At 71.2% G+C, this 57,671-nt stretch carries 40 protein-coding genes (2 of these 40 cut by a window edge); 25 read left to right on the forward strand and 15 right to left on the reverse strand.

Annotated elements, in window-relative coordinates; genetic code table 11:
• Positions 1–2,049 carry the 3' portion of a LuxR C-terminal-related transcriptional regulator gene (locus AW274_RS00500; protein ID WP_062428277.1) on the forward strand. 339 nt of this gene lie to the left of the window's left edge, so only the last 2,049 of its 2,388 coding nucleotides appear in the window; its start codon lies beyond the left edge, outside the window; it ends in the stop codon at positions 2,047–2,049.
• Here the strand turns inward: AW274_RS00500 and AW274_RS00505 are convergent.
• Positions 2,031–2,828: an ABC transporter ATP-binding protein gene (locus tag AW274_RS00505; RefSeq protein WP_062428278.1), complete on the reverse strand. Its 798-nt coding sequence runs from the start codon at positions 2,826–2,828 to the stop codon at positions 2,031–2,033. The genes AW274_RS00500 and AW274_RS00505 overlap by 19 nt on opposite strands.
• 22 nt (positions 2,829–2,850) lie before the next feature.
• Positions 2,851–4,860 carry a beta-galactosidase gene (locus AW274_RS00510; RefSeq protein ID WP_062428279.1) on the reverse strand — a complete coding sequence of 670 codons (2,010 nt, stop codon included), beginning with the start codon at positions 4,858–4,860 and terminating at the stop codon, positions 2,851–2,853.
• 154 nt (positions 4,861–5,014) lie between these two features.
• On the opposite strand from AW274_RS00510, the gene AW274_RS00515 reads away from it, so the two are divergent.
• Entirely contained in the window at positions 5,015–6,211 is a 1,197-nt protein-coding gene (locus AW274_RS00515) for an ROK family protein (RefSeq protein WP_062428280.1), read from the forward strand.
• A 90-nt stretch (positions 6,212–6,301) separates the two neighbouring features.
• Positions 6,302–6,523 carry a hypothetical protein gene (locus AW274_RS00520; protein ID WP_062339778.1) on the forward strand — a complete coding sequence of 74 codons (222 nt, stop codon included), beginning with the start codon at positions 6,302–6,304 and terminating at the stop codon, positions 6,521–6,523.
• Between the two features lie 116 nt (positions 6,524–6,639).
• Here the strand turns inward: AW274_RS00520 and recQ are convergent, their stop codons facing one another.
• A complete protein-coding gene (gene recQ, locus AW274_RS00525; protein ID WP_269750524.1) occupies positions 6,640–8,574 on the reverse strand; it encodes a DNA helicase RecQ in 1,935 nt (644 codons plus the stop codon).
• Between the two features lie 420 nt (positions 8,575–8,994).
• Between recQ and AW274_RS00530 the strand changes: the two genes are divergently transcribed.
• Together AW274_RS00530 and AW274_RS00535 are read left to right on the forward strand one after the other, a co-directional pair.
• The gene (locus AW274_RS00530; RefSeq protein WP_157519689.1) at positions 8,995–9,474 is read left to right on the forward strand and encodes an RNA polymerase sigma factor; all 480 of its coding nucleotides are present in this window, start codon (positions 8,995–8,997) and stop codon (positions 9,472–9,474) included.
• Positions 9,471–10,607 carry a hypothetical protein gene (locus tag AW274_RS00535; RefSeq protein ID WP_062428282.1) on the forward strand — a complete coding sequence of 379 codons (1,137 nt, stop codon included), beginning with the start codon at positions 9,471–9,473 and terminating at the stop codon, positions 10,605–10,607. The genes AW274_RS00530 and AW274_RS00535 overlap by 4 nt, the downstream gene beginning before the upstream one ends.
• A 171-nt stretch (positions 10,608–10,778) precedes the next feature.
• Here AW274_RS00535 and AW274_RS00540 read toward each other — a convergent pair whose 3' ends face one another.
• Positions 10,779–11,489 (reverse strand): MerR family transcriptional regulator, encoded by a 711-nt coding sequence (locus tag AW274_RS00540; protein ID WP_063813044.1) that lies wholly within the window; start codon positions 11,487–11,489, stop codon positions 10,779–10,781.
• Between the two features lie 49 nt (positions 11,490–11,538).
• Here AW274_RS00540 and AW274_RS00545 point away from each other — a divergent pair, with 49 nt between their 5' ends.
• From AW274_RS00545 to AW274_RS00575, 7 genes are all read left to right on the forward strand, one after another.
• Complete coding sequence (locus AW274_RS00545) at positions 11,539–12,486, forward strand: zinc-dependent alcohol dehydrogenase (RefSeq protein WP_062428284.1); 948 nt, start codon at positions 11,539–11,541, stop codon at positions 12,484–12,486.
• A 298-nt stretch (positions 12,487–12,784) separates the two neighbouring features.
• A complete protein-coding gene (locus AW274_RS00550) occupies positions 12,785–14,227 on the forward strand; it encodes a sugar ABC transporter ATP-binding protein (protein ID WP_232319918.1) in 1,443 nt (480 codons plus the stop codon).
• The gene (locus tag AW274_RS00555; protein ID WP_062428285.1) at positions 14,224–15,177 is read left to right on the forward strand and encodes an ABC transporter permease; all 954 of its coding nucleotides are present in this window, start codon (positions 14,224–14,226) and stop codon (positions 15,175–15,177) included. The genes AW274_RS00550 and AW274_RS00555 overlap by 4 nt, the downstream gene beginning before the upstream one ends.
• On the forward strand, positions 15,174–16,097 hold the full coding sequence (locus AW274_RS00560; protein WP_062428286.1) for an ABC transporter permease: 924 nt from the start codon (positions 15,174–15,176) through the stop codon (positions 16,095–16,097). Before AW274_RS00555 ends, AW274_RS00560 begins: the two co-directional genes overlap by 4 nt.
• A gap of 11 nt (positions 16,098–16,108) precedes the next feature.
• On the forward strand, positions 16,109–17,323 hold the full coding sequence (locus AW274_RS00565) for a substrate-binding domain-containing protein (RefSeq protein WP_062428287.1): 1,215 nt from the start codon (positions 16,109–16,111) through the stop codon (positions 17,321–17,323).
• On the forward strand, positions 17,324–18,157 hold the full coding sequence (locus AW274_RS00570; protein ID WP_062428288.1) for a sugar phosphate isomerase/epimerase family protein: 834 nt from the start codon (positions 17,324–17,326) through the stop codon (positions 18,155–18,157).
• 28 nt (positions 18,158–18,185) lie between these two features.
• On the forward strand, positions 18,186–21,689 hold the full coding sequence (locus tag AW274_RS00575; protein WP_062428289.1) for a ThuA domain-containing protein: 3,504 nt from the start codon (positions 18,186–18,188) through the stop codon (positions 21,687–21,689).
• Between the two features lie 48 nt (positions 21,690–21,737).
• Here the strand turns inward: AW274_RS00575 and rhaS are convergent, their stop codons facing one another.
• Genes rhaS through AW274_RS00595 form a run of 4 tightly spaced genes read right to left on the reverse strand, consistent with a single transcriptional unit; the run spans position 21,738 to position 26,227 of the window.
• Positions 21,738–22,805 (reverse strand): rhamnose ABC transporter substrate-binding protein, encoded by a 1,068-nt coding sequence (rhaS, locus tag AW274_RS00580; RefSeq protein ID WP_062428290.1) that lies wholly within the window; start codon positions 22,803–22,805, stop codon positions 21,738–21,740.
• The gene (locus AW274_RS00585) at positions 22,802–23,743 is read right to left on the reverse strand and encodes an ABC transporter permease (RefSeq protein WP_062428291.1); all 942 of its coding nucleotides are present in this window, start codon (positions 23,741–23,743) and stop codon (positions 22,802–22,804) included. The genes rhaS and AW274_RS00585 overlap by 4 nt, the downstream gene beginning before the upstream one ends.
• Complete coding sequence (locus tag AW274_RS00590; protein ID WP_062428292.1) at positions 23,733–24,761, reverse strand: ABC transporter permease; 1,029 nt, start codon at positions 24,759–24,761, stop codon at positions 23,733–23,735. The genes AW274_RS00585 and AW274_RS00590 overlap by 11 nt, the downstream gene beginning before the upstream one ends.
• On the reverse strand, positions 24,758–26,227 hold the full coding sequence (locus AW274_RS00595) for a sugar ABC transporter ATP-binding protein (RefSeq protein WP_062428293.1): 1,470 nt from the start codon (positions 26,225–26,227) through the stop codon (positions 24,758–24,760). Before AW274_RS00595 ends, AW274_RS00590 begins: the two co-directional genes overlap by 4 nt.
• A gap of 148 nt (positions 26,228–26,375) precedes the next feature.
• Between AW274_RS00595 and AW274_RS00600 the strand changes: the two genes are divergently transcribed.
• The gene (locus tag AW274_RS00600; protein WP_062428294.1) at positions 26,376–27,392 is read left to right on the forward strand and encodes a LacI family DNA-binding transcriptional regulator; all 1,017 of its coding nucleotides are present in this window, start codon (positions 26,376–26,378) and stop codon (positions 27,390–27,392) included.
• Here the strand turns inward: AW274_RS00600 and AW274_RS00605 are convergent.
• Positions 27,362–27,676 carry a gamma-glutamylcyclotransferase family protein gene (locus AW274_RS00605; protein WP_062428295.1) on the reverse strand — a complete coding sequence of 105 codons (315 nt, stop codon included), beginning with the start codon at positions 27,674–27,676 and terminating at the stop codon, positions 27,362–27,364. The genes AW274_RS00600 and AW274_RS00605 overlap by 31 nt on opposite strands.
• Positions 27,673–28,578 (reverse strand): zinc-binding dehydrogenase, encoded by a 906-nt coding sequence (locus AW274_RS00610; protein WP_232319919.1) that lies wholly within the window; start codon positions 28,576–28,578, stop codon positions 27,673–27,675. Before AW274_RS00610 ends, AW274_RS00605 begins: the two co-directional genes overlap by 4 nt.
• Before the next feature lie 54 nt (positions 28,579–28,632).
• On the opposite strand from AW274_RS00610, the gene AW274_RS00615 reads away from it, so the two are divergent.
• Positions 28,633–29,022, forward strand: a complete 390-nt coding sequence (locus AW274_RS00615; RefSeq protein WP_062428297.1) for a MerR family transcriptional regulator — start codon at positions 28,633–28,635, stop codon at positions 29,020–29,022.
• On the opposite strand, the gene AW274_RS00620 is transcribed toward AW274_RS00615, so the two are convergent.
• The 4 genes from AW274_RS00620 to AW274_RS00635 all read right to left on the reverse strand — a co-directional run bounded on the left by AW274_RS00620 (position 29,010) and on the right by AW274_RS00635 (position 30,494).
• On the reverse strand, positions 29,010–29,252 hold the full coding sequence (locus tag AW274_RS00620) for a type B 50S ribosomal protein L31 (RefSeq protein ID WP_062428298.1): 243 nt from the start codon (positions 29,250–29,252) through the stop codon (positions 29,010–29,012). The two genes, AW274_RS00615 and AW274_RS00620, sit on opposite strands and share 13 nt — an antisense overlap.
• Positions 29,253–29,255: 3 nt before the next feature.
• Entirely contained in the window at positions 29,256–29,420 is a 165-nt protein-coding gene (gene rpmG, locus AW274_RS00625; protein ID WP_062428299.1) for a 50S ribosomal protein L33, read from the reverse strand.
• A gap of 17 nt (positions 29,421–29,437) precedes the next feature.
• Complete coding sequence (locus AW274_RS00630; RefSeq protein ID WP_157519692.1) at positions 29,438–30,013, reverse strand: hypothetical protein; 576 nt, start codon at positions 30,011–30,013, stop codon at positions 29,438–29,440.
• 70 nt (positions 30,014–30,083) lie between these two features.
• The gene (locus AW274_RS00635; protein ID WP_062428301.1) at positions 30,084–30,494 is read right to left on the reverse strand and encodes a RidA family protein; all 411 of its coding nucleotides are present in this window, start codon (positions 30,492–30,494) and stop codon (positions 30,084–30,086) included.
• 169 nt (positions 30,495–30,663) lie between these two features.
• Between AW274_RS00635 and AW274_RS00640 the strand changes: the two genes are divergently transcribed.
• The 11 genes from AW274_RS00640 (at position 30,664) to dpgD (ending at position 44,850) form a co-directional block, all read left to right on the forward strand.
• Positions 30,664–33,387, forward strand: coding sequence for a discoidin domain-containing protein (locus tag AW274_RS00640; protein WP_083973753.1), 2,724 nt, complete (start codon positions 30,664–30,666; stop codon positions 33,385–33,387).
• A 207-nt stretch (positions 33,388–33,594) separates the two neighbouring features.
• Positions 33,595–34,377: an IclR family transcriptional regulator gene (locus tag AW274_RS00645; protein ID WP_063813045.1), complete on the forward strand. Its 783-nt coding sequence runs from the start codon at positions 33,595–33,597 to the stop codon at positions 34,375–34,377.
• Positions 34,374–35,762: an aldehyde dehydrogenase family protein gene (locus AW274_RS00650; protein WP_062428304.1), complete on the forward strand. Its 1,389-nt coding sequence runs from the start codon at positions 34,374–34,376 to the stop codon at positions 35,760–35,762. The genes AW274_RS00645 and AW274_RS00650 overlap by 4 nt, the downstream gene beginning before the upstream one ends.
• Positions 35,759–37,228, forward strand: coding sequence for a sugar ABC transporter ATP-binding protein (locus tag AW274_RS00655; RefSeq protein ID WP_062428305.1), 1,470 nt, complete (start codon positions 35,759–35,761; stop codon positions 37,226–37,228). The genes AW274_RS00650 and AW274_RS00655 overlap by 4 nt, the downstream gene beginning before the upstream one ends.
• Positions 37,225–38,172: an ABC transporter permease gene (locus tag AW274_RS00660; RefSeq protein WP_198168958.1), complete on the forward strand. Its 948-nt coding sequence runs from the start codon at positions 37,225–37,227 to the stop codon at positions 38,170–38,172. Before AW274_RS00655 ends, AW274_RS00660 begins: the two co-directional genes overlap by 4 nt.
• A gap of 18 nt (positions 38,173–38,190) precedes the next feature.
• Positions 38,191–39,174: a substrate-binding domain-containing protein gene (locus AW274_RS00665; RefSeq protein WP_198168959.1), complete on the forward strand. Its 984-nt coding sequence runs from the start codon at positions 38,191–38,193 to the stop codon at positions 39,172–39,174.
• Positions 39,175–39,241: 67 nt separating this feature from the next.
• Entirely contained in the window at positions 39,242–41,059 is a 1,818-nt protein-coding gene (locus AW274_RS00670; protein ID WP_198168960.1) for a discoidin domain-containing protein, read from the forward strand.
• A 182-nt stretch (positions 41,060–41,241) separates the two neighbouring features.
• The gene (gene dpgA / locus AW274_RS00675) at positions 41,242–42,294 is read left to right on the forward strand and encodes a 3,5-dihydroxyphenylacetyl-CoA synthase DpgA (protein WP_062430057.1); all 1,053 of its coding nucleotides are present in this window, start codon (positions 41,242–41,244) and stop codon (positions 42,292–42,294) included.
• Positions 42,288–42,920: an enoyl-CoA-hydratase DpgB gene (dpgB, locus tag AW274_RS00680; protein WP_062428306.1), complete on the forward strand. Its 633-nt coding sequence runs from the start codon at positions 42,288–42,290 to the stop codon at positions 42,918–42,920. Before dpgA ends, dpgB begins: the two co-directional genes overlap by 7 nt.
• A complete protein-coding gene (dpgC, locus tag AW274_RS00685; RefSeq protein ID WP_232319921.1) occupies positions 42,917–44,062 on the forward strand; it encodes a (3,5-dihydroxyphenyl)acetyl-CoA 1,2-dioxygenase DpgC in 1,146 nt (381 codons plus the stop codon). Before dpgB ends, dpgC begins: the two co-directional genes overlap by 4 nt.
• On the forward strand, positions 44,059–44,850 hold the full coding sequence (dpgD, locus tag AW274_RS00690; RefSeq protein WP_062428307.1) for an enoyl-CoA-hydratase DpgD: 792 nt from the start codon (positions 44,059–44,061) through the stop codon (positions 44,848–44,850). The genes dpgC and dpgD overlap by 4 nt, the downstream gene beginning before the upstream one ends.
• Before the next feature lie 73 nt (positions 44,851–44,923).
• Here the strand turns inward: dpgD and AW274_RS42515 are convergent, their stop codons facing one another.
• Positions 44,924–57,671, reverse strand: the end of a protein-coding gene (locus AW274_RS42515) for a non-ribosomal peptide synthase/polyketide synthase (protein WP_269750539.1). 12,794 nt of this gene lie beyond the right edge of the window; the window shows 12,748 of its 25,542 coding nt (coding positions 12,795–25,542); the start codon falls outside the window, past its right edge — the gene reads right to left on this strand; its stop codon occupies positions 44,924–44,926.

Here is a 57,671-nt window from a genome sequence, read left to right on the forward strand (position 1 = left end):
CTCCCCTCGGTGCGGGCGCTGGCGTTCGCGCTGCGCCGCCTGCGCACCGGGAGCGTGCTGGTCGTCGTGGTCACCCGCGACGAGCCGCCGGGCGAGCTGCGCCGGCCGCTCCAGGACGCGACCCGGATCTCGCTGACCGGCCTGAGCGTGGCCGAGCTGGGGGAACTCGCGGCGCTGGTGTGCCCCGCCCCTCTCGGGTCCGCGGCGCTGGCCCGGTTGCGGGCGCACACGGGCGGTTCCCCGCTGCACGCCGAGACGCTGCTCCGGCAGACGCCGCCCGAGGTGCTGGCCGACCCCATGGGGCGGCTGCCCGCGCCCCGGGGGTACGCGATGGACGTACAGGATCGGCTGGCACGGCTCGACGAGAAGACCCGCGCGCTGGTGCGGGCGGCGAGCGTGCTCGGCGAGGAGGGCCCGCTCTGGCAGGCCGAGCGGCTCGCGGGCACCCCCGACGCGATCCTGCTGCTCGACGAGGCGGTCAGCGCCGGGCTGCTGGTGCACCGGCTCGGCGGGGAGCTGCTGGTGGGCTTCCCCGACCCGCTGACCAGGGCGGCGGTCTACGAGGGGCTGCGGCCGTGCGAGCGGGCCCGGCTGCACCTGGACGCCGCCGCGATCTGCCCCGACCCGGTCGACCGGCTGCGCCACCGGATCAGCGCGGTCTCCCGGGCCGACGACGCGTTCGCGCGGGAGGTGGCCGCCTTCGCACGGGAGCAGGGGGCGGCCGGGAACTGGGACGCGGCCGCCGACCACCTGGAGCGCGCGGCCCGGCTGACGGCCCCGGCCCGCGACCGGGGGGTGCTGCGGGCCGAGGCGGTGCACGCGCTGGTGCTCGACGGCCAGGTGGCGCGGGCCGCCGAGGCGGCGCGGGAGCCCAACGCCCATCCCGGCGCGCGGGCGTTCGCGGCGGGCGTCGTCGAGGAGGCGTCCGGCGACGGCGCGCGGGCCCGGCTGCTGCTCGAACTCGCCTGGCGTGACCGGGAACCCGCCTTCGCGGGCGCGGCGGCGACGGCGCTGGCCCGCCTCTGCCTGGCCGACGGCCTGCTCGCCGAGGGAGGCCGGTGGGCGTCCCGGGCGGCGGGACCGGGGGCGGGTTTCGTCCGGCTGGTGGCCCAGTTCGCCGCCGGGCACCCGGAGGAGGCGCTGGACCTGCGGCTGCCCGATCCGGCGGTGGCCTCCCCCGAGGAGCTCGACCTGCTGACCGGCCGCGCGGCGGTGCGGCTCTGGACGGGCGACGCGGCCGGGGCCCTGGCCGACCTGCGGGGCGTGCCCGGGGAGGTGGCCGGGGCGCTGCGGTGTCTCGCCGAGGTGCGCACGGGGGCCTGGGACGACGCCCTCTCCCGTCCGTCGGGCACCTGGACGGCGCCCTTCACGGTCGCGGCGCAGGCGACGGTCCACGCGGCCCGGGGTGATCTGCGCACCGCGCGGGCGCTGCTGTCGGGATGGGGCCCGATGAGCGGCCTGGCGCGGACGTTCCTCGCGGCGGCGGCGGCCTTCGCCGACCAGGTCGAGGGCGGCGTGGAGTGTCCCGGCGCGGCGCCCTGCCCGATTCCGCCGGGACTGCTGCCGGTGGAGGGCGTCTGGATCGGCGGGCCCCGGGCCGGGGCCGGGCTGGCGGCCGCGCGCGGGGAGGGCGCGGCGGCGACGGCGCTGTTCGAGGAGGCGGTGCGGGCGGCCGATCCGTTCGAGCGGGCGCGGGCCGAGTTCGCCTACGGCTCGTTCCTGCGCAGGTCGGGGCGGCGCACGGAGGCGGCGCGGCGGTTGCGGGCCGCCTGCGACGGGTTCCGGGCCCTCGGCGCTACGCCGTTCCTGGAACGGTCCAATCGGCAGCTGGCCGCGTGCGGGCGGTCGAACGACGCGCTGACGGCCCAGGAGAGCACGGTCGCCGGGCTGGTGGTGGCGGGGCTGACCAACAAGGAGATCGCCCGGCGGCTGACGCTCAGCGTGAAGACGGTCGAGTATCACCTGTCGAACGTGTTCGCGAAGCTGGGGGTGTCCTCCCGGACCGCTCTGGTGGCGCTGCTGGTGCGGGGTCAGCCCCGGCGGGCGTAGAAGCGGCCGTCGTGGCGGTCGATGCGCAGGGGGCGGCCGAAGCACGCCGACAGGTGCTCGCCCGTCAGGACCTCCTCGACCGGGCCGCCGGCCAGCACCCGGGCGTCGCGCATCAGCAGCGCGTGGGTGGTGGTCGCCGGGACCTCCTCCAGGTGGTGGGTGACCAGCACGGTCGCCAGGCCGGGGCGGGCGGCGAGCTCCTCCAGCGCCTCGATCAGGTCTTCGCGGGCCGGCAGGTCGAGACCGGCGAACGGCTCGTCGAGCAGCAGGATCTCCGGGTCGGCCATGAGGGCGCGGGCCACCCGGACGCGGGCCCGCTCGCCCTGGGAGCAGACGACGAAGAGGCGGTCGGCCAGGTCCTTGCAGCCCAGGTCGGTCAGCAGGGTCTCGGCCTTGGCGTGCTCGGCCGGGCCGTACTGGTCCCAGAGGGGGGCGCTGGTGCCGGTGTGGCCGGTCAGCACGACCGTCTTGGCGGTCGCGCCCTCCTCCTCCAGCAGCGACTCGTCGACGAGCCGCTGGCTGGCCGCCACCAGGCCGATGTGGCGGCGCAGCTCCCGCAGGTCGACCTTGCCGAGCTGCTTGCCGAGCACGCGGGCGGTGCCGGAGGTGGGGTGGCGCACCGTCGCGGCGACCGACAACATCGTGGTCTTGCCGGCGCCGTTGGGGCCGAGCACCACCCAGTGCTCGCCCTTCCGGACGGTGAGGTCCACGTCGGAGACCAGCGCGCGGCCGACGGCGCGGACGCTCACCCCGTGGAGTTCAAGCGCGGAATCGTTCATCCGCACAGCATGTCAGGGTGTTTCAGGACACCCGGAACCGACCTCCCACGCGATCGAGGTCGGCGGGGTGGTCGGCGATGTGGATGCGGTCGCCGTGCTTCACCCCGGCCGGGACGGCCGAGTCGAGGTAGGTGTTGATCCCCTTGACCAGGAAGTCGTCGAGCTCGCCGTCGACGATCCGCAGCAGCGCCGCGCCGCCCCTGGCGGTGATCAGCTCGATCGGCCGGCCGTCGAGCTCCAGGCAGACGGCGCCCTCGTGGTCGCTCTGGGTCAGCACGGTCAGGTAGGCGACGTCGCGGTCGGGGTGGACGCGCAGGTAGGCGTCGGCGTGGCCGTGGGTGATCCTGACGCGGGAGGTCACGTCGGCCGGCTCCGAGGGGAGGGCGTCGGCGAGGACCGTACAGGGACGCAGGTCCTCGTCGAGGGTCGGCGCCGGGCCGTCGACGGCGACCGAGCCGCCGGCGGCGAGGTGCGCGGCCAGCAGCGCCTGCACGTGGCGGTGCATGAACGGCCCGCCCGGCACGGTCACGCTGCCGTGGGCGGCGAGGTCGGCGACGGTGGCGCTCTGCAGCTCGACCAGCGCGTAGTCGACGCCTTCGGCCCGGCAGCGCTCGTGGTAGGCACGCAGCGACCGGCCCAGCTGCGGCGCGTCGGAGCCCTCGGGCGAGAAGGCGGCGATCCCGGCGTAGGGCAGGTAGAGGCCGTAGGCGCCGGCGCGTTCGGGGCGCGACTCCAGGAACTCCGCGCCGTGCAGGGTGAGGAAGTCGGACATCGACTTGAGCGTGTGGGCCTTGGGGGTGGCCGCGCCGTTCTCGTCGATGGGGGCGCAGTCGGGGTAGGGCGACTCGTGCAGGCTGTCGAGGTCGTGGGTCCAGCCCGAGGTGTTGACGCCGGTGTAGACGTTGAACCCGGTCGCGCCGGCCGCCAGGGCGAGCAGCGTCTGGTGGTAGGAGGTGGTGCCGTCGGCGTAGGCGGGGTCGTAGAGCTTGGAGAAGCCCCAGTTCTCCTCCAGGTTCGGGCCGGGGGCGCGCTTGGCGGCGGTCACGTAGCGGGCGTGGGAGTCGCGGTTGGCCGACACGACGCCCATCCAGTTGGTGAAGCCGTAGTTGATGCCGTCCCAGATCTCGGGGCGGACGCGGGCCAGCCAGTCGTCGAACGAGTGGTGGTGCTCGGCGGGCGGGTTGAGGTTGACCACGACCGGGACGCGCGCGGCGACGGCGGCGCTCCAGCGGTGGTAGACCTCGGCCATGTACTCGGCGTGGAAGCGTCCCCAGTCGGCGTAGGACTGCAGCTCCTCCGATCGCGCAGGCCCGGTCCACTCCCTCGGGGGCTCGACGTCCGACCAGTCGTCGATCGCGGTGCCGTGGAGGCGGTCGTACTCCTCGACGGTGCCGTACCAGTCCTTCAGCCGGTCGCGGTAGAAGGCCAGCGCCGAGGCGCTGTAGTCGTAGGCGCTCAGCGGGAGCGCGCCGCTGGTGTAGATGCCCTCGTTGGCGATCTGCATCAGGATGATCGGCCCGTTCGGCCAGGTCGCCGGTTCGATGACCTCCTTGCCGGTGGCGTTGAGCCACTGGGTGACCATGCCGTCGAACAGCGGCGCGAGCGGCGCGGGCAGCGGGTCGCCGAGCCAGTTCGAGGCCGCGCCGGCCGAGTCGAGGACCGCCTCGATCGCCGGGTTGTGCTTCGGGCACACCCAGTCGGGCAGGCCGCCGTAGTTGGTCTCGGCGTGGATGAACGGCCCGGGTTTGGCCACCACCTGGAGCCCGAGGTCGTGGCAGAGCGCCAGGAATCCCACCACGTCACGGTTGCCCTGGCTGTCGCCGGAGAAGTCGGGCGGCCCGTCGGGGGTCGGCTGGTGGTGCCGCCACGGGAGATAGCAGGTGATCACGCGGATGCCCAGCTCGTCCCGGATCGCGATGAGCCGGTCGCGCCACACGGAGGGGTCGTCCCGGTAGTAGGGATAGTCGGCCGTTACGAGCACCTGCGGCTCGCCGTCGATGACGGTAACCCCGTCGCGGACCTCGATGGCCACGCTCACTCCTTCACTGATGCACCCAATTGCTCTAATACATAGTCTATATCTTGAAAAAAGTCACCCACGGATCATTGGTAACGCTCCGACCACGTCGGATGACTTATTTTTGGCTGTGATCTAACATGGGCCCAGACCTGGGGGAAGGAAGATCATGGTGAGGCCCGAGCGACGTACCGTCCGCGATCTCCGAAGGGGGAACCGGGCGGTCCTGTTGCGCGCCCTCTACTTCGCGGGCCCGACGAGCCGCCACGAGCTGACCGCCCTGACCGGGCTCAGCGCGGCGACCGTCAGCAACGTGACCGGCGACCTGCTCGCCGACAACGTCATCGCCGAGGCCGGGCTGGTCGACAGCGACGGCGGACGCCCCCGCGTGCTGCTGCGCGTCAACCCGACCTACGGCTTCGCGATCGGCGTCGACGTGGGCGAGACCCACGTCCGGGTCGAGCTGTTCGACCTCGACATGAACGAACTGGCCAAGAGCGAGTTCGCGCTGCGCCCCGGCGGCCACGAGGTCGACGTCGTGGTGCGCCACATCCTGTCGGGCATCGACGCCGTCGTGGCCGACAGCGGCGTGCCGCCGTCGAAGGTCCTGGGCGTGGGCGTCGGCGTGCCCGGCATCGTCGAACGCGGCCCCGAGGCCATGATCCACGCGCAGACGTTCGGGTGGGACTCGGTGCCCCTCGGCGCCCTGCTGCGGGCCGGCACCCCCTTCCCGCTCCACGTCGACAACGGCGCCAAGACGATGGGCCAGGCCGAGATGTGGTTCGGCGCCGGACGCGGCTCCCGCCACGCGGTGATCGCGCTGATCGGGTCGGGCGTGGGCGCCAGCATCATCGCCGACGGCGTGACCTACCGGGGCGCCAACAGCTCGGCCGGCGAGTGGGGGCACACGAAGATCGCCATCGGCGGGCGCGACTGCCGGTGCGGCGGGCGCGGGTGCCTGGAGGCCTACATCGGCGCCGAGGCGGTCCTGGAACGTGCCGGAATCGACGTCGACACCTCGACCGAACAGGCGGCCTTCGCCGAACTGGTGACCTCGGGCTCCCCCGTGGTCGACGAGACGGTCGAGTTCCTCGGGGCGGGCCTGGCGAACCTGATCAACCTGTTCAACCCCGAGCGGATCGTCGTCGGCGGCTGGGCCGGCCTGCTGCTCGGCCAGCACCAGCTGACCACGATCAAGCAGAAGGCCGCCGAGAACTGCCTCACGCAGCCCTACTCGACCGCCTCGATCGTGCTCGGCCGCCTCGGCCCCGACGCCGTCGCCCTGGGCGCGGCCACCCTGGTGGTCGACGAATTCCTGCTCAGCACCACCTCGTCGTCGGCCTCGCGGGAACCCGCCGTAAGCTAGTCCGGCGTGCTGACCTTACGGATTTCCGTCGCGTCAGGGAGCGCATACCGCAGAATGGCGTCAAACCCCCCACTGGCCGAGGAGATCACTTTGGGCACTTCACGCGACATCCTGGACCTCGCCCTCAGCGCCCGCGAACTGGCCGACACCCAGCCCGCCGGCACGTTGGAACACGCGGCCGCCACCTCCGTGGCGATCACCTGCGCGACCACGCGAGACGAGGACCAGGCCCGATCGGTGCTGGAGGGGGTGTCGCCCGAGGAAGTCAGGGCCGCGGCCCTGGAGCTCTTCGAACGGCTCGCCCAGCAGTAGAGAGGCACGGCTCCGGCCTGTGGGGGCGCCGGAGCGATGGGATCCGTCGGGTGTTCACCGTCTTGGGAACCCGACGCTGCCCGGCCGCGCGCCGGGCAGCATGATCCGCCACCGTCTCACTCACCGGCGTCGGCGGGCTCGCCCGCGACGACCTCCAAGACCGACTCGCCGTATTTGGCCAGCTTGTTCTCGCCGATGCCGCTGATCGTGGCGAGGTCGGCGAGGGTCGCGGGCAGCCGGGTGGCGATCTCCTTCAGCGTCGCGTCGTGGAAGACGACGTAGGCCGGCACACCCTGTTCCTTCGCGGTGGCGCCGCGCCAGGCGCGGAGGCGTTCGAACAGCGGCTTGGCCTCGGAGGAGAGGTCGGCCGCCTGCGGCGCGGACTTGGCCACCGAGACCCGCGACGCCTTGCGCTCGGGGTCTTTGCGCATGCTGATCGGGCGCTGCCCGCGCAGCACGTCGGCGCTGGCGTCGGTGAGGATCAGGGTCGGGTAGTCGCCGCCCTCGACGTCGAGGATGCCCAGCGCCAGCAGCTGGCGGATGACCGCGCGCCACTCGGGCTCGCGCAGGTCGGCGCCGACGCCGTAGACGCTCAGCGTGTTGTGGCCGTATTGGCGGATCTTGTCGTTGTCGCGGCCGAGCAGGATGTCGGTGATGTGGGCGGCGCCGAACTTCTGGCGGCGCTCGCGGTGCAGCCGAAGGATCGTCGACAGCACCTTCTGCGCGGCGACCGTGCCGTCCCACGACTCGGGCGGGGTCAGGCAGGTGTCGCAGTTGCCGCACGGCCCCGACTTCTGGCCGAAGTAGTCGAGCAGGCCGACGCGGCGGCAGCCGACCGACTCGCACAACGCCAGCATCGCGTCGAGGTGGCGCGACAACCGCCGCCGGTGGGCGTCGTCGCCCTCGGAGGTGTCGATCATGCGGCGCTGCTGCACGACGTCCTGCAGCCCGTAGGCCATCCAGGCCGTCGACGGCAGGCCGTCGCGCCCGGCGCGGCCGGTCTCCTGGTAGTAGCCCTCGATCGACTTCGGCAGGTCGAGGTGGGCCACGAACCGGACGTCGGGCTTGTCGATGCCCATCCCGAACGCGATCGTCGCCACCATCACCAGCCCCTCCTCGCGGAGGAAGCGCGACTGGTGGGCGGCGCGGGTGCGGGCGTCGAGACCGGCGTGGTAGGGCAGCGCCGGGACCCCGTTCTGGGCGAGGAAGGCGGCGATCTGCTCGACCGAGTTGCGCGACAGGCAGTAGACGATGCCGGCGTCGCCCTTGTGCTCGTTGCGCAGCAGGTCGAGCAGCTGCTTCTTCGGCTCGTTCTTGGGCACGACCCGGTATTGGATGTTGGGCCGGTCGAAGCTGGCGACGAAGTGGCGGGCGTCGTCGAGCTTGAGCCGGGTGGCGATCTCGGCGTGGGTGGCCGGGGTCGCGGTGGCGGTGAGGGCCACCCTCGGCACGTCGGGCCAGCGCTCGTGGAGGGCCGACAGGGCCAGGTAGTCGGGCCGGAAGTCGTGGCCCCACTGGGAGACGCAGTGGGCCTCGTCGATGGCGAACAACGAGATCTTCGCGCGGTCGAGCAGGTTCATCGTCTGCTCCGAGCGCAGCCGCTCGGGCGCGAGGTAGAGCAGGTCGAGCTCCCCGGCGACGAACAGCGCCTCGATGGCCTGCCGCTCCCCCAGGTCCTGCGTCGAGTTGAGGAACCCGGCCCGCACGCCGAGCGCGGTCAGCGCGTCGACCTGGTCCTGCATGAGCGCGATCAGCGGCGAGACGACCACGCCGACGCCGGGCCGCACGAGGGCGGGGATCTGGTAACAGAGTGACTTCCCGCCCCCGGTCGGCATCAGGACCAGCGCGTCACCACCCGCGACGACGTGGTCGATGATCTCCTGCTGGCCCTCGCGGAAGGTGTCGTAGCCGAAGACGCGGCTCAGCACGTCGCGGGGGTCGGTGAACCGGGTCTCATCGGCCCAGGGGGCCATCTCGAGCCGCGGTTCGTCGTCGTCCCAGTCGGGGGCCTCGGCATCGGGCCAGGGGACGAGCTCGTCGGGGGAAGCCACCCGCACACCCTAACGAGCCCGGGCGACATTCCCGCCACTCCCCGAGGAGCCGTTCGCGCCCGAAACGACAGATCATGTCGCCGATCACCGATGAGGGTGATTGTCGCCCACTGTCGCAATAAGACAACCAAAATCCTAAGAGTCGCATATTTCACGAGTAGACGCATGATTACTTGAAAAAAACGGCCATAACGTTCCCGGAAACCCCCCACAGCGACCACTAGAGGGACGAGCACGATCTGGGCCGTGAGCGCTCGACCGACCTCGCTCCGATCGAATGACCGCCTCTATCGGCCATGACCTGCTAGGACGCACCCGAACGCCACCTCGGATCACCGCCCAAGATGATCTTTTCCCTCGAATCAGAATGACGTTCACAGACCTATGGAAAATGAATTCGCAGACCAGCTGGAGCATGTGATGAACATGCATTTCCGCGCCGTCGGGAGGTACCTCGCCGCGAAGGGATACGACTCGGCGATCGTCGAAGACGCACGCCAGCACGCCTTCGTCCAGGCGTGGGGGAAAATGAAGGCCGGGGACTGGCACACCATCGAGAATCCGGAAGCCTGGCTGAAGAAGGTGGCGTTGCGACAGGCCCCCCGGTCGCTCTCCCCTACCCGGCGTCGCGAGATTCCCCTCGCCCTGCACGAGAACGCGCTCGTGATGGACGATCCCAGCGAGGAGGTGATCGCCGCTCTCATCACCGAGGAGGCGATTCGATCCCTCGACCCGATCAGCAGGATCGTGGCCACCATGGACAGGGACGGATTCACGTCTCACGAGATGGCGGAGCGTCTCAGCATCTCCGAGCAGAGGGTGCGCGACCTGCGCAAGAGGTATCTCAGGCAGCTCAGGCGCTTCTTTCTCAAGCAGTCGGCCGGCGAGGTGGGCGGGTGAATGAGCAGGAGAACGACGACGGCTTCGAGGATCGCGACACCGGCGATCTGGAAGCCCAGTTGGCCGAGCAGCCCGGATACGCGTCGGTCTATCTCGGAATCATGGAAGCGGAGGACCAGGGTCTCATCGGCCCTCCGCTGTCCGATCGCCCGGCGGTCGCCGCCGACCTGCGCGCCCGATGGCTGCTCCACCTGATCGAACTGCGGAGGTTGAGAACCCCCGTCCCCGACAGGGTGGCGGAATCGGTCATGGGGTTCACTCAGCGGCTCTTACGCGCCCTCAAGCCCGACCTGTTCCATCTCCGCGCCTCCTCCGAAACCTTCGACGTCGGAAGTCACCTGGCCAACTCCCTGGCCAGCAACCTGTCAGTCAACTTCGTCTCGGATCTCGACCTCGCCTACGAGCTGGGATGCCGGGAACCCGAAACGATGGACTCGGTGCGGGCCAGGCACTTGGTCGCCGCGCTCAGCAGGGCCAGATACGTCACGCTCGACCGGGCCGGCGCGACCCGGCGGAGAGGTCTGACATGGCCCATGGAGAAGCCGCCTCCTGCACACCGTGTCCTGGAAGCGGTGCGCATGGTGGAGGCCGGTGGCGGTCCGTGGTTCTCGGGATCTCCGGACGCCCAGGAACTGGCGGCGACCTGGAGCAGGGCCGCAAGTCACCTCTCCGGCTTCGACGGTGCCGCCAGGCACGAAACCGAGGATGACCCAGACCGCGTCAGGGCGTTCGACCTCGGACAGCACATGACGCGCGCGCTCACGCTCGCCCACGAGGTGGCGATCGCACTGGAGATCGTCGAAGACTGCCACCGTGAGAACGCGGACATCGGCCTCCCGGTGTGGCTGCGCAAGCGGCACATGGACGCTCGCGATCTCGACCTCTCCCAGAGCGCCGTCGAGGAGCCCGAACCCCTCGACGGCCTCATCTGGTCCCCGGGTACCCGACTGCCTCCGGGCGTCGCCGACAACCTCGAAACGGACTCGATCCACGTCGTGGAGGAGACCTGGGTTCGCCACTACCACTCGGACACGAATCCGGACTGCTCGGCGTCGCAGTGGAGCATGCTCGGAGCGCCGAGAGTCGAGAACATGGTGCTTCTCTTCGCTCTCGCTCCCAGATCCGTCGGCTGACCGGCGCTCGACCTCTCGGTCGGCTCCGGCGACGGGATTCCGCCCCGAGCCGGCCTCGACGACAGCCCGTGACAGGGCGTGCGGACGGGCCCGTCATCCGGCGGGCTCTTCCACCTGCCGGCTCGCCTCGAACCTCATCGCCGATCGGACGCGCCGGCCCCGCGTCGACGTTCAGCCCCGGGCGGCCCTGACCGCGTCGGCGAAGGCCACGACGCCGCGCAGTTCCTCGGCGCTCCACGGCATGCGGGCGCTGATCTCCTCGCTGTTCTCGTCCCACATCCTGCGGGTCGCGGTCTCGGTGCCGGCGCCCGCCGTGTGGAACGCTGCGCCGAGGGCGTCCCATTGGGCGACCGCCTCGCGGGCCTCCGCCGAGTCGGGCGCGACCCCGGTTCTTACACAGGCCAGAAGGGTTTCGACCAGGGTCCGGAATTGCATTTTGGCCGATTCGACGGCCTCGGGGCCGAGCGCCTCGCGGCGGGCGGCCAGGGAGTCCTGCTGTTCGGGGGTGAAATAGGCGTCGAACATGGCCATCATCTCCAGTGCTTTCAGGTAGTCGTCGGGGTCGTCGTGGTCGAGCAGGCGGGTCAGCTGGGTCTTGAGGGCGTCGAGTTCCTCGGCACGGTGCGACAGGATCGCCAGTTGCGCGTGCAGGAGCGTCTCCATGGCTCCCGGGACCTCCAAAGAGGAGGCGATTTCCTCCAATGACATGCCGAATGTCCGCAATGACCGGATGCGATAGAGTCGCCGCAGATCTTCCGGGCCGTAACGGCGGTGACCGTTGGGGGTTCGTTCCGTCGGGCGCAGGAGACCGATTTCGTCGTAGTGACGCAGCGCGCGTACGGTCGTTCTGGTCGCCTGCGCGAGCTGGCCGATCGTCCACATGCGGCAACCGTACGACCTGCCGTTACGTCCGATTCAAGGGGAGATTCCCATGTTGGTGGCACGACTCCACGGGGCGGCCGATCTGCGGATCCACGAAGAGGCCGATCCGGTGCCCCAGGCCGGGGAGACCGTCGTCCGGGTGACCTCGGTCGGGGTGTGCGGGTCGGATCTGCACTGGTTCGGCGAGGGCGGCATCGGCGACGCCCAGCTGACGCAGCCGCTCGTGGTCGGACACGAGTTCGCCGGGGTGACCCTCGACGGGCGGCGGGTGGCGGTCGACCCCGCCGTGCCCTGCGAGGAGTGCCCGTCGTGCCTGCGGGGTTACCGCAACCTGTGCCCCCACGTGCGGTTCGCCGGCCACGGCCAGACCGACGGCGGCCTGCGCGAATACCTGGCCTGGCCCGACGCCTACCTGCACCCGCTGCCCGACTCGGTGTCCGACCTCGAAGGGGCGCTGCTGGAGCCGCTGGGGGTCGCCATCCACGCGTTCGACCTGGGCCACCTGCCCCTCGGGGGGACCGCCGGCGTGGTCGGGTGCGGGCCCATCGGGCTGATGCTGATCCAGCTGCTGCAGATCGCGGGCGCCTCGATGGTCGCCGCGGTCGAGCCGCTGCCCCACCGGGCCGCCAAGGCGCGTGAGCTGGGCGCCGACACCGATCCCCACGGCGACCTCGACGTGGTGTTCGAGGTGGCGGGCACCGACCAGGCCGTCGACACCGCCTTCGAGATGGCGCGGCCGGGCGGGCGGGTGGTGCTGGCCGGCATCCCCGACGAAGACCGGACCGTCTTCCGGGCCTCGACCGCGCGGCGCAAGGGGCTGACGATCGCGATGGCGCGGCGCATGAACGACGTCTACCCCCGGGCGATCAAGCTCGTGGCCCAGGGCCGGGTCGACCTCGTCTCGCTGGTGTCGAATCGGTTCGCGCTCCAGGACGCTGCGAAGGCGTTCGGCGAGGCGCAGTCACGGCAGGGTCTCAAAATCGTTATCGAGCCCTAAACCGTGATTTGGGCCATACCCAAAAGCGGTAGCCACTAGATCGTTTTTGGCTTGAACTAACTAGCGAATTCATGGCCCGTTCCAGCCGATTCCGATCGCCCACGTCAGTTTCGATTGTCAACCCGCAAAAGTCCGACAGAAGCGCACACCACGCGCCGGATTGCACTCGAAAGCACCCGTAATTTGGTTATTCACCTGCGGACTTTTGCCTTGCGGCCGTCAAAAGTCCCGCTTAACATCCGGCAATATGGAGGACACAAACCAGAAACCAGCTGAGTCAGCGCAGGTCATCCTGCGTATGACCGGCATCGGCAAGAGTTTTCTGGGGATCCGCGTCCTACGCGGGATCGACCTGTCGGCGACGGCCGGAGAGGTGCACGCCGTCGTCGGTGAGAACGGCGCCGGCAAATCCACCTTGATGAAGATCCTCGCCGGGGTGCACCAGCCCGACGAGGGCACTGTCGAGATCGGCGGTCAGACCCGGTCGTTCGCCCACCCCGTCGAGGCGCAGCGCGCCGGGGTCGCGATCATCTACCAGGAGTTCAACCTGCTGCCCGAGCGCAGCGTGGCCGACAACGTCTTCCTCGGCCGCGAGCCCACCCGGCGCGGGCTGGTCGACCGGGCCGCGATGGACGAGGCCACCTCCCGGCTGCTCGACGAGCTCGACGAGCACTCCTTCGGCCCGCGCCACCTGGTCAAGGACCTCTCGGTGGCCCAGCAGCAGGTCGTCGAGATCGTCAAGGCCCTCAGCGTGGACGCCCGGATCGTCGTCATGGACGAACCCACCGCCGCCCTCGCCGAGCACGAGGTCGAGCTGCTCTACCGGCTGATCCGGCGCCTGCAGGGACGCGGCATCGCGGTCCTCTACATCTCCCACCGGCTCCGCGAGGTGTTCGACCTCGCCGACCGCGTGACGGTCCTCAAGGACGGCGCCCACGTGGCGACCGTGCCGGCCGCGGACGTCACCACCGGCGAGCTGGTGAAGATGATGGTCGGCCGCGAGCTCGACGCCTACTTCCCGCCCAGGGCCGAGGAGTCGGCCGTCGGCGAGGTGCTGCTGACCGTGCGGAACGGCGGCAACGGCAAGCTCGACGGCATCGACCTCGACCTGCGCGCCGGCGAGATCGTCGGCGTCGCGGGCCTGCAGGGGTCGGGCCGCTCGTCCCTGGTCAAGGCCATCTTCGGGGCCGAGCCGTTCACCCGGGGCGAGATGACGCCCGCCCGGCCCGGCAACGTCCGCGCCGGCGTCGCCGCCGGGATCGGGCTGGTCACCGAAGACCGCAAGGCCGAAGGGCTGGCCCTCAACCAGTCGGTGCGCGACAACGCCCTCCTGGTCGCCCGCGCCATCGGCCACCGATCCCGCGCCACGGTCTCCGACCTGCTCCAGCGCGTGAAACTCGCACCACCCCGTCAGGAGACCGAGGTGAAGTACCTGTCCGGGGGGAACCAGCAGAAGGTCGTGCTGGCCAAATGGCTGACCGTCTCCCCCAAGGTTTTGCTGTTCGACGAGCCCACCCGCGGCGTCGACGTCGGCGCGAAGGCCGCCATCCACGACCTGATGCGCGAGCTCGCCGACTCCGGCACCGCGATCCTGATGATCTCCTCGGAGTTACCCGAGCTCATCGGCATGAGCGACCGCATCGTGGTGCTCCGCGACGGACGGGTGGCCGGGCAACTGCCCGGCGGCTCGACCGAGGAGTCGGTCATGGCGCTGGCCGCCGCGGACGGGGCCGCCGCGTGATCGCCCTGGTCGCCAACCCCACCCGGGCGGTGTACGCCGCCCTCATCGCCACCCTCGCCGTCGGCTGGGCCCTGGTCGCCTTCGACGGCGGCACCTTCACCCTCAACGACCTCGTCGGCATCCAGCAGCGCTCGGCCGCCCTGGGCATCGTCGCGGTCGGCCAGACGCTGGCCATCCTGGCCGGGTCGCTCGACCTGTCGGTGGCCTACCTCATCTCCCTGGTCTCGCTGGTCGCGGCCGAGACGATGGCCGGGCAGTCGTCCAACATCCTGACCGCCGTGATCGTCGCGCTCGGGGTGAGCGCGCTGGTCGGGCTGGTCAACGGGGTCGTCATCACCAAGCTGAAGGTGCACGCCTTCATCGCCACCCTCGGCGTCGCCCTGGTGATCCGGGGCGTGCTCGACCACCTCTACGACGGGCCCGCCGGGCGGGTGCCGGTCGACTTCCAGCAACTCGGCTACGCCCGGATCGGGCCGATCCCGGTCGCCGCGATCCTGTGGGCCGCGGTCGCGTTCGGGGTCTGGTTCCTGCTGCGGCGCACCCGGTTCGGGCACCGCGTCTACGCCGTCGGCGGCGACGTCGAGGTGGCCCGGCTGTCCGGGGTGCGCACCGACCGGGTGGTGATCGCGGCGCACGTGTTGTGCTCGCTCTGCGCGGGCGTGGCCGGGCTGCTGCTGGCCAGCCGGCTCGGCGCCGGCGCCCCCACGGTCGGCACCGACGGCGGCTACGACCTGGAGTCGATCGCCGCGGTCGTCCTGGGCGGCACCGCGCTGGCGGGCGGCCGGGGCGGGGTCGCCGGGACCGTCGGCGGCGTGCTGCTGCTGGCGGTGCTCGACAGCGTCTTCAACCAGCTCGAGGTGAACTCGTTCTTCAAGGACGTCGTGCGCGGCGTCGTCATCGTCGTCGCGGTCGCCGTCTACGCCCGCCGGACCGGCAGGAGGGCGTCGTGAAACGGGCCATCCCGATCTTCGTCGTGCTGGCGGGGCTGCTGGTGGCCATCGCGGCCGCCAACCCCTTCTTCCTCGAACCGGCCGGGTTCCTGGCCTTCCTCAAGCGGGTCGCGCCGCTGGCCATCCTGGCCGCCGGGCAGTACTTCGTGATCGTCTCCGGGGAGTTCGACCTGTCGGTCGGCTCGCTGGTCACCGTCGAGGTCGTGGTCGCGGCCCGGCTGATCGACGGCGACGAGGCGATGACCTGGCCGGTGCTGATCCTGCTCGTCGTGATCGGGCTGCTGGTCGGCCTGGTCAACGGCCTGGTCACCACCAAGCTGCGGGTGCCCTCGTTCATCACCACGCTCGGCGCGATGCTCATCCTGTCGGGCGCGGTCTTCCTGTGGACGGGCGGCGCGCCGCGCGGCGCCCTGTCGCAGGGGTTCCGGGTGTTCGGCCGCGAGGGCGTCTGGGCGGTCGCGATCCTCGTCGTGGTCGTGGTGGCGGCCGTGCTGCTGATGCGGGCCGACTTCGGGCGCACCCTGGTGGCCGCCGGCGACAACGAGAAGGCCGCGCGGCTGAGCGGCGTCCGGGTCGACCGGGTCCGGGTGTTCGCGTTCGTGCTCTCGGGGCTCTCGGCCGCGATCGCCGGGATCCTGCTCGGCGGGTTCGCCGGGGTCTCGGCGCAGGTCGGCCAGAGTCTGGAGTTCCAGGCGATCACCGCCGTCGTACTCGGCGGGGTCGTGCTCGGCGGCGGGCGCGGTCACGTGATCGCCGCCATCGCGGGGGCGTTCACCCTCGAAGCCCTCTTCACCCTGCTCAACCTGCACGGCATCTCCGGCGCGCTGGAGTACGCCGTGCAGGGAGTGATCATCATTGCCGCCGTGGCGGTCGGGGGCCTGCGGCTCCCGGCCCTGCGGTTATCCCCTTCGAAAGCGTAAGGAGTACGTGCATGCGTCGTTTACTGGTGGCGGTCGCCGCCTTGGCCCTGGCGGCCGCGGGATGCGCCAGTGACCTGCCGCCGACCGGGGCGAGCGCCGACCCCAGCGCCGCTCCGGCGACGTCGGCGGCGGCCTCGTCCGCCCCGGCCTCCGCCGGGACCGGCGCGCAGTCGGACTTCTTCGTCCAGGCCGACTACGACACCCAGCTCGCGATGCGGTCGCAGACGGCCGAAGGGCCGGCCGACAAGCCGTGGGAGCAGGCGATCGCGCCGCAGATGGTCGACACGGCCAAGTACAAGAAGGACGGGCCCTACCACCTGTGCTTCTCCAACGCCGCGGTCAACAACCCGTGGCGCCAGGTCGGCTGGACGACCATGCAGGAGGAGGTCGCCCTGCACAAGGAGATCAAGGAGTTCACCGCCCTCGACGCCGAGGGCAAGGACGACAAGCAGATCTCCGACATCGCCGACCTGCAGGCCAAGGGCTGTGACGCGCTGATCATCTCGCCGAACACCACGGCGACGCTGACCCCGGCCGTCACGGGCGCCTGTCCCGAGGTCCCGGTCATCGTCTTCGACCGCGGCGTCGAGACCGACTGCCCGGTCACCTTCATCAAGCCCATCGGCGGCTACGCCTTCGGCGCCGACGGCGCCGAGTTCCTCATCGAGAAGGTGCCGGCCGGCGGCAAGATCCTGGCGCTGCGCATCCTCCCGGGCGTCGACGTGCTGGAGACCCGCTGGTCGGCCGCCAAGGTGGCCTTCGACAAGTCCCAGCTCCAGGTGGTCGGCGTGGAGTTCACCGACGGGGACGCCGCCAAGACCAAGAGCATCGTGTCCGACTACATCGCCCGTCACGGCACCATCGACGGCGTGTGGATGGACGCGGGCGCGACCGCCGTGGCCGCCATCGAGGCGTTCGAGGACGCCGGTGTGCCGGTTCCCGCCTTCGTCGGCGAGGACCAGCAGGACTTCCTGCAGAAGTGGAAGGACGGCAACCTGACCGCCGTCGCGCCGACCTACCCGACCTACCAGTGGCGCACCCCGATCATCGCGGCGCTGAAGATCCTCAAGGGCGAAGAGGTGCCGAAGATGTGGAACCTCCCGCAGCCGAAGATCACCCAGGACTCCCTCGGCACCTACCTCCAGCCCAACATGCCGCTGCTGCACTACGCGCTGTGCGGCTGCGAGTCCATGCCGGGCTTCCCCGGGAAGTGGGGCGGTAAGTAGATGTTCCCCATCGGCGTCAACACCTGGGTCTGGGTGTCGCCGCTGACCGACGGCGACCTGGCGGCGCTCGCGCCCCGGGTCGCCGGCTGGGGGTTCGACGTGATCGAGCTCCCCGTCGAGAACCCCGGCGACTGGGACGCCGGCCGGGCCGCCGACGTGCTGGCCGAACACGGCCTGGGCGCGTCGGTGGCGCTGGTGATGCCGCCGGGCCGCGAGCTCGTGGCCGCCTCGGCCGATGTGGTCCGCGCGACCCAGGACTACCTGCGGCACGTCGTCGACGTGGCCGTCAGGGTCGGGGCTCCGGCGATCGGCGGCCCCGCCTACTCGTCGGTCGGCCGCACGTGGTTGTTGTCGGCGCAGGAGCGCCGGGCCGCCTACGCGGAGCTGCGCGAGAACCTCGCGCCCGTCGTCGACTACGCCGCCGAACGCGGCGTGCGGGTCGGCGTCGAGGCGCTGAACCGGTACGAGACCAGTCTGGTCAACACGATCGAGCAGGCCCTGGAGGCCATCCCGGAGAACTGCGGGATCATGCTCGACTCGTACCACATGAACATCGAGGAGAAGAGTCCCGCCGAGGCGGTCCGCCTCGCCGGTGAGAGGGTCGCGCACATCCAGGTGTGCGGGACGGACAGGGGGGCGCCCGGAGACGACCACTTCGACTGGAAATCCTTCATCGAGGCGGTGACCGACATCGGCTACTCAGGACCGCTCGTGATCGAGTCGTTCACCGCGGAGAACCGCACGATCGCCACGGCCGCCTCCATCTGGCGGCCACTGGCCCGGAGCCAGGACGCCCTGGCAACCGACGGGCTCACGTTCCTCCGGGCCCTGTGAACCATCCCGCACCCTCCCAGGGAGCGCCATGCGCAGGTACTTCACCATCCTCCTGACCCCCCTATTGCTTTTGTTAGCGCTACCAGCCCCGGCCGCGGCGGCGCCCAACTTCCGGGCGCTGCTGTTCACCGAGACCGCGGGCTACGTGCACGACTCGATCTCCGCGGGCGTCACGATGGTCAACAACATGGCGGCCGCGAACAACTTCGAGGTCGTCCAGAGCAACAACTCCAGCTCGTTCACCACGTCCAACCTGGCCACCTTCGACGTGATCATCATGCTGCAGAACTCCGGCATGGTCTGGGACAACGACTCCCAGCGCCAGGCCCTGCAGAGCTGGGTCGAGGCCGGCGGCGGCATCGTGGCCATCCACAACGCCACCGACATGGGGATCGAGTCGTCCTTCCCCTACTGGGACAACCTGATCCAGGCCGGCGCGCACATGCCGGCCCACTCCAACATCGTGCAGGGCACCGCCAAGGTGGCCGACGACGTCCACCCCTCCACGTCCGGGTTGCCTGACCGCTGGACGCGGACGGAAGAGTGGTACAACTTCGACCGCAGCATCCGCGGCGACGCCCACATCCTGGTGACGGCCGACGAGACCACCTACTCCCCCGGCGGCAGCGCCATGGGGCACGACCACCCGATCTCGTGGTGCCGTGAGGTCGGCACGGCCAAGGTCTGGGCGACCGCCATGGGGCACACCGCCTCGACCTACAGCGAGGCCTACTTCCAGCAGCACGTGCTGGGCGGCATCCGCTGGGCCGGCGGCGAACTGCCCGGCGACTGCGGCGGCACCGTCTGGAACCGTTTCCAGAAGGTGACCCTCGACTCGGCCCCCAACCAGCCGATGGAACTCGACATCGCGCCCGACAAGACGGTCTTCTACATCAGCCGGGCCGGGCAGCTCAAGACGATCGCCCCGTCGAACGGCGCGATCACGACCGCGCACACCCTCAGCGTCTACACCGGCGGTGAGGACGGCCTGGTCGGCATGGCCCTCGACCCGAGCTTCGCGTCGAACCGGTATATCTACCTCTACTACTCGCCGAGCGGCAGCCAGTCGATCGTGCGGGTGTCGAGGTTCACCTACACCGCCGCGAACGCGCCCAACGCGCTGAGCAACGAGCAGGTGCTGCTCACCATCCCGGCCGAGCGCATCGACGAGCCGGGCCACACGGGCGGTTACCTGACGTTCGGTCCGGGCGGCAACCTGTACATCGGCGTCGGCGACGACGTGAACCCGAACGCCTCGTCCGGCTACGCGCCGATCGACGAGCGCTCGGGCCGCGCCCACTTCGACGCGCAGCGCACCGCGGCCAACACCAACGACCTGCGCGGCAAGATCCTGCGTATCCACCCCGAGTCCAACGGGACGTACACGATCCCGAGCGGCAACATGTTCGCGCCGGGCACCTCGCAGACCCGGCCGGAGATCTACGCCATGGGCTTCCGGAACCCGTTCCGGTTCTCGGTGAACAAGGAGAACGGCTGGATCTCGATGGCCGACTACGGCCCCGACGCGGGTTCGGCCAACTCCAGCCGCGGCCCGGCCGGCATCGTCGAGTACAACCTGATCAAGTCGCCCGGCTTCTACGGCTGGCCGTACTGCATCGGCAACAACACCCCGTACAATGACTTCAACTTCTCCACCAACCAGTCGGGCGCGCAGTTCAACTGCTCGTCGCCGACCAACACCTCGCCCAACAACACCGGCCTCCAGACGCTCCCGGCCGTGCGCGCGGCGAACGTCTGGTACTCCTACAGCGGCAACACCGCCTGGCCCGAGATGGGCAACACCGGCGGCGCGGCCCCGATGGGCGGCCCGTTCTACCACTTCGACCCGAACAACACCTCGGAGACCAAGTTCCCGCGGTACTTCGACGACACTCCGTTCTTCTACGAGTGGAGCCGGAACTACCTCGCCGAGATGCGTCTCGACAACTCGGGCAACCTGCTGAAGGTCAACCGGTTCCTGTCGTCGATGCAGTTCCGGTCGCCGATGGACATGAAGTTCGGCCCCGACGGCGCGATGTACATGATCGACTGGGGTAGCGGCTTCGGCGGCACCAACACCGACGACGGCGTCTACCGCATCGACTACATCAACGGCTCCCGGGCTCCGATCGCGAAGGCGTCCGGTACGCCGACCTCCGGTCAGGCGCCGCTGGCGGTGCAGTTCTCCTCGTCGGGCTCGGCCGACCCCGACGGTGACGCGATCACCTACGCGTGGGACTTCACCGACAACGGCTCGGTCGACTCGACGTCGGCCAACCCGAGCTTCACCTACAGCTCCAACGGCAACTACACCGCGCGCCTGACGGTCCGGGACGCCGGCGGCAAGACCGGCACTGCCACCGTGCCGATCGTCGTGGGCAACACGGCGCCGACCCTCCAATTCAGCGCGCCACCGAACGGCGGCGCGTTCGACTTCGGGAACACGATCTCGTACACGATCACCGGCAGCGACCCCGAGGACGGGGCCATCGACTGCTCGCGGGTGCAGGTCATCGTCGCCCTGGGGCACGACACGCACAGCCACGACGTCGACCAGCGCACCGGCTGTTCGGCGACCATCACGACCCAGCAGTCGGGGCACGATCCCACGCAGAACGTGTTCTACGTGCTCTCGGCCACCTACACCGACAGCGGCGGCCTGAGCAAGGGCGCGGAGCTGATCCTCCAGCCCAAGCTGAAGCAGGCCGAGCACTTCGCGAACTCCTCCGGGGTCCGCGTCGTGGCCGACTCGACGGCCCAGGACGGCAACCGGGTCGGCGACATCTCCAACAACGACTGGATCTCGTTCTCGCCCATGGCGACCCAGGGGGTGACCGGCATCTCCTACCGGGTGTCCTCGATCTCCACGGGCGGTTCGATCGAACTGCGGGCGGGCTCGCCGACCGGAACTCTGCTCTCGACCACCTCGGTGCCCTCGACGGGAGGCTGGACCACCTACGCCTCGACGGCCGTCAGCAGCGTGACAGGGGTGAGCGGCAGCCAGACGTTCTACCTGGTGTTCAAGCACTCGACGGCCAACCAGTTCGACCTCGACTCCTTCACCCTCCAGGGTCAGGGCGTCGGCAGCGGGTCCCCGAACACGGGACCGGTCGCGGGCGGCGTCTACCAGATCGTCAACGTCGGTTCCGGCAAGGCGGTCGACATCGAGAGCCAGTCGACGGCCGACGGCGCCAGGGCGGTCCAGTGGACGGTCGGCAGCGGGAACAACCAGCGGTTCCAGTTCGTGAACGCGGGCAACGGCGCGTTCCGGCTCCAGGCGGTGCACTCCAGCAAGTGCATCGACGTGTCGGGCGCCTCGACCGCCACGGGCGGGGTGCTGGTGCAGTGGACCTGTCACACGAACGCGAACCAGTCCTACGTGTTCACCGCACAAGGGTCGAACTATCGCATTCAGGCGGGGCACAGCAACCTGTGCATCGAAGTCCCCGACAGCGCCAACCTGTCGCAGCTCCGGCAGAACACCTGTTCCTCGTCCAGCAACCAGCAGTGGTCGCTGACGCGGATCAGCTAGCGTGACCGGCCGGCCCCCGGAGCTCGTCCGGGGGCCGGTTCCCGGCTGTCAGAAGTCGAAGTCGTCGATGTTGCCGGCGTCGAACACGGTCGGCTTGCCCAGCAGGACCTCGCCGCCCGCGCCCACCGTGTACTCGCCGAGCTTGCCCGCCTTGAACCTCTCCCCCTCGGCCCCCGTGATCTGCCCGGAGGCCAGCGCGGCGGCGGCGTAGCCGGCCAGGTAGCCGAGGTCGCCGGGGTTCCACAACTCGAAGCCCTCGATGGTGCCGTCCTTGACGAAGGCGCGCAGCTGGTTGGGGGTGCCCAGGCCGGTGAGCCGGACCTTCCCCTTGAAGTCGGAGTCGGACAGGTAGCGCGCGGCGGCGGCGATGCCGACGGTGGTCGGGGAGATGATGCCGGCCAGGTCGGGGTAGCTGCGCAGCAGGCCCTGGGTCTCGGTGAACGACTTCTGGTCGTCGTCGTTGCCGTAGGCGACCTTCACCAGCTCCATGTCCTTGTACTCGGGCTTGGTCAGCTCGTCCTTCATGAACTCGATCCAGGTGTTCTGGTTGGTCGCGTTCGGGGTGGCCGACAGGACGGCGATCTTGCCCTTGTGGCCGATCTGATCGGCGAGCAGCTGGACCTGGGTGCGGCCGAGGTCTTCCGCGCTGGCCTGGTTGACGAAGACGTGCCGGCCGTCGGGGGCGGTGTCGGAGTCGTAGGAGACCACCTTGATGCCCGCCGCCATGGCCTGCTTGAGCGCCGGGACGACCGCGTTGGGGTCGTTGGCGGAGATGACGATGGCGTCCTGCCGCTGCTGGATCAGCGTGTTGATGTAGGAGACCTGCGACGACGCGCTCGCCTCCGACGGGCCGACCTCCTTGCCCTCGCCGCCGAACTCCTTGGTGGCCGCGACGCCGTCGCGGTCGGCGATGGTGAAGTAGGGGTTGTTGACCTGCTTGGGCAGGAAGGCGATCTTCAGGCCGGGTTTGATCGGGGCGTTCGGGTCGGCGGCGGCGGGGGCCGACGACGTCGCCGGCGCCGCGCCGCGCTCGGCGGCCACGTCGGACCTGGTCGTGCCGCCGCAGGCCGTGGCCAGCAGCGCGAGCCCCGCCAGGAGGGCGATCGGACGCTTCATTGGACCGGTTTCCTTTCCAGACGGACTTTCAGGTTCGGTGCGAGCACCGAGGCGACGAGCAGCACGCCCGTCACGACGTTGAGGACCTCGTTGGCGACGTCGGCGAGGATGAGCGCGTTGCGGACGACGGCCAGCAGCAGCACGGCCGCGACCACGCCCGCGAGGGTGCCGCGTCCACCGAAGATCGACACCCCGCCCAGCAGGACGGCGGCCACGACGGCCAGTTCCAGCCCGACGCCGTTGTCGGCGCGGGCGCTGGCGTACCGGAAGGTGAACACGAGCGAGGCCAGGCCGGCCATCGCCCCGGACGCGACGAACAGCCAGAACTTGATGCGCCTGACCCGGATCCCGGCGAAGTAGGCGGCCTCCTCGTTGGCGCCCAGCGCGGTGATCGCCCGGCCGAGGCCGGTCGCGTGCAGCAGGATCCCGGCGGCGACGGCGAGCACCGCGACCAGCAGGGTCATGAGCGGGATCGGCCCGATGGCCTGGGTGGCCAGGCTCGTGTACGCGGGCGGCAGGTCGGCCACCGCCTGGTCGCCGAGGACGACGTAGGCCAGCCCCCGGTAGAGGGCGAAGGTGCCGATGGTGACGGCCAGCGAGGGCAGCCCGAGCCGGGTGACGAGGAGCCCGTTCAGCGCGCCCGCGAGCGCGCCGGTGACGAGGCAGATCGGCATGATCGTCTCGATGGGGAGGCCGGCGGTCCAGAGCCGCCCGAGCACCGCGCAGCAGAGCCCCAGCGTGGACGCGACCGAAAGGTCGATCTCGGCGGCGACGACCACCAGGGTCATCGTCAGCGCCATGAGGGCGATCTCGGTGACGTCCAGGAGCAGGAAGGCGACGTTGGAGCCGTTGGCGAAGCCGTCGACGCCGAACGAGGCGGCGACGGTGGCGGCGGCGAGCAGGGCGACGACGAGGGTCTCCCAGCGGTCAGCGCGCATCGCGGAGCCTCCGTCTCCTCAGGGCCCGCGCGACCCGCAGCGCGAGCAGGCGGTCGAGCATGATGGCGGCCAGGATCAGCGCGCCGTTGACGGCGGTCTGCGCGAGCGCGTCGACCCGCAGGACGGCCAGGGCGCTGGTGATGCCCGACAGCAGCAGCGCGCCGAGCGCGGCGCCGTAGACGGTGCCCGACCCGCCGAAGATGGCGACCCCGCCGACGACCACGGCGGCGATGACGTCGAGTTCCTTGCCGGTGGCGACCGTGGCGTCGACGGTGCCGAACCGGGCCGCCCACATGACCCCGGCGAGCCCGGCCAGCGCCCCGCAGGCCGTGAACGCCGACACGACGCGCCGGCGCACCGGGATGCCGGCCAGCACGGCGGCCTCGGGGCTGGAGCCGATGGCGTAGAGCTCGCGGCCCTGCGGCAGGTTGCGCAGCGCCCACCCGGCGGCGAGCAGCACCGTGAGCGCGACCAGCACCGGCAGCGGCACGCCGAGCACGTCGGCCGAGCCGAGGCGCAGGAATCCCGGCGGCAGGTCGGCGGCGTTGACCTGGCGGCCGCCCGCCCAGGCGTGGTCGACGCCCCTGACGGCGTAGAGGGTGCCGAGGGTGGCGACCAGCGCGGGGACCCGGGCGACCCCGACGAGCAGGCCGTTGACCACGCCGCACGCCGCGCCGAGGAGCACGCACCCGGCGACGACCAGCGGGATCGGCACCCCGGGGTGGTCGGCCAGGACCAGCGCGCCCCCGAAGGCGCTGATCCCGACGACCGAGCTGACCGACAGGTCGACGTTCCGGGTGACGACCACGAGCGTCTGGCCGACGGCGAGGGTGGCGATGACGGCCGAGTTGAGCAGGATGTCGCGCAGCCCCGACGGGGAGAGGAAGGCGGGGTTGACGGCCCCGGTGACGCCGAACAGCACGACCAGCGCGACGACGATGCCGAGTTCCCTGACCCGGGCGACGCGCTCGGCGAGGCCGCCGGAGGTCGCGGCGGTCGCGGCGGTCGCGGCGGTCACGCGGGCCTCCCGGTCGCGGCGGCCACCACACGTTCCTCCGACGCCTCCGCGCGAGGCAGGTCGGCGACGAGCCGTCCCTCGTGCATGACGAGCACCCGGTCGGCCATGCCGAGCACCTCGGGCAGCTCCGAGGAGATCATCAGGACCGCCAGGCCCTCGGCCGCCAGTTCCGACAGCAGGCGGTGGACCTCGGCCTTGGTGCCGACGTCGATGCCGCGGGTGGGTTCGTCGACGATCAGCACGCGGGGCCGGCGGGCCAGCCACTTGGCCAGCACCACCTTCTGCTGGTTGCCGCCCGACAGGACCGTGACGGCGTCGGTGAGGCCGGCGTACTTCACCTGGAGGCGGATCGCCCAGTCGGCCGCGCGGGCGCGTTCGGCGGCGCGGGAGAGCAGGCCCCATCTCAGGTTCGTCAGGCCGATGTTGCGCTCGATCGACAGGTCCATCACGAGGCCCTGCTGCCGCCGGTCCTCCGGGACCAGCGCCACCCCGGCGGCCATGGCCTCGGTGGGGCTGCCGCCGCGTAATCGGCGTCCGCCGACGTGGACGGAGCCGGCGTCCCGGCGGTCGACGCCGAACACCGCGCGGGCGACCTCGCTGCGGCCCGCGCCGACCAGCCCGGCCAGCGCGGCGATCTCGCCCGCGCGGACCTCGAAGGAGACGTCGGTGAAGACGCCCTCGCGGGTCAGCCGCTCGACCTTCAGCGCCACCTCGCCGGGTGCGGCGGGCTGTTTCGGGAACAGCGCCGCCAGGTCGCGGCCGACCATGCGCCGGACCAGGTCGTCGGGGGTGAGGTCGGCGAGCAGGTCGGTGGCGACGACGGCGCCGTCCCGCAGGGTCGTCACCCGGCGGCACAACGCGAACATCTCGTCGAGGCGGTGCGACACGAACAGCACCGCGCACCCCTGGTCGCGCAGCGAGCGGGCCACCCCGAACAGGCGCGCCACCTCGGGGCCCGAGAGGGCGGCGGTCGGTTCGTCCATGACCAGGACGCGGGCGTCCCGCGACAGCGCCTTGGCGATCTCGACGAGCTGCTGGTCGGCGATCGACAGGCCGCGCGCGGGCCGGGCGGGGTCGAGGGGCACGCCGAGCCGGGCGAACAGGTCGAGGGCGCGGGTGCGCATCGCCCGCCGGTCGACGCGCCCGAACGAGCGGCGGGGATGGCGGCCCATGAAGATGTTCTCGGCGACCGACAGGTCGGGGAAGAGCGTGGGCTCTTGGTAGATGACGGCCACCCCGGCCGCCTGGGCGTCGGCGGGGCCGTGGAACTCGACCGGAGCGCCGTCGAGGAGCAGGGTGCCCCCGTCGGGGCGGTGCACCCCGGAGAGGATCTTGACGAGGGTCGACTTGCCCGCCCCGTTCTCCCCGGCCAGGGCGTGCGCCTCGCCGGGGGCCAGGTCGAGGGACACCTCGCGCAGGGCGCGGACGGCGCCGAAGGACTTGCTCACCTCCCGCAGCGCGAGCATGCGACCTCCCGGTCCAGAAAAACGTTTCAAATTTGACCGGACAGTAGATGAGCGTTACTGCGGCGTCAATAGCGGATTTCCGGGGTATTGCGCATAATAGAAGCGCTCACGTTGCCTCTTGGCGCTTATTACGTTTTAATCAACGTCCATGAGCGACGTGGGGATCAGGGATGTCGCCGCCCGAGCCGGCGTCTCGCCCGGCACCGTGTCCAACGTGCTCAACCGGCCGGAGAAGGTGTCGCCCGCGACCCGCGCGAAGGTCGAGGCGGCGGTCCGTGAGCTGGGGTTCGTGCGCCACGGGTCGGCGTCCACGCTGCGGGCCGGGCACAGCAAGACCATCGGCCTGTCGGTGATCGACATCGGCAACCCGTTCTTCACCGACGTCACGGCCGGGGTCGAGGAGGTCGCCAGCGACCTCGGCTACGCCGTCATCCTGAGCAACTCGGCCGGGTCCCGGGCCAAGGAGGAGCGCAACCTGCTCGTGCTGGCCGAACAGCGGGTGCGCGGGGTGCTGATCACCCCCTCCGACGAGGACCTCGATCGGCTCGACCGGCTGCGCGCGCGGGGCATCGCGGTCGTCCTGGTCGACCACCCGGCCCACTGCCCCGACCAGTGCTCGGTCGCGGTCAACGACATCGGCGGGGGCATGACGGCGGTGCGCCACCTGACCGACACCGGCGCGAAGTCGATCGTGTACGTCACGGGCCCGCTCACCATCCGCCAGTGCCTCGACCGCAGGGCGGGCGCCGAACGCGCCTACGGCCGCCCGCTGCCGGTGATCGAGATGGCCGCGATGACCCCCCGCGCCGGTCAGCAGGCGGCCGAGAAGCTGCTCTCCGAGGGCGACCTGCCCGACGCCGTGTTCTGCGCCAACGACCTGCTCGCGCTCGGCCTGATGCGCGGCCTCACCCACGCGGGGGTCCGGGTGCCGGGCGACGTCGCGGTGATCGGCTACGACGACATCGACTTCGCGGCGGCCTCGGCGGTGTCGCTGACCTCGATCCGCCAGCCCACCCACCAGCTCGGCCGGGTGGCGACCGAACTGCTGCTCGACGAGTGCGACAACCCGGCCACCCACGCCCACCAGCAGATCATGTTCCAGCCCGAACTGGTGGTGCGCGAGTCGACCCAGGGTCAGGCGGGCAGGGCCTCGTTCGACAGGTAGACCCATGCGGAGATCCCCGACTTGAGGGTGACGAGGCGGCGGGCGTACTCGACGCCCTCGTAGGCGTCGGCGGCGGCCAGTTCCTCGGCGCTGAGCTGGTAGATGACGCCCAGCACCTCTTCACCGGGCGAGCGCCGCACGATGGGGAACGTGCCGCCGGTGAGCGTGATCGTGGTCAGGCGGTGGTTCGGCAGCGCGTCGGGGCGACCTTCCAGGCGGCGGCCGAACTGGGCGAGCTGCACCCGTTCGAGCTGGAGGGTGCCGTAGGAGAACAGAAAGATCACCCGCCCAGTGTGCCAGTGAGCAGCGTCTTGCCGACGACCGCCCGGCCCTCCATGGCGGCGTGCGCCGCCGCCGCGCCGGCCAGCGGGAACGTCTGCCCGATGACGGGCTTGAGCACGCCTTCCGCCGTCAGCCGCAGCGCCTCGGTGAGGTGGCGGACCCGGTCGTCCTTCGACAGTTGCGCGACCTCGATGCCGGTCGCGGTGACGTCGCCGCGCCCGACCGTTGTGAAGGCGCCCCCGGCGGCGCCGTGGGCGGAGAACCGGCCGCCGGGCTCGACCAGGGGGACCGCGCGGGCGCCGAGCGCGCCGCCGACGTTGTCGAGCACGACGTCGGCGCGCGGCCACTCGGGGTCGGCCGCGTCGACGAGCAGGTCGGCGCCGAGCCCGTCGAGCAGTGGCAGCTTGGCGGCCCGCGCGACCGCGATGACCGTCGCCCCCCGGGCCCGCGCGAGCTGGATCTCCAGCACCCCGAGCCCGCCACTGGCCCCCACCACGAGCACGGTGTCCGAGGGGCCGATCCCGGTCGCCTCGAACAGCGCGAGCGCGGTCGTGGCGTCGTGCAGCAGGGCGGCGGCGTCGGGCGTCGTGACGCCGTCGGGGATCGCCACCACCGAGACGGCCGCCGCTTTGGAGGCGTAACCGCCGTAGCCGTCCGTGTACCCGGCCACCCTCCGGCCGTGCGGGTCGGTGCCGGCCACTCCACCGCCGGGGACGTACGGCGGCCGGATCGGCCAGAAGTCGCGTCCCAGCCCCGACCGGACCACGGTCTCCAGGAGGAGGGTGTCGGAGACCTCCACGTCGACCAGGGCCTCGCCGTCGCCGGGGACCGGGTCGGCCGTCTCCACGAGTTCCAGCACGTCGGGGCCGCCGAACCGGGTCACCATCGCCACTTGTGTCGTCATGTGCGGCAGACTAGAAGTTCAACATTTGTTGAAGTCAACCCTCGGGAGGCCCTGATGACGCTCACGGTCGGAGACCTGGCCCGCGCGAGCGGCGTCGCCCCGTCGGCGGTCCGCTTCTACGAGGCCCACGGCCTGCTGGCGGCCGAGCGGACCTCGGGCAACCAGCGGCGTTTCCGGGAGTCCGACGTGTGCCGGACCAAGGTCATCCGCGTCGCCCAGCGGGTCGGCCTGTCGGTGGCGGAGATCAAAGAGGTCCTGGACGACCTCCCGCCGGCCCCCTCCCCCGGCGACTGGATGCGCCTGGCGGAGAGTCTCGTCGCCGAGGCGCAGCGCCGGATCCGCCACCTGGAGCAGGTCCTCGGCGAGATCACCGGCGGCGGGAAGCTCTGCGAAACGGAAGAGCCGGCCGCCATGGGCGGCCGGCTCCGGGATCACTTGGCGTAGCGGCGGCGGAAGCGCTCGACGCGCCCGGCCGAGTCCACCACGCGGTTCTTGCCCGTGTAGAACGGGTGGCTGGCGGAGCTGACGTCGACGTCGACGACCGGGTAGGTCTGACCGTCCTCCCACTCCACCGTCTTGTTCGACCGCACCGTCGACCGGGTCAGGATCGCGAAGCCCGCGCTCGGGTCGCGGAAGACCACGGGACGGTACTCGGGGTGGATGCCCTTCTTCATGCGCTAGCGCTCCTCTCGGAAGGTCACGTGCTGCCGGATGACGGGGTCGTACTTGCGCAACTCCATCCGGTCGGGGTCGTTGCGGCGGTTCTTCCTGGTCACATAGGTCACGCCGGTACCGGCGGTGGACCGCAGCCGGACCAGCGGACGGAGCTCACTTCGCTTCACGGGATCGAAAACCGTTTTCAATGGCCGGATATTCCCGCCCTTGTCCGCCGGTAGTAGGACCACCCGGCGAGCGGGAGGGCGACCGTCCAGGCGAGGAAGAGCGGCAGCCCGACGAAGGCCCCGGTCAGCGTGAAGGGGTCGGCCGGGCTCGCCTCGGCGACGGCCCGCGGGATCCGGAACGGCAGCGTGAGCGAGTAGCCGACCAGCACGAGAGAGCCCAGGACAGCCGGGGTGAGCGGCACCCACGGGTGGACGCGGCGGCCGCCCAGCACCGGGACCCACGCGGGGTAGACCAGTCCCCACCTGCTGATCAGCCCGAGTGACAGGACCCCGCCCAGCAGGGCCAGCAGCGACAGGACCCCGAGGTAGAGGGCGCCGGCGGGGACGCCCAGGATGCCGTCCTCCGGGTAGCCCTCGGTGCCGTTGGCGCGCCCGTGGTACCAGGCGTCGAAGCTCGCCTCGTTGGCGAGGAAGGGGATGCCGAGCATCCAGGGGATGTGCAACGGCACGAAACCGAGGACGGGCGCCGCCCAGCCCACCGTTCCGGCCACCCGCGCCCATCGGGGCGGCGGGGGAACCGTCGTCAGCGTCATGGCCGTAGCATCCACGCGACCGCCTGTGACCGGCCTGAGAGACGCTGATGATCCTCTCAGCCGGCCCTCCTCAGGAGTCGAGCACGGCGGCGACGGCTTCGATCTCGACGAGCTGGCCCTCGTATCCGAGCACGGTGACCCCCATCAGGGTGCTCGGCACGTCGTGCTCGCCGAAGGTGTCCCGGACCACCTGCCAGGCGGTGACCAGATCCTCCCGCAGGGTGGACGCGACGAGCACCCGCGTGCTGATGACGTCCCGCAACGACGCGCCGGCGTCGGCGAGGGCGGTCTGCATGTTCTCGATCGCCTTGGCCGCCTGGGCCGCGTAGTCGCCGGGCGCCGCCGTCGAGCCGTCGTCGTTCAGGGGGCACGCCCCGGCGAGGAAGATGAGCCGCGACCCGGCGGGCGCGGTGGCCGCGTAGGCGTACTGAGCCACGTCGGACAGGGAAGCGGACCGAATCAAAGTGACGGCGCTGGACATGGGCCCCAATGCTGGCACGGGCCGACGCCCGCCGCCTCCCCATTTCCGAAGCGTCGCCGTTATCGATTTGTGACTTTCGGCGCTCTTTGAAACCTCCCCGCAACAATCTACGGTGCGGGATAACGTTATCCCACTTCCGCCGTCCGGGCCACCACGGAAAGGCATCTCCATGATCAGATCGCGTGGCTTCGCCATGGCCACCGCGCTCGCCCTGCTCGCCGGCCTGTCCACGGCGACGCCGGCGCAGGCCGCCACCCCCACCGCCGACCAGCAGTGGAGCGCCGTCCAGTCGCTCGTCGGGGCGGTGAAGGGCCGCTGGACCAACCAGGCCTACACCGGCTCGGTCACCGACACGATGCCCGACACCGCGCTCCTCGGGAACGGCGACGTCGGCGTCGTCTCGGGCGGCGGCGACGGGTTCAAGACGTTCCGGATCGCCAAGGGCGACTTCTGGACCGCCAGCAACAACCGGTCGCTCGTCGCGCTCGGGTCGGTCTCGATCAACCCGGTGAGCAGCAGCGGGTCGCCGAACCTGGCGCTCGGGTCGACGGCGACGGCGTCCAGTTCGCACTCCTCCTTCCCGCCGAGCCGGGCCGTCAACGGCGGCTGGGGCTCCGGCTACGAGGGCTGGGTCTCCACCATCGGCAAGCCGCAGACCATCACCCTCGACCTGGGGTCGGCCAAGACCTTCACCCGGTACGTCCTGCGCCACGACGCCGCCGCCCGCCCCAACGAGACGGCCAACACCACCAAGAGCTGGACGTTCCAGACCAGCGAGAACAACTCCAGCTGGACCACCCGCGACACCGTCACCGCCAACACCGCCGCCACGACCGACCGGACCGTCGGCACGATCACCGCCCGGTACGTGCGGCTGGTGATCAGCGAGCCCACCCAGGGGACCACCTCCGACAGCACGACCAACCCCCGGGCGCGCATCGGCCAGTTCGAGCTGTACAACGGGACCGGCAGCGGCGGCGGGAGCACCTCGTTCCTGGAGGAGCAGAACATCCTCAAGGGCGACGTCGACACCACGATGAGCCTCGGCGGCGCGCCCGTGACCATGCGGACGTGGGTGGGCGCCACCGACAACCTGGTCGTCACCCGCATCCAGGCCAGCGCCGCCACCACGATCAGGGTCTCGAACACCACCCAGATCCAGAACGGCCGGTCGGGCTTCACCAGCACGTCGGGCACCTCGGGCGGCACGATCTGGGCGGCCCGGCAGACCTCCTCGGGCCAGTGGACCTCCCGCGCGGCCATCGCCACCCGCGTCATCGGCGGCACCCAGTCGGTCGCGAACAACCAGATCACCGTCGCCATCCCGGCCGGCGGCGTGGTGAACGTCGTCACGGGCGTCGCCGGCGGCGGCACCAGCACCAGCGACCCGGCCCCGGCCGCGCGCGGCCTCGCCGACGCGCAGTCGGCCTCCAGCGTCGACACGCAGTACGCCGCCCACCTCGAATGGTGGAAGCAGTACTGGCTGAAGTCCTACGTCGACCTCGACGACGACGTGCTGGAGCGCTACTACTACGCCGCCCAGTACTTCATCGGCTCCGCCAGCCGCGCCGGGAAGACCGCGCCGGGCCTGTTCGGCATCTGGGCCACGACGGACTATCCGTTGTGGGGCGGCGACATGCACCTGAACTACAACTGGATCGCCAACTTCTACGGCGTCTACTCCTCCAACCGCCCCGAGCTGGCCCTGCCGGTGTTCGACCTGGTCAGCGCCTACCTGCCGGAGGCCCGCCGGCGGGCCACGCAGGACCTGAGCCGGGTCAACTCCGGCTACGTGAACGGCCGTTTCCCGGGCGGCGGGGTGCCGTCGGGGGTGCTGTTCCCGGTCGGCATCGCGCCGAACGGCTCGACCGCCGACGACAACTACCACCAGCAGGTCGGCAACAGCCTGTTCACCGCGACCCAGTACGTCGCCTACTGGCAGTACACCCGCGACCAGACGTGGCTCTCGCAGCGGGGTTATCCCTTCATGAAGGAGGTCGTCACGTTCTTCCAGTACTGGCTGCAGCTGGAGAACAACCGGTTCAACCTCTACTCGGGCCCGCACGAGGGCACCTGGGCCCGCAACTCCGGCGCCGACCTGGGCATGCTGCGCACGCTGCTGACCACCACGATCGACGCGAGCACCCGGCTGAACGTCGACTCGGGCCTCCGGGCCACCTGGCAGGACATGCTGAACCGGCTCGCGCCGGTCCCGCGGACGACGTACAACGGCGTGCAGGTGTTCGCGCTCGGCGACCCCGGCACCCTGAGCGACGGGCGGGCCATCCGGCCCGGCGACAACACCGTCAACCTGGAGTTCGTGCACCCCGGTGAGGCGCTGGGCATCAACGGCCCGGCGGCCGACCGCCAGGTCGCGATCCAGACCCTCGACGCGATGAACTCCTGGGGCCAGGACAACTCCTTCCCCAAGGTCTTCACCCAGGCGGCGCGGGTCGGCTACCCGGCCCAGTCGCTCATCGACCGGCTGAAGACCCAGATCGCCAACCGGTCGGCGGCCAACCTGCGGGTGACCGACCCGCACCACGGCCTGGAGAAGTCGGGCACCGTCGAGGCGATCAACAGCCTGCTGCTGCAGAGCGACCTCGGGATCATGCGGGTCTTCCCGGTCTGGCCGTCGGGCAGGAACGGCTCGTTCGTGAAGCTGCGCGCCAAGGACGGCTTCGTGGTCTCGTCGGCGCGGGAGAACGGGCAGGCGGCCTACGTCGACGTCACCAGCACGGCGGGCGCGCAGCTGCGGCTGCAGAACCCGTGGCCGGGACGCGGCGTGAGCGTCGTCCGGGTCGGCGGCGGGTCGGTGTCGCCGTCGGTGAGCAACGATGTCATCACTTTCTCCACCGTTGCGGGGGCGACCTACTCGATCACAGCCAACTAGATCACCCGAAAGGCCGGTCACCACGTGTGGCCGGCCTTTTCTGCGCGCAAAAAAGACAAACTATCTTGCAAGAAGACGACGACCCCCCTACCAAATACCGGCATACGCGACAAAAGCCCCGAATAGCAAGGGCTTGACAGGACTTGAGGGCAATGCAACTCTCGCAAGCATGTTACAAGAATATGAAAATAGATTCGAGTAACTCGAATGCAGAGTGGTCGTAAATCAGCAAGCGTCGACAAAGCCTTCGAGCTGGTGCACGCCGTCTCCGACGCCGGGCGCGGCGGGATCACGCTGGGCGCGCTCGCGAACCGCGCCGGGATCGCCGTCAGCACCGCCCACCGGTACGTGACGTCCCTGCTCGAACTCGGAGTGCTCGACCGCGACGCGGCCGGGTCCTACCGGCTCGGGGTCACCCTGATCATGCTGGCCGGGCAGTACCTCGACGAGGACGGCCTGCGCGCCGCCGCCCGGCCCTACCTGGCCGAACTGGTGGAGCTGAGCGGGGAGACCGTGCACCTCGGGGTGCTGGTCGGCGAGCAGATCGTGTACGTCGACAAGGTCGAGAGCGCGAAGTCGATCCGGCTCGTCTCGCACATCGGGAAGCGGGCGCCGCTCCACTGCACCGCCATGGGCAAGGCGATGCTCGCCCTGCTCGGCGCGGCCCGGCGCGACGAGATCCTCTCGGGGCCGCTGGAGGTGCGTACACCCAAGACCCTCACCGGGAACGCCCTGCTCGCCGAGCTGGGCGTGGTGCGGGACCAGGGCTTCGCGATCGACGACGAGGAGAACGAGGAAGGGGTGCGCTGCGTCGGGCTGGCGATCATGAACGCCTCCGGCGAGCCGGTCGGCGCGTTCAGCGTGTCGGCCCCGGCCGCGCGGTTCAGCCGCGACGACTGCCACCGCCTCGCCCCCAAGGCCCGTGCGATGGCCGCCGACATCAGCAAGCGGATCGGCGGGCGAACCCCCTATCGAAGGAGCAGTGCATGAGCATCCTGGTGCGGAACCCGGGGACCGGTGAGCCTCTCGGCGAGGTGCCCGACCTGAGCGCCGACGCAGTCGTGGCCGTCATCGCGGACGCGCAGAAGGGGCAGCGCGCGATGGCGGCCATGCCGGGTCACGAACGGGCGGCCCTGTTACGCCGGGTGGCCGACCTGATCGAGGGTGAGACCGAGTCGCTGGCCGGCCTGCTGGCGAGTGAGAACGGCAAGCCGTTGACGCAGTGCCGGGGCGAGGTCGAGGCCGCGATCCGGATCTGGCGCGGCTACGCGGCCGAGGCGACCCGGTTGTTCGGCCGGCAGACCCCGATGGACGCGGTGCCCGGCATGGAGCGCCACCTCGCGGTGACGATCCGCGAGCCGCTCGGCGTGGTGGCCGCGCTGGTGCCGTTCAACTACCCGGTCGAGTTGTACTCCCACAAGGCCGCCGCCGCGCTGGCCGCCGGGAACGCCGTGGTCGTGCAGCCGCCGGCCAAGTGCCCGCTGGCGCTGATCCGGGTCGCGGAGCTGGTCGAGGCGGCGGGCGCGCCCGCGTTCGCCCACCAGGTCGTCACCGGCGGCGTCGAGGTCTCCACCACGCTGGCCGAGGCGAAGGGCGTCGCCGCGATCACGCTCACCGGCAGCACCAACGCCGGCCGGGCCGTCGCCAAGCTGGCCGCGGGCACCCTGAAGAAGGTCTTCCTGGAGCTCGGCGGCAACGACGCGATGATCGTCTGCGACGACGCCGACGTCGAGGCCGCCGCCACCGCCGTCACCCTCGGGCGGCTGGCCCGCGGCAACGGCCAGATCTGCTGCGCGGTCAAGCGGGTGTACGTCCAGGACGGCGTCCACGACGCCTTCGTCGCCGAGCTCTCGGCCCAGGCGGCCAAGCTGGTCGTCGGCGACCAGCTGGACGACGGCACCGACGTCGGGCCGCTGATCACCGAGCAGGCCGCGGAGGAGGTCGAGAAGGCCGTCGGCCGGCTCGTCGGCGAGGGCGCGCGGCTGGTCGTCGGCGGCGGCCGCCGGGGCTCGTTCGTCGACCCGGTCGTGCTCGTCGACGTGCCGGTCGAGAGCCCGACGTTCGCGGAGGAGATCTTCGGGCCGGTCGCGCCGATCGCCCGGTTCTCCGACCCGCGCGAGGCCGCCGCGCTGGTCTCCGACTCCCCCTACGGGCTGCACGCCTCGGTGTTCACCCGCGACGTGTCGCGCGCGTTCACCCTGGCCAAGCTGCTCGACGTCGGCGGCGTGATCGTCAACGGGTCGACCGCGATCCGGGCCGAGAACCTGCCGTTCGGCGGCACCAAGGACACCGGCGGCTATCGCGAGGGCCTGCACGAGACCGTGCTCGACTTCACCCGCCAGAAGACCGTCCTGGTCATGGAGGCGTTCGGATGAGCCTTGAGCTCCGGGACGTCCGGAAGAGCTACGGCGACGTGGAGGTGCTCCACGGCGTCGACCTCGTCGGGCGCGACGGCGAGGTCCTCGCCGTCGTCGGGGCCAACGGCGCGGGCAAGTCGACCCTGATCCGGATCTTCTCCGGGGCGCACGCGATGTCCTCCGGCGAGATGCGCGTCGACGGCGAGGTCGTGCACCTGCGCTCGCCGCACGACGCGCACGAGCGCGGCATCCGCACGGTCTACCAGGAGCTGTCGATCGTGCCGGGCCTGTCGGTCACCGAGAACCTGCTGATGGGCCAGTTCCCGAAGCGCAGGTCGGGCCTGATCGACTGGCCCGCCGCGCACCGCAAGGCCAAGGAACTGCTCGACGCCGCCGGATTCGGCGCCATCGAGCCGCGCACGATCGCCGGCCGCCTCACCGTCGCCCGCCAGCAGATGGTGGAGATCGCCAAGGCGCTGGCCGGCGAGGTCAGGGTGCTGGTCCTGGACGAGCCCTCGGCGGTCCTGGCCGGCAGCGACCTCGACGCGCTGTTCGACCTGATCCGGCGGCTGAAGGCGCGCGGGGTCCTGGTCGTGTACGTCTCCCACCGCCTCGCCGAGGTCATGGAGCTGGCCGACTCGATCGTCGTCATCAAGGACGGCGTGATCATCGAGACGACCGAGCCCGCCCGCACCTCGGAGGACGAGCTGATCCGGCTGATGGCCGGGCGGCGGCTCGAACAGATCTATCCCGACAGGCGGCCGGAGGCGGGCGAGGCCCGGCTGTCGGTCAGCGGCCTGTCGCGGCCGGGCGAGTTCGCCGACGTCTCCTTCGAGCTGCGGTCCGGCGAGATCGTCGGCCTGTTCGGCCTCGTCGGCTCCGGGCGCAGCGAGATGGCCCGGTGCGTGTTCGGCGCCGAGCCCCCCGCCGCCGGAACGGGGGCCTTCCGCTCCCCCGCCGACGCCATCTCCCACGGTCTGGCGTTCGTCACCGAAGACCGGAAGCGCACCGGTCTCGTGGGCGGCATGACCGTGACCGACAACATCGCCCTGGCGACCATGCGGGCCAGCACGAAGGGCCCGCTGATCGACATGCCGGGGCGTAAGGAAAGGGTCGCCGGGATGATCGACCGGCTCAGCATCCAGCCCGCCCGGTGCGCCACCATGCCGGTGGCCGCGCTCAGCGGCGGCAACCAGCAGAAGGCCGTGCTCGCCAAGTGGCTGCTGGCCGAGCCGAGGGTGCTCATCCTCGACGAGCCGACCCGGGGCGTCGACATGGCCACCCGGGTCGACATCTACCGGATGATCGACGCGCTGGCCCGCGAGGGCCTGGCCGTGCTGCTCATCTCCTCCGACCTGACCGAGGTGCTCGGCGCCACCGACCGCGTGCTGGTCATGCGCGAGGGCCGCCTCGCCGGTGAGCTGCGCTCCGAGGGCGCCACCGAGGACGAGGTGCTCGCGCACGCGATCGGGGTGGCCGCGTGAGCGTGAACGCGCTGCCCAAGATCTCCCGCGACCTGCTCGTCACGGCGGCGTTCGGGCTGCTCATCGTGGTGATGGTGGTCGTGGCCGCGGTGACGACCGAGTCGTTCCTCACCCAGGCCAACCTGACCAACCTGCTCAAGCAGATGGTCACCATCGGCCTGCTCGCCTACGGGATGCTGGTCGTCATCCTCACCGGCGGCATCGACCTGTCGGTCGGGTCGGTGGTGGCGTTCTCCGGCATCCTGACCGCCGGGATGGTGTCGAGCCTGCCCATCCCGGCCGCGATGGCCGTCGGCGTCGTGTCGGGCATCGGGTTCGGCCTGGTCAACGGCGTGCTGGTGGCCCGGTTCGGGCTCGCGCCGTTCGTGGTGACGCTCGCGTCGCTGACCACCATCAGGGGTCTGGCGTTCGTCTACTCCGAGGTGCCGATCGCGCCGGAGGACCCGGCGTTCTTCTCCCTCGGGTCGGCCATGGCCGGGCCGATCCCCGTCTCCACGCTCATCATGTTCGCCGTCTTCCTCGTCGGCGGCGTCTTCCTCACCCGCACCCCGGCCGGGCGGTCGATCATCGCGATCGGCGGCAACGCCGAGACCGTCCGCCTGGCCGGCATCAACGTGCGGCGGCACGTCGTGCTGGCGTACACCATCTCCGGCCTGTGCGCCGGGCTGGCCGGGGTGATCCTGGCCAGCCGCGTCGGCATCGCCCAGCCCAGCGTGGGCGTGGCGTTCGAACTCGACGCCATTGCCGCCTGCGTCATCGGCGGCGCCAGCCTCGCCGGCGGCAAGGGCTCCGTCCGCGCCACGTTCGGCGGCGTGCTCGTCCTGGTCCTGATCAACAACCTGCTGAACCTGTACGGCGTGCAGAGCTTCTGGCAGCAGGTCCTCAAGGGGTTGATCATCATCGCCGTCATCCTCGCCCAGCGCACCAACCGCGTGCGCGCGTAACCCCCCAGGAGAAACACCGTGATTCCCAAGAAGATCCTGGCCGGCGCCGGCCTGTGCCTTGCCATGCTGACCGCCTGCTCCTCGGGCGCGGAGGAACCGGCGACCGGCGCCGCCGCCTCGGGCGACGGCGGCTACACGATCGGCGTGGCGAACTTCATGCTGAGCGGCCCCTACTTCAGCGGCATGGACAAGGCGATCGCCGCCCAGGCCCAGAAGAAGGGCAACGTCGAGATCATCAGCACCGACGCCAACGGCGACGCCGCCAAGCTCGCCAGCAACGTCGAGGACCTGCTGACCAAGAACGTCGACGCCGTCATCATCTCGGGCGGCCCGCTGGAGTCGGCCCCCGCCGTGCTGAACAGCATCAAGGCGGCCGGCAAGCCGGTCGTCCTGGTCGACCGCAAGTTCCAGACCGGCGAGTACACCAGCTGGATCGGCCCCGACAACGAGGCCATCGGCCGGCAGAACGGCGAGTTCCTGTCGACCGCGCTGCCCGACGGCGGCAAGGTCGCCATCATCAAGGGCGGCCCGGCCGACAACAGCATCGGCCTGGCCCGCACCAACGGCGTGAAGTCGGTCCTGTCGGCGAACTCGAAGTTCACCCTCGTCGAGGCGCCCGACTTCGGCAACTGGGGCTCCGACGGCGGCCTGACCGTCATGGAGAGCCTGCTCGCCACCAACAAGGACATCAAGGCGGTGTTCTGCGAGAACGACGCCATGTGCCTGGGCGCGCAGCGCGCCATCGCGGACGCGGGCCTCGCCGACGGCATCATCATCGCCGGCGTCGACGGCCAGGCCGAGGCGCTGAAGGCGATCCTCGACGGCACGAACTACAAGGTGACCGGCCTGAACGACGCCGACATCATCGGCGCCAAGGGCCTCGACCGCGCGGTGGAGATCCTCGGCGGCGCGGCCAACGTCGAGAAGGACACCGTCGTGCCCTCGCCGATGGTCACCAAGGACAACGCGGCCACCTTCCAGAACCCGGACGGCAGCTTCTAGACCCCGCGTTCCCCCACCGGGGTGGCGGGCGGCGACGCCACCCCTTCTCACCCAGAGAGGTTGTGCATTGCGTACAAGAAAAGGCAGTGCCGCACGCCGAGCGGCGCTGGCACTGCTGCTGGCCAGCACGGCGCTGACCCTGACGAGCACGCCCGCCCAGGCCGACGACCCGACCCGGCCTGGCTGGACGCTGCTCTACAACGAGAACTTCGTCAACCCGATCAACACCGGCAACGCGCCGTGGGTGCGCGACGACTACTCCCAGCCGTTCGACACGATCATGGACGACCCGGGCCAGTGGTACCGCAACGACTACGGCGCCGCCTGGACGACCGCGCTGAACTCCTTCTACACCTACCGGAAGGAGTTCCCGATCGGGCAGAACGGCTGGCTGACCGCCTCTCTGTCGGCCCGTGACTGGAACAAGGACGGCAACATCGAGGCGCCGCCGACCCTGACGACCCAGACGCTCGGCAGCGAGAAGGTCGCCGTGATGAACGTGCCCGACCACACCGGCGGCGTCATCCTGCGGCCCACCCAGAAGCTGCCCGACTACTACCGCATCGAGTACAAGCTGAAGACCCTCGACTTCGGCGGCAAGCGGGGCGGCTCGATCGAGTACAACGGCCGCACCAACGGCTACAGCAACACCGGCTGCAAGACCCAGCACCCGTGGGGCGAGGGCGAGAACAGCCCCGGCTGGTCGGGCAACGCCTCGGCCCCCTACTGCGAGTGGCAGGACGTCCGGCGCGGCACCTACGGCTACAACGGCTTCCACTTCCTGTCGATCGTCGACTTCGCCAACCCGGCCCCGCGCAACAACCACTTCTGGCACTACCGCCGAAAGGTCCTGATGGACGCCTTCTCCCAGCACCCCGACCGGGTGGGGAGCGGCACCGGCGGCCGCGTCTGCAACGCCGCGACCAACACCTACTACAACTACCGCGACGGCAACTTCAACACCGTCAACATGTGGATCAGCGGCATGCCCAACTGGACGCCCGGCGCCGGCGGCCTGGCAGGCAACTCGCAGTGGTTCATGACCCCGTGCTCGGGCGGCGTCGCCGAACAGCAGCTCTCCTCGGCCGCCGAGCTCCAGCCGGAGCTCATGCCGAACGAGTTCTACACCTTCGCGATCGAGCGCGACCAGACGGGCTACGTCCTGGAGGTGACGGGCAACTTCGCCCGCTCGGGCCAGCGCACCATCCGCATGCACCGCCCGTTCGTCGTCAACAACAACCCGATCTGGCACTACAACGTGAAGGCCAGTGAGTACAACGGGCAGTTCAACGGCAACCTGGTCCAGAACGACAACAACGGCTCGACCACCTGGTCCAACCAGTGGCCGGCCGGCTCGGCCTACCCCGACTACTTCGTGATCGGCGACCTCTACACCAACGTGTACGAGGGCAGCGCGTCGCTGACGGACGTCCGGCTGTACGTGCCGCAGACCACCACCGCCCCGAACCTGGCGCTGAACAAGACCGCCACCGCCGACTCGTCGTGCGCCGCCAACGAGGGCCCGGCCAAGGCCGTCAACGGCTCGGTGTCGGGCGGCAACGCCGACAAGTGGTGCTCGCTCGGCTCAAGCAAGTGGATCAGGGTCGACCTGGGCTCGAACCAGACCGTGGGCAAGATCGTGCTGAAGCACTCCGCGGCCGGCGGGGAGCAGGCGATCTGGAACACCCGCGACTTCGACGTCCAGGTGAGCACGAACGGCAGCACGTGGACCAACGTGGCCCAGCCACGGGGGAACACGGCGAACATCACGACGCACACCTTCACGCAACGGGATGTGCGGTACATCCGGGTGAACGTGCTGGCGCCGACCAGTAACTCGGACACGGCGGCCCGCATCTACGAACTGGAGGCGTACGCGAGCTGACGCCCGCTTCACGAGGGGCCGGTTTCCCAGCGGAAACCGGCCCCTTTTCCGCGTTTGGACGGCGTTGCCGCCGCCGAATTCACCGGGTTACTTTGCTGTGGCTCCGGCAAGAAAGGAAAAAGAGTGTCCACAGCGAAACGATTGATTAGAAGTAAGCCCCGAATGTGGGGGTGGACGTTCCGATGACGGTGACGGAAGCGAGGATCGCGGGCGTCGGCACCGCCGTCACGCCCGAGTCCTACACGCAGGCCGAACTCCTGGACATCCTGCGCATCGACGACCCGAAGGCCCGCTCGGTCTTCCTCAACAGCGCCATCGACCGCCGGCACCTCACCCTGCCGCCCGCCGACGAGACCGGCGCGCGCCTCCCCGAGTCGCAGGGCGACCTGCTCGACAAGCACAAACGGCTGGCCGTCCAGATGGGCGCCGAGGCGCTGGGGGCGTGCCTGAAGAGCGCCGGCGCCGACCTGTCGGATCTGGGCCACCTCTGCTGCGTCACCTCGACCGGCTTCCTGACGCCGGGGCTGAGCGCGCTGCTCATCCGCGAGCTGGGCATCGACCGCAGTTGCGGCCGGACCGACATCGTCGGCATGGGCTGCAACGCCGGGCTGAACGCGCTGAACGTCGTGGCCGGCTGGGCATCGGCCCACCCGGGAAGGCTCGCCGTCGTGCTCTGCGCGGAGGCGTGCTCCGCGGCGTACGCGATCGACGGGACGATGCGGACCGCCGTGGTGAACAGCCTGTTCGGCGACGGCGCGGCGGCCGTGGCGCTGGTCGCCGGCGAGTCGGTGCCGGGGCCGCGGGTGATCGACTTCGCCAGTTGCGTCATCCCCGACGCCGTCGACGCCATGCGCTACGACTGGGACCGCGACCTGGGCCGGTTCAGCTTCTACCTCGACCCGCAGATCCCCTATGTGGTCGGCGCCCACGCCGAGCCCGTCGTCGACCGGCTGCTGCGCGCCAACGGGCTCCGCCGCGACCACGTCTCCCACTGGCTGGTCCACTCGGGCGGCAAGAAGGTGATCGACGCCGTCTCGGTGAACCTCGGGCTGACCCGCCACGACGTCCGGCACACGACCGGCGTGCTGCGCGACTTCGGCAACGTGTCGAGCGCTTCTTTTCTTTTCTCCTATGAACGCCTCGCGCAGGAGGATGTCACCGTTCCCGGCGATTACGGCGTGCTCATGACGATGGGCCCGGGGTCCACGATAGAAACGGCGCTGGTGCAATGGTGAACACAATTGAATTGACACTGGAAATAGACGGGACAGCGCCGATGTCGGCCTCCGCCGTCGAAAGGGTGGCCGCGTTCTGCGACCGCGTCCACGACCACGGAGGGCCCGGCGTCGCCCGGTTCGCCCTGTCGGGCGCGCCCGGCGAGGGCTGGAGCCGCGAGGTCTCCGTCGGGCTGGTGACGAAGTGGGAGCGCACGGTGCGCCGCCTGGAGCAGCTCCCCGTCACGACCGTCGCGCTGGTCTCCGGCGACTGCGGCGGCACCGCCCTCGACGTGCTGCTCACCGCTGACGTGAGGGTCGCGACGCCGGGCACGCGGCTGATCCTCCCGGTGGCCGGTGGGGCGACGTGGCCGGGCATGACCCTCTATCGGCTGGTGCAGCAGGCGGGGGCGGGCGCGATCCGCCGGGCGGTGCTGCTCGGCGCCCCGATCGACGCCGACCGGGCGGTGGCCGCCCGGCTCCTCGACGAGGTGACCGACGACCCGTCGCCCGTCGTGGCCGGAGACCGGGAACTGGCCGTCCGGCGGCTGCTGCTGTCGGAGGCCGCGACGACGAGCTTCGAGGAGGCGCTCGGCGCCCACCTCGCCGCCTGCGACCGCGCGCTGCGCAAGGCGGCGGTCTCGTGACCACCCTCGCGGGGGCCGCCGCGCGGGTCGCCGACCGCGGCGAGCGCACCCGGTTCATGGCCAAGCACGCCACCCACGTCTACGACGAGCTGACCGGCGGCCGGTCGCGCCGCCTGCGCCTGCGCGAGCTGGTCGACACGGCCCGGCAGGTCTTCCCCACGCTCGTCCCGCCCGAGGAACGCGGCGTGCCGCAGGCCGCGAAGGAGGGGCGCGAGATCGACGAGGGCGTCTTCCTGCGGGGCATCCTCAACTGCCCGTTCGCGGGCTCCCACCTGCTCGACACCATGCGCCGCCCCACCGAGCGCGCGCTGGCGCTGCTGCCGGAGTTCACCCGGACCGGCCTGGTCGAGATGGAGTCGGTCGTCCTGGAGCGCCGCGACGGGGTGGCCCGGCTGACCATGGTCCGCGACGACTGCCTCAACGCCGAGGACGAGCGCCAGGTCGACGACATGGAGACCGCCGTCGACCTGGCGCTGCTCGACCCGGGCGTCACGATGGGCCTGCTGCGCGGAGGCGAGATGAGCCATCCGCGGTACCAGGGCAGGCGGGTGTTCAGCGCCGGGATCAACCTCAAGAAGCTGCACGCCGGGGAGATCACCCTGGTGGGCTTCCTGCTGCGGCGCGAGCTCGGCTACATCGCCAAGCTGGTGCGCGGCCTGAGCCGCGACGACGGTCCCCCGGCCGAGAAGCCGTGGACGGCCGCCGTCGACACCTTCGCGATCGGCGGCGGCGCCCAGCTGCTGCTCGTCTTCGACCAGGTCCTGGCCGCGTCCGACTCCTATGTCAGCCTGCCCGCCGCCCGCGAGGGCATCATCCCCGGGGCTGCCAACCTGCGGCTGACCAGGGCCACCGGCTCACGGCTGGCCCGCCAGCTCATCCTCCAGGGCCGCCGGCTCTGGGCGACCGACCCCGACGCGCGGGCGTTCGTCGACGAGGTCGTGGAGCCCGAACGACTCGACGACGCGATCGAGGCCGCGCTGGGGCGGCTCGACGGGGAGGCGGTCGTCGCGAACCGGCGCATGCTCCACCTCGCCGAGGAGCCCGAGGACGTGTTCCGCCGCTACATGGCCGAGTTCGCCTTCCAGCAGGCGCTCCGGATGCACGGACCGGACGTCCTGGAGAAGGTCGGCCGGTTCGGATGAGCCGGGTCCGCTACGAGAAGGCCGGCCACGTCGCCCGCGTCACGCTCGACCGTCCCGAGGTCCTGAACGCCATGGACTCCCGCACCCACGAGGAGCTCGCCGCGATCTGGGACGACGTCGAGGCCGACGACGCGGTCAGGGTGGCCGTCCTCGGCGGGGCCGGCGACCGGGCGTTCTGCGTCGGGCAGGACCTGCGCGAACGGGCCCGCCTCACCAAGGGAGGCGCGCCCGCGACGACGTTCGGCAGCCGTGGTCAGCCGGGCTGGCCCCGGCTGACCGAGCGGTTCACCCTGACCAAACCGGTGGTCGCGCGCGTGCACGGCTTCGTGCTCGGGGGCGGCTTCGAACTCGCGCTGGCCTGCGATCTGATCCTCGCGGCCGACGACGCGGTGTTCGCCCTGCCGGAGGCCCGCCTCGGCCTGGTGCCGGGCGCCGGCGGGGCGTTCCGGCTGGCCAGGCAGCTCCCGCTGAAGGTCGCCATGGGCCACCTGCTGACCGGCCGCCGCATGGACGCCGCCACGGCTCTCCGGCACGGGCTGGTCAACGAGGTGGTGCCCCGTTCGGAGCTCGACCGGTGTGTCGACGAGTGGGTCTCCGACCTGCTCAGGAGCGCTCCGCTGTCGGTCCGGGCGATCAAGGAGAGCGTGCTGCGCTCGCTCGACCTGCCGCTGGAGGAGGCGTTCACCACCACGTACACGTGGGAGGAGCGCCGACGGGCTGGCGCCGACGCGGCCGAGGGGGTGCGGGCGTTCGCCGAGAAGCGGGAGCCCACGTGGTCAAACGATTGAAGATTCGACCAACTGCGTGATCGAGCAGTTGGACACGGGAGCGGGCGCCGGCACCGGCGCCCGCTCCTTCGTGTCACCGGGCCATCCACTCCTCGATCGCCCGCCAGGCCAGCTCCAGCATGTCGGGCCGCATCAGGTCGGAGTGGCGGCACGGCAGGCCGACCTCCGCGACCGCGCCGTCGACGTGCGGCTGCCAGCGGGGGGCGGCGGCCTCCGGGTTCTCCTTGCCCTCGACGGCGGTCAGCAGCAGCGCGTCGCCCCGGAACACGCCCGGCTCGTGGGCCCGCCTGAGCTCCGTGTTGTTGGTGAAGATCTTCGCGATCAGGAGCAGTTCCTCGTCGGAGATCCCGCCGAGGACCTCCCCCACCTCCTCGCGGAACCGCTCCGCGGTCCGCCGGAGCCTCTCCTCGGGATCGGTCTCCTGGGGCGGCCCCGCCGGTTCGGCCAGGCGCTGCTTGAAGGGGTACGCGTCCATGATGACCAGCGCGGCGACCGTCTCCCCCGCTTCCTGGAGCTGCACGGCGATCTCGTGGACGGGGATGCCGCCGAACGAGAACCCCAGCAGGTGGTAGGGCCCCGACGGCTGGACCTCCCGTATCCGCCGGACGTAGTCGGCCGCCATCTCCCGGACGTCCCCGGCGGGCTCGCCGCCCTGGAGCCCGGCCGCCTGGAGCCCGTACAGGGGGATGTCGCCGGGGACGAACCGGGTCAGCGGGCGGTAGCACCAGCTCAGGCCGGCGCCGGGGTGCACGCAGAAGAAGGGCGGACGCCCGCCTCCGGTGCGGATCGGCAGCAGACCGCCCAGCGAGTCGCCCAGGGACGACAGGCTGAGCCCGCCGATGAGCCCGGCGACGGTCGGCGCGGCGAACACCGCCCGGACGGACGTCGAGACCCCGCGTTCGGCCAGGCGGGTGACGAGCGTGACGGCCAGCAGGGAATGCCCTCCGAGGTGGAAGAAGTCGTCGTCGACCTGCACCGACGGCACCCCGAGCACCTCGGCGAACGTCTCGGAGACGAGGTTCTCCAGGGCGGTGGCGGGACCCCGGCTCACCGCCGCCCAGGCCGCCGCCGCGAAGTCGGGGGCGGGCAGCGCGCGACGGTCGAGCTTGCCGTTGCCGGTGAGCGGGAGCGCGTCGACGCCCACGAAGGCGGCCGGGACCATGTGGGCGGGCAGCCGTTCGGCGGCGTACTCCCGGAGGTTCCCGGTCTCGCCGACGACGTAGGCGACGAGCCGGTCGTCGCGGGCGACCACGGCGGCCTGCGAGACGTCGGGATGTGCCAGCAGGGCGGCGGTCACCTCGCCGGGTTCGACGCGGAAGCCGCGGACCTTGACCTGGTCGTCGGCCCGTCCCTGGAAGACCAACGTGCCGCTGGGGGTCCACTTCGCCAGGTCGCCGGTGCGGTACATGCGCTGACCGGCGTCGAAGGGCGAGGCGACGAAACGTTCGGCGGTCAGGCTCGGGCGGGCCACGTAGCCGCGGGCCAGCGGGGCGCCGGCCGCGTAGAGCTCGCCGGTCACGCCGACCGGGAGCGGGTGGAGGGCGTCGTTCAGCACGTACAGACGGGTGTTGGCGATGGGGGTGCCGAGCTCGACGCCGGCGGTCAGTTCGGCGGTGGTGACGCCGATCGTCGTCTCGGTGGGGCCGTAGTGGTTGAAGATGCGGCGGCCGGTGGCGACGAGGTCGGCGACCAGCGCGGGCGGGGCGGCTTCGCCGCCCAGCACGAGCGAGGTGGCGGGCGTCATGCGTTCGGCGCCGGTCGCGGCGGCGAGCGCGGCCAGGTGGGAGGGCACCGCCTTCAGCGCGTCGATGCGGTGGTCGGCCAGATACCGCGCCACCGCTTCGGGGTCGGTGACCGAACCGGGGTCGAGCACGTGGAGGTGCCCACCCGTGGCCAGGCTGGTGAACACGACCGTGTTGCCCAGGTCGGTGACCTGCGGCTGGAGCAGCGCGTAGCGGGTGCCCGGAATGGTCCAGCCGAGCCGGGCCGAGACCGAGGCGACGTAGTTGGCCAGCGAGCCTTGGGTGACGGCCACGCCCTTCGGCCGGCCGGTGGATCCCGAGGTGTAGATGACGTACGCCAGCGAGTCCGGCTCAGCGTCGTGGCGGGGAGGCGTGGCGGGGAGGGTGGTCAGGACCATCTCCGTGAACGGGTCGTCGAGGGCCACCATGCGGACCCGGCCCGCAGGCAGGTCGCCGAGGACGTCCTCGGTGCCGAGCACGACCCTGACCCCGCTGTCGGCCAGCATGAACGCGATCCGCTCGACGGGCAGCGTCCCGTCGATGGGCAGGTAGGCGGCGCCCGCCTTCCAGACCGCGACGACAGCCGTGATCATGTCGAGCCCGTCGGGGAAGCACAGCCCGACGACCGACTCCGGCCCCACGCCGAGTCCGGTCAGATGGCGGGCCAGCCGGTTCGCGCGGGCGTCGAGCTCGGCGTAAGTGACCTGGGCGCCGGGCGCGGTGATCGCCACCGCGTCCGGAACGGTCGCCACCTGGCGCGCGAAGGCTTCCAGGAGCGGGAGCGGAACACCGGGGGCGGCGGTGTCCGTCCAGGTGCCGAGGAGCAGGTCCCGTTCCGCCGGGGCGACCGGGTCGACCGCGTGGAGGCGCAGGTCGGGGTCGGCTGTCACGACGTCGAGCACGCGGGCGAACCACTCGCCGATCCGGCCCGCCGTGGCGGCGTCGAACAGGTCGGCCGAGGCGGTGACCGCGCCGCGCAGCCCGGCCGGGTTCCCGTCACGGTCGAAGGTCTCGGCCATCGGGAAGTAGAGGTCGAACTTGGCCGGGACCACCTCGGGACCCGACGCGCCCACCTCCGGGCGTTCCTCTCCGGCGCGTTCGGGGTTCTGCATGGTCAGCACCGTCTGGACCAGCGGGTGGCGGGCCAGGGACCGGGCCGGGGCGAGCTCCTCCACCAGGCGCTCGAACGGCACGTCCTGGTTGGCCAGCGCGCCCAGGCTCGCCTCCCTGACCCGGGCCAGCACCTGCCGGAACGCCGGATCACCGGCCAGATCGGTCCGGATGACCAGGGTGTTGACGAAGAAGCCGACGAGGTCGTTCAACGCCTCGTCGAGCCGCCCCGCCACCGCGGAGCCGATCGGGATGTCCGAGCCCGCGCCGAGCCGGGAAAGGGTCACCGCGAGAGCCGCCTGTACGGCCATGAAGACCGTCACCCCCTCGTCCCGCGCCAGCCGCACCAGCCTGCGGTGCACGTCGGCGGGGATGCGCAGCGGGACGTGGTGGCCGTAGTGGGTCGCGGTGGCCGGTCGCGGGCGGTCCGTCGGCAACGCCAGCTCGTCGGGGAGCGCGGCCAGGGCCTCGCGCCAGTAGCCGACCTGTTCGGCCAGCAGGGTCTCGTCGAGGAGGTCGTGCTGCCAGAGGGCGTAGTCGGCGTACTGGACCGGAAGGGGGGTCCACTCGGGGGCCCGTCCTTCGAGACGGGCGGTGTAGGCGGTGGTGAGGTCGCGGCTCAGCGGCGCCGACGACCAGCCGTCGCCGGCGATGTGGTGCATGACCACGACGAGGGTCTGGTCACGGCCCGATTGGAACAGCCAGGCCTTCACCGGGACGTCGGTCGACAGGTCGAAGGCGTGCCGCCGCGCCGCCGCGGCGGCGGCCGCCATCCCGTCCGGCTCGACCTGCTCCACCTCCAGTGACCAGTCGAGGTCCTCCATCGGGACGACGTGCTGGTGCGGCTCGCCGTCGACCGACGGGAAGATCGTGCGGAGCGCTTCATGGCGCTCCAGGACGTCGCGGAGGGCGGCGTTCAGCGCGGTGACGTCGGGGGCGCCGCTCAGGCCGATCGTCATCGGGATGTTGTAGGTCGGGCTGGGGCCTTCGAGCTGGCCGAGGAACCACAACCGCCGCTGCGCGAACGACAGGGGGACCCGTTCGGGCCTGGTGCGCCGGTGCAGCGGCGGACGGGTGCGGCGCTCGTCCGGCCCCGCCAGGTGGGCGGCCACTCCGGCGGGGGTGGGGTTGTCGAAGAGGGTCCACAGCGGGACCTCCGCCCCGAGGACGGTCCTGATGCGGGAGACGAGCCGCGCGGCGAGCAGGGAGTGCCCGCCCAGGTCGAAGAAGTCGTCGTCGACGCCGACCCGCTCCAGGCCCAGGACCTCGGCGAAGGCGTTGCAGAGCATGTCCTCCTGGACGGTGGCGGGCGCCCGGCCGGAAGCGGTGACCTGCTCGGGTTCGGGCAGGGCGCGGCGGTCGAGCTTGCCGTTCGGGGTGAGGGGCAGTTCGTCCAGCCTGACGAAAGCCGCGGGGACCATGTAGTCGGGCAGCCACTCGGCGGCGAACTCCCTCAGTCCCTCTGCCTGGCCCACGACATAAGCGACGAGGCGGTCGTCGCGGGCGATGACCGCCGCCTGCGAGATACCCGCACTCTTCAGCAGGACGGCGGCGACCTCGCCTGGTTCGACGCGGAACCCGCGGATCTTGACCTGGTCGTCGGCGCGGCCCTGGAAGACCAGCCGACCGTCGGGAGTCCACTTCGCCAGGTCGCCGGTACGGTACATGCGCTCCCCCGCCGCGAAAGGCGAGGCCACGAACCGCTCACCCGTGAGATCGGGACGGCCGAGATACCCCCGCGCCAGACCGAGCCCGGCGACATACACCTCACCTGCGACCCCGGGCGCGACCGGCGCGAGCCGGTCATCAAGCAGATAGATCCGCGAGTTGGCGATCGGCCGCCCGAACGAGATCGGCCCCTCCTCACCGGCGTCGACCTCACCGGCGGCGACGATCACCGTGGCCTCAGTGGGGCCGTAAGCGTGGACCAGCCGCCGGCCTTGGGCCCACCGCCGGGCGACGGACTCGGTGATGCCCTCCGCGCCGACCACGATCGGGCCGATGTGCGAGAAGTCGGCCGGGTCGAGCACGTTGAGCAGGGAGGGAACCACGCTGGCCGCCCCAACCGAGGTCAGCTCCCGCAGCAGCTCAGGCTGGGCCCGCTTGCCCTCATCGGCGACAACCAGCGTCGACCCGGTCGCCAGCGCCACCACGACATCGAGCACCGAGGCGTCGAACCCGAACGAAGCGAACTGCAACAACCCTGTACCCGGCCCCGCACCCAGAACCGGCCCGAACACCTCGACCAGGTTGACCAGACCGCGGTGACTGACCGCCACCCCCTTGGGAGTGCCGGTCGATCCGGACGTGTAGATCACATACGCCAGCGAATCCGGTTCCACCCGGGCATCCGACAACCCGCCGCTGTCCGAAAGGCCCGCTTCATCCCCGCTCCCCGCAGAGGAATCCCCGCTCCTCGCAGAGGAATCCCCACTCCCCGCAGAGGGATCCCCGCTCCCCGCAGTGGAATCCCCACTCCCCGCAGAGGGATCGCCGCTCCCCGCAGAGGGATCCCTGCTCCCCGCAGAGGGCGGAGCCGCGGAATCCCTCGTGCCGGCGAGAACGATCTCCATCCCGGCCGGGACCAGGTGGCGGGTTTCGGGACTGGCCAGCACGCACGCCACCCCGGCGTCGGCCAGCACCGCACCCACCCGCTCAGCCGGATTACCGGGATCGACCGGTAGATAGGCCGCGCCCGCCTTCCAAACCCCCACGATCGCGGTGATCATCTCCGCGCCACGCGGCAGGCAGACCCCGACGATCGACTCCGGACCCACGCCCACGGCGAGCAACCGCCGCGCCAGCCGATCCGACCGAAGATCCAGCTCGCCGTAGGTCAGCTCGCCCTCGACCGCGAACGCGTCGGGGGCCTGCCGGGTGATCAGGTCCACGATGCTCGAAGAGGGCACCTCACGCGCCGTGTCGTTCCAGCCCCGCAGAACCCGCTCCCGCTCACCCTCCTCCAGCACGTCCACCGTGTGGACCCGCACGTCAGGGTCGGCCGTCACCCGTTCCAGCACGCGGGTGAAGGCGCCGATCAGGCGTCCCGTGGTCGCGGCGTCGAACAGGTCGGTCGAGGCGATCATGGAGCCTTGGAGACCGGCCGGGCGCCCCTGGTCGTCGAAGGTCTCGCGGATCGCCACGTCGAGGTCGAACTTGGCCGGGACCAGCGCCGGGCCTTCCGGACCGGCCGGTGCGGACCGCCCGCCGGCCCGGACCTCGGGCAGGTCGAGTGAGGCCCTCTCCGTGTTGCGGACCAGCAGCGCCACCTGGAACAGCGGGTGCCGGGAGAGCGAGCGGGCGGGCGCCAGGGTCTCCACCAGGCGTTCGAACGGCACGTCCTGGTGTTCCAGCGCGTTCAGCCCGGCCTCCCTGACCCGGCCGAGCACCTCCCGGAACACCGGGTCGCCCGACAGGTCGGTCCGGATGACCAGGGTGTTGATGAAGAAGCCGACCAGGCCGTCGAGCGCCTCGTCGGTCCGCCCGGCCACGGCCGAGCCGATCGGGATGTCGGTCCCGGCGCCGAGCCGCGACAGCGTCACCGCCAGCGCCGCCTGCACGACCATGAACACCGTCGCGCCCTCGGCCTGGGCCAGTTCCGTCAGGCGGCGGTGGACGTCGGCCGAGGTCCGCATCGGCAGGGCGTGCCCCCGCCGGGACGACACGGCGGGCCGCACCCGGTCGGCGGGCAGGGTCAGCTCCTCCGGCGCCCCGGCCAGCGCCTCCCGCCAGTAGGCGACCTGGCGTGAGAGCGGACTGGCCGGGTCGGACTCGTCGCCGAGCAGGTCGCGCTGCCAGAGGGCGTAGTCGGCGTACTGCACCGGCAGCGGCGGCCATACGGGCGCCTCGCCCCGGAGCCGGGCGGCGTAGGCGGCGGACAGGTCCGCGGCCAGCGGGGCGAGGGACCATCCGTCGGTGGCGATGTGGTGCATGGCGAGCACGAGCACCTGTTCGCCGTCCGCGGCCTGGAACAGCGTCGCCCTGATGGGGAGCTCGCGTTCGAGGTCGAAGGCGTGCCACCGGGCCCGGTCGACGGCGTCGGCGAGGTCGTCCGCGCCGACCTGGACGACGTCCAGCAGCCGGCCGAGCCCGTCGAGGCCGACGACCTGCTGGTAGGGCTCGCCCTCCTGCGACGGGAAGACCGTGCGCAGCGACTCGTGGCGGCCGAGCACGTCGCGCAGCGCGGCGTCCAGGGCGCCGGCGTCGACGTGTCCCCTCAGGGGGATGGCGACCGGGATGTTGTACGTCGGGCTCGGCCCCTCCAGCTGCGCGAGGAACCAGAGGCGCCGCTGCCCGAACGACAACGGCACCCGCTCGGGACGCGCCCGCCGCGCCAGAACCGGCCGCGTGTCCGGCCCGGCCAGCAGCGCGGCCAGCCCGGCGGGGGTGGGCGCCTCGAACAACATCCTGATGCGCACCTCGGCGCCGAGCCGGGCCCTGATCCGCGACAGCAGCCGGATCGCGAGCAGCGAGTGCCCGCCGAGGTGGAAGAAGTCGTCGTCGACCCCGACCGACTCCAGCCCGAGGACTTGGGCGAACACCTCGCACAGGGCCGCCTCCCGTTCGTCGGCGGGCTCCCTGCGGGCAGCCGGCCGGTCGGGGTCGGGCAGCGCCGCCCGGTCGAGCTTGCCGCTGGAGGTCAGCGGCAGCGCGGGCAGTGCGACGAAGGCGGCGGGGACCATGTATGCGGGCAGGCGCTCGGCGGCGAACTCCCGCAGGCCCTCGGTCTGGCCGACGACGTAGGCGATCAGGCGGTCGTCCCTGGCCAGGACCGCGGCCTGTGAGATATCCGGACATCTCAGCAGAACGGATTCGACCTCGCCGGGTTCGACCCGGAACCCGCGCACCTTGACCTGGTCGTCGGCCCGGCCCTGGAAGATCAGCCGCCCGTCTGGGGTCCACTTGACCAGGTCGCCGGTACGGTACATGCGCTCCCCGGCATCGAAAGGCGAGGCCACGAACCGTTCAGCGGTCAGAGCGGGCCGGGAGACATACCCCCGGGCCAGACCGGCCCCCGCCACGTACAGCTCCCCGGCCACGCCGGGCGGGAGCGAGCTGAGGGCCTCATCCAGCACATACAGATGCGTGTTGGCGATCGGGGTGCCCAGCTCGACGTCGGCGGTCAGTTCCGCAGTGGTCACGCCGATCGTGGTCTCGGTCGGCCCGTAGTGGTTGAACACCCGACGGCCCGTGGCCACCAGCTCGGCCACCCACTCCGCCGAGGCCGCCTCCCCGCCCAGGACCAGCGAATCGGCCGGCATCAACCGCTCGACCCCCGCCACCGAGGTCAGCGCCGCCAGGTGCGAGGGCACGGCCTTGAACGCGTCGATGCGATGCTCGGCCAGATACGCCGCCACCGCCTCCGGATCGGTGACGTCTTCAACATCCAGGATGTGCAACATGCCACCGGTCGCCAGGCTGATGAACACCACCGTGTTGCCCAGGTCGGTCACCTGCGGCTGAAGCAGCGCATACCGGGTGTCCGGCTCACTCCAGCCCAGCCGGGCCGAGACCGAGGCGACGTAGTTGGCCAGCCCCGCCTGGGTAACCGCCACCCCCTTCGGAGTCCCGGTCGAACCTGAGGTGAAGATCACATAAGCCAGATCGCCGTCACCTTCTGGCAGGTCCCCGGCTTCCGGAAGGTCGGACAGGTCGTCCAGCACGATCTCGACCCGGGCGTCGGCCAGCATCGCCTCCACCCGCGAGACGGGCAATTCCGGATCGATCGGCAGGTAGGCGGCCCCGGCCTTCCACACGCCCAGAATCGCCGCGATCATGTCCGCGCCACGCGGCAACCGCAACCCCACCACCGCCGCACCCGCCACCCGGACCGCGACCCTCCGCGCCGACTCGTCGAGCTGCCGATAGGTCAGCTCGCGACCGCCGGCGACCACGGCCACCGCGTCCGGACGCAGCGCCACCTGCCGCTCGAACAGCCGCAGCACCGGCTCCGCCACCCCATCGGAAGCGGTGTCGTTCCAGGTGCTCAGGAGCGCACGGACCTCGTCACCGAGGACGTCCACGGCACGTAATGCCAGGTCAGGAGAGGCCGACAGGGCCTCGGTGACGTTCTCGGTCGCGACCCGCATGAGCGACCCGACAGCCTCGCCGTCGATTCCGGCGGCCGCGAGGATGCTCAGGCTGAGTCCGTCCGCGCCCCGGTCGTTGACCGAGACGGTCAGCGGATAGCTGTTCTGGACGCGGGTCAGCACGTTGCGGATCCCCGGCACCTCCGGCTGCCGTTCGTCCCGTTCGCCGCCCTGACCGGCGAAGCGGTAGTTGAGCAGCGAGGTGAACAGCGGGGTGTTGCCCTCCAGGCCCGCGGCCTGCTGGGCCAGGGCCAGCGGCGCGTGCTCGTGTTCGAGCAGACCGGCCAGTTGCGCCCGCATCCCCTCCACGGCCTCCCTGATCCCGACACGACCCGAACGCACCCGCACCGGAAGGGTGTTGATGAACGGCCCGACCACCCGATCAGAACCCTCACCCGCGTTCATCCGCCCGAACAACACCGTGCCGAACACCACGTCGTCCCGGCCCGACACCACCGACACCACCCGCGCCCACGCCACATGCATGATCGTCGCCACGCTCACGCCGAGGTCACGGGCCCTCTCGCGGAGCGCCGCGACGGTCTCGTCGGGGATGGTGACCAGCGACGACGTCGCGTCAGCCCCGTCGCCGTGCACGTCGAGCACCCCATAGGGGGCGGTCGTGCCGGTCACGCCGCCGAGGAGGGTGGCGAAGAAGCGCTCGTGCTCCTCGCGGGAGACCCCGTCGCGGGCCTGGGCCACGAAGTTGCGGAAGGGCAACGGCGCGGCCAGCCGGCCGGGCTCGCCGGAGAGGACCGCGCGGAGCTCTCTGACCAGCACGTCCAGGCCCTGGTGGTCGGAGACCATGTGATGCATGCGCAGCAGGCCGAGCAGGCGGCCGTCGGCGGTCTCGGCGACGTGGAGGTCCATGAGGGGAGCGCGGCCCAGGTCCATCGCCGAGCCCACGGCCTCGACGAGGGTGACGCCCGACTCCTGGCGGTCGTGCTCGACGACCTGGAGCTCGGCGTGACGCCTCACCACCTGGACGGGTTCACGCAGGCCGTCCCAGACGATGCCGGTCCGGTAGATGTCGTGCCGGGCCACCACCTGGCGCAACGCGTCGGTGAACGCGTCGAGGCGGTCGCGGGAGTCGAACTCCAGAACCTGCTTGCGCACATAGGCGTCGACGCCGTCTCCGGCGAGGAGGTGGTGGAAGAGCATGCCCTCCTGGAGCGGGGCCAGCGGATAGACGTCCTTCACGTTGGCCGCGCCGCCCTCGGCCGAGGCGACGACCCGGTCCAGCTCCGCCTCGGTCAGGTCGACCAGCGGGAGCATGTCCGGGGTCAGGCGGATGGCGTCCTCGGGGATCCGGTTGGCGGGGACCTCGACGGCGGTCGTGGCCGCCGCGCGCGCCAGTCCCGCCGGGGTCGGCGACTCGAACAGCGCCCTGACCGACACCGGCACACCGCGCTGCCGGAGCGCCTCCACGAGCCGGACCGCCAGCAGGGAGTGCCCGCCGAGGCGGAAGAAGTCGTCGTCGACACCGACCCGTTCCAAGCCCAGCACCTGGGCGAACGCGGCGCACAGCACTTCTTCTCTGACGGTGGCGGGAGCGCGTCCCCCGCCGCTTGCGAACTCGGGAGCGGGCAGGGCCCGGCGGTCGAGCTTGCCCGAGGCGGTCAGCGGAAGCTCGTCCAACGTGACGAAGGCGGTGGGGACCATGTAGGCGGGCAGGCGCTCGGCGGCGAACTCCCGCAGCCCCTCCGTCTGGCCGACGACATAGGCGATCAGGCGGTCATCGCTGGCCAGGACCGCAGCCTGTGAGATATCCGGATATCTCAGCAGAACGGATTCGACCTCACCGGGCTCGACCCGGAACCCGCGCACCTTGACCTGCTCGTCGGCCCGGCCCAGGTACACGAGCCGCCCGTCGGTGGTCCACTTCGCCAGGTCGCCGGTACGGTACATGCGCTCCCCCACCGCGAAGGGCGAGGCCACGAAGCGCTCTGCGGTGAGGGCCGGGCGGGACACATAGCCCCGCGCCAGACCCAGGCCGGAGACGTACACCTCCCCGGCCACGCCGGGCGGAAGCGGGCTGAGGGTGTCGCCCAGCACGTACAGGCGGGTGTTGGCGATCGGACCACCGAGCACCACCCCGCCGGTCAGTTCGGCGGTGGTGACGCCGATGGTCGTCTCGGTCGGCCCGTAGTGGTTGAACACCCGCCGGCCCGTGGCCACCAGCTCGGCCACCCACTCCGCCGAGGCCGCCTCCCCGCCCAGGACCAGCGAATCGGCCGGCATCAACCGCTCGACCCCCGCCACCGAAGTGAGCGCGGCCAGATGCGAGGGCACCGCCTTGAACGCATCGATGCGATGCTCGGCCAGATACGCCGCCACCGCCTCGGGATCGGTGACGGCTTCCTCATCCAGGATGTGCAACATGCCCCCGGTGACCAGGCTGATGAACACCACCGTGTTCCCCAGGTCGGTCACCTGCGGCTGAAGCAGCGCATACCGCGTGCCCGGCTCACTCCAGCCCAGCCGGGCCGAGACCGAGGCGACGTAGTTGGCCAACCCCGCCTGGGTGACCGCCACCCCCTTTGGAGTCCCGGTCGAACCAGAGGTGAAGATCACATAAGCGAGATCGCCGTCACCTTCTATCAGGTCCCCGGCTTCCGGAAGGTCGGACAGGTCGTCCAGCACGATCTCCACCCGGGCGTCGGCCAGCATCGCCTCCACCCGCGAAACGGGCAATTCCGGATCGATCGGCAGATAGGCGGCCCCGGCCTTCCACACGCCCAGAATCGCCGCGATCATGTCCGCGCCACGCGGCAACCGCAACCCCACCACCGCCGCACCAGCCACCCGGACCGCGACCCTCCGCGCCGACTCGTCGAGCTGCCGATAGGTCAGCTCGCGACCGCCGGCGACCACGGCCACCGCGTCCGGACGCGCCGCCGCCTGCCGCTCGAACAGCCGCAGCACCGGCTCCGCCGCCACGTCGGAAGCGGTGTCGTTCCACTCGTGCAGGACCTGACGGCGCTCGTCCGGGTCGAGCACGTCGACCTCGTGGAGCCGGACTCCCGGCGCGGCCGTGACCTGGTCGAGCACGCGGGCGAACCGCCCGGCCACGGTCGCGGCCGTGCCGGCGTCGAACAGGTCCGTCGAGGCGGTCAGCGATCCCCGCAGCCCCGCGGGCCGGCCCTTGTCGTCGAAGAGCTCGCTCAAGGACAGGTCCAGGTCGAACTTGGCCGTCGCCGTCCGCGACTCGGCCGGGGCGGCGCCACCCCGCACGCCCGGCATGCTCAACGCCGTCCGTTCGATGTTCTGCAGGGTCAGCATCACCTGGAACAAGGGGTGCCGCGACAACGAGCGTTCCGGGGCCAGTTCCTCCACGAGCCGCTCGAACGGCACCTCCTGGTGGGCGAGGGCGTCGAGGCTCGCCGTCCGTACACGGGCGAGGATCTTGCGGAACTCGGGGTCGCGGGACAGGTCGGTGCGGATCACGAGCGTGTTGACGAAGAAGCCGATCAGATCGTCGGCGGCCTCGTCGGTGCGTCCGGCGACGGCCGCGCCGATGGGGATGTCCGTGCCCGCGCCCAGACGCGACAGCGTCACGGCCAGCGCGGCCTGGACGACCATGAAGACCGTCGCCCCCTCGGCGCGTGCCACGTCCACGAGCCGGCGGTGCACCTCCGCCGGGAGGTTCAGGGGGACGCGGTGCCCCAGGTGGCCGGTCACGGGCGGGCGCGGGCGGTCGGCGGGCAGCCGGAGCTCCTCCGGAGAGCCCGCCAGGACGCGCCGCCAGTGGCCGACCTGGGACGCGAGCAGGTCCTCGGTGAGGAGATCGCCCTGCCAGAGGGCGTAGTCGGCGTACTGGACCGGGAGTGGCTCCCATTCGGGTGCGCGGCCCTCCACCCGGGCGGCGTAGGCGTGGGAG

This window comes from Herbidospora daliensis (assembly GCF_001570585.1).
GTDB classification, from domain to species: domain Bacteria; phylum Actinomycetota; class Actinomycetes; order Streptosporangiales; family Streptosporangiaceae; genus Herbidospora; species Herbidospora daliensis.

Excerpts from the sequence above, each read along its gene's own strand:
- AW274_RS00545 (WP_062428284.1), top strand. The coding sequence starts at position 11,539 with ATGTTGGTGGCACGACTCCACGGGGCGGCCGATCTGCGGATCCACGAA.
- AW274_RS00505 (WP_062428278.1), bottom strand. The coding sequence starts at position 2,828 with ATGAACGATTCCGCGCTTGAACTCCACGGGGTGAGCGTCCGCGCCGTC.
- rhaS (WP_062428290.1), bottom strand. The coding sequence starts at position 22,805 with ATGAAGCGTCCGATCGCCCTCCTGGCGGGGCTCGCGCTGCTGGCCACG.
- AW274_RS00645 (WP_063813045.1), top strand. The coding sequence starts at position 33,595 with ATGCAGAGTGGTCGTAAATCAGCAAGCGTCGACAAAGCCTTCGAGCTG.
- AW274_RS00620 (WP_062428298.1), bottom strand. The coding sequence starts at position 29,252 with ATGAAGAAGGGCATCCACCCCGAGTACCGTCCCGTGGTCTTCCGCGAC.
- AW274_RS00615 (WP_062428297.1), top strand. The coding sequence starts at position 28,633 with ATGACGCTCACGGTCGGAGACCTGGCCCGCGCGAGCGGCGTCGCCCCG.
- AW274_RS00565 (WP_062428287.1), top strand. The coding sequence starts at position 16,109 with ATGCGTCGTTTACTGGTGGCGGTCGCCGCCTTGGCCCTGGCGGCCGCG.
- dpgD (WP_062428307.1), top strand. The coding sequence starts at position 44,059 with ATGAGCCGGGTCCGCTACGAGAAGGCCGGCCACGTCGCCCGCGTCACG.
- AW274_RS00640 (WP_083973753.1), top strand. The coding sequence starts at position 30,664 with ATGATCAGATCGCGTGGCTTCGCCATGGCCACCGCGCTCGCCCTGCTC.
- AW274_RS00650 (WP_062428304.1), top strand. The coding sequence starts at position 34,374 with ATGAGCATCCTGGTGCGGAACCCGGGGACCGGTGAGCCTCTCGGCGAG.
- AW274_RS00515 (WP_062428280.1), top strand. The coding sequence starts at position 5,015 with ATGGTGAGGCCCGAGCGACGTACCGTCCGCGATCTCCGAAGGGGGAAC.
- AW274_RS00655 (WP_062428305.1), top strand. The coding sequence starts at position 35,759 with ATGAGCCTTGAGCTCCGGGACGTCCGGAAGAGCTACGGCGACGTGGAG.
- AW274_RS00595 (WP_062428293.1), bottom strand. The coding sequence starts at position 26,227 with ATGCTCGCGCTGCGGGAGGTGAGCAAGTCCTTCGGCGCCGTCCGCGCC.
- AW274_RS00540 (WP_063813044.1), bottom strand. The coding sequence starts at position 11,489 with ATGTGGACGATCGGCCAGCTCGCGCAGGCGACCAGAACGACCGTACGC.
- AW274_RS00575 (WP_062428289.1), top strand. The coding sequence starts at position 18,186 with ATGCGCAGGTACTTCACCATCCTCCTGACCCCCCTATTGCTTTTGTTA.
- AW274_RS00635 (WP_062428301.1), bottom strand. The coding sequence starts at position 30,494 with ATGTCCAGCGCCGTCACTTTGATTCGGTCCGCTTCCCTGTCCGACGTG.
- AW274_RS00530 (WP_157519689.1), top strand. The coding sequence starts at position 8,995 with ATGAACATGCATTTCCGCGCCGTCGGGAGGTACCTCGCCGCGAAGGGA.
- dpgB (WP_062428306.1), top strand. The coding sequence starts at position 42,288 with ATGGTGAACACAATTGAATTGACACTGGAAATAGACGGGACAGCGCCG.
- dpgA (WP_062430057.1), top strand. The coding sequence starts at position 41,242 with ATGACGGTGACGGAAGCGAGGATCGCGGGCGTCGGCACCGCCGTCACG.
- AW274_RS00630 (WP_157519692.1), bottom strand. The coding sequence starts at position 30,013 with ATGACGCTGACGACGGTTCCCCCGCCGCCCCGATGGGCGCGGGTGGCC.
- AW274_RS00610 (WP_232319919.1), bottom strand. The coding sequence starts at position 28,578 with ATGACGACACAAGTGGCGATGGTGACCCGGTTCGGCGGCCCCGACGTG.
- AW274_RS00570 (WP_062428288.1), top strand. The coding sequence starts at position 17,324 with ATGTTCCCCATCGGCGTCAACACCTGGGTCTGGGTGTCGCCGCTGACC.
- AW274_RS00600 (WP_062428294.1), top strand. The coding sequence starts at position 26,376 with ATGAGCGACGTGGGGATCAGGGATGTCGCCGCCCGAGCCGGCGTCTCG.
- AW274_RS00550 (WP_232319918.1), top strand. The coding sequence starts at position 12,785 with ATGACCGGCATCGGCAAGAGTTTTCTGGGGATCCGCGTCCTACGCGGG.
- AW274_RS00585 (WP_062428291.1), bottom strand. The coding sequence starts at position 23,743 with ATGCGCGCTGACCGCTGGGAGACCCTCGTCGTCGCCCTGCTCGCCGCC.